This is a genomic window from Candidatus Centipeda massiliensis (assembly GCF_900290285.1).
GTDB lineage: Bacteria > Bacillota > Negativicutes > Selenomonadales > Selenomonadaceae > Centipeda > Centipeda massiliensis.
Map to the genome: position 1 here is coordinate 1,025,449 of NZ_LT985754.1, position 57,671 is coordinate 1,083,119.

At 55.7% G+C, this 57,671-nt stretch carries 40 protein-coding genes, 1 pseudogene and 1 riboswitch (1 of these 42 running past the window's edge); of the genes and pseudogenes, 29 read left to right on the forward strand and 12 right to left on the reverse strand.

The features are described from left to right. From C8273_RS05050 to C8273_RS05115, 13 genes are all read left to right on the forward strand, one after another. A protein-coding gene (locus tag C8273_RS05050) for an aspartate-semialdehyde dehydrogenase (RefSeq protein WP_106626668.1) crosses the window boundary here: on the forward strand, window positions 1-184 show its final stretch. It extends 848 nt beyond the left edge of the window; only the last 184 of its 1,032 coding nucleotides appear in the window; the start codon falls outside the window, past its left edge; the stop codon is at window positions 182-184. 420 nt (window positions 185-604) lie between these two features. Beyond that, the gene (gene mraZ / locus C8273_RS05060) at window positions 605-1,048 is read left to right on the forward strand and encodes a division/cell wall cluster transcriptional repressor MraZ (protein ID WP_106626670.1); all 444 of its coding nucleotides are present in this window, start codon (window positions 605-607) and stop codon (window positions 1,046-1,048) included. After that, window positions 1,045-1,980, forward strand: a complete 936-nt coding sequence (rsmH, locus tag C8273_RS05065; protein ID WP_106626671.1) for a 16S rRNA (cytosine(1402)-N(4))-methyltransferase RsmH — start codon at window positions 1,045-1,047, stop codon at window positions 1,978-1,980. Before mraZ ends, rsmH begins: the two co-directional genes overlap by 4 nt. 33 nt (window positions 1,981-2,013) lie before the next feature. Beyond that, entirely contained in the window at window positions 2,014-2,382 is a 369-nt protein-coding gene (locus C8273_RS05070) for a cell division protein FtsL (protein WP_106626672.1), read from the forward strand. Window positions 2,383-2,387: 5 nt separating this feature from the next. After that, window positions 2,388-3,872: a UDP-N-acetylmuramoyl-L-alanyl-D-glutamate--2,6-diaminopimelate ligase gene (locus C8273_RS05075; protein ID WP_106626673.1), complete on the forward strand. Its 1,485-nt coding sequence runs from the start codon at window positions 2,388-2,390 to the stop codon at window positions 3,870-3,872. A gap of 1 nt (window position 3,873) precedes the next feature. Further along, a complete protein-coding gene (locus C8273_RS05080) occupies window positions 3,874-5,280 on the forward strand; it encodes a UDP-N-acetylmuramoyl-tripeptide--D-alanyl-D-alanine ligase (RefSeq protein ID WP_106626674.1) in 1,407 nt (468 codons plus the stop codon). Continuing rightward, a complete protein-coding gene (mraY, locus tag C8273_RS05085) occupies window positions 5,280-6,266 on the forward strand; it encodes a phospho-N-acetylmuramoyl-pentapeptide-transferase (RefSeq protein WP_106626675.1) in 987 nt (328 codons plus the stop codon). Before C8273_RS05080 ends, mraY begins: the two co-directional genes overlap by 1 nt. Window positions 6,267-6,297: 31 nt before the next feature. Then, a complete protein-coding gene (gene murD / locus C8273_RS05090) occupies window positions 6,298-7,680 on the forward strand; it encodes a UDP-N-acetylmuramoyl-L-alanine--D-glutamate ligase (RefSeq protein ID WP_106626676.1) in 1,383 nt (460 codons plus the stop codon). Next, window positions 7,677-8,789, forward strand: a complete 1,113-nt coding sequence (gene murG, locus C8273_RS05095) for an undecaprenyldiphospho-muramoylpentapeptide beta-N-acetylglucosaminyltransferase (protein WP_106626677.1) — start codon at window positions 7,677-7,679, stop codon at window positions 8,787-8,789. Before murD ends, murG begins: the two co-directional genes overlap by 4 nt. 51 nt (window positions 8,790-8,840) lie before the next feature. Next, window positions 8,841-11,171 carry a UDP-N-acetylmuramate--L-alanine ligase gene (gene murC, locus C8273_RS05100; RefSeq protein ID WP_106626678.1) on the forward strand — a complete coding sequence of 777 codons (2,331 nt, stop codon included), beginning with the start codon at window positions 8,841-8,843 and terminating at the stop codon, window positions 11,169-11,171. Continuing rightward, window positions 11,168-11,896: a cell division protein FtsQ/DivIB gene (locus C8273_RS05105; RefSeq protein ID WP_106626679.1), complete on the forward strand. Its 729-nt coding sequence runs from the start codon at window positions 11,168-11,170 to the stop codon at window positions 11,894-11,896. Before murC ends, C8273_RS05105 begins: the two co-directional genes overlap by 4 nt. Then, a complete protein-coding gene (locus C8273_RS05110; RefSeq protein ID WP_106626680.1) occupies window positions 11,897-12,598 on the forward strand; it encodes a DUF881 domain-containing protein in 702 nt (233 codons plus the stop codon). It abuts the gene before it with no gap. Next, window positions 12,595-12,945 carry a small basic family protein gene (locus C8273_RS05115; RefSeq protein ID WP_106626681.1) on the forward strand — a complete coding sequence of 117 codons (351 nt, stop codon included), beginning with the start codon at window positions 12,595-12,597 and terminating at the stop codon, window positions 12,943-12,945. Before C8273_RS05110 ends, C8273_RS05115 begins: the two co-directional genes overlap by 4 nt. Before the next feature lie 122 nt (window positions 12,946-13,067). Then, window positions 13,068-13,240: riboswitch (cobalamin riboswitch) on the forward strand. A gap of 30 nt (window positions 13,241-13,270) precedes the next feature. Here the strand turns inward: C8273_RS05115 and C8273_RS13080 are convergent. Next, window positions 13,271-13,392 (reverse strand): annotated as a pseudogene (locus C8273_RS13080) (secretion protein HlyD); the annotation flags it as partial. A 196-nt stretch (window positions 13,393-13,588) separates the two neighbouring features. Here C8273_RS13080 and C8273_RS05130 point away from each other — a divergent pair. From C8273_RS05130 to ftsZ, 3 genes are all read left to right on the forward strand, one after another. Beyond that, a complete protein-coding gene (locus C8273_RS05130; RefSeq protein ID WP_106626682.1) occupies window positions 13,589-15,835 on the forward strand; it encodes a TonB-dependent receptor in 2,247 nt (748 codons plus the stop codon). A gap of 151 nt (window positions 15,836-15,986) precedes the next feature. Further along, the gene (locus tag C8273_RS05135; RefSeq protein ID WP_106626683.1) at window positions 15,987-17,294 is read left to right on the forward strand and encodes a PepSY-associated TM helix domain-containing protein; all 1,308 of its coding nucleotides are present in this window, start codon (window positions 15,987-15,989) and stop codon (window positions 17,292-17,294) included. Between the two features lie 105 nt (window positions 17,295-17,399). Next, a complete protein-coding gene (gene ftsZ, locus C8273_RS05140; protein ID WP_199821002.1) occupies window positions 17,400-18,644 on the forward strand; it encodes a cell division protein FtsZ in 1,245 nt (414 codons plus the stop codon). 47 nt (window positions 18,645-18,691) lie between these two features. Here the strand turns inward: ftsZ and aroH are convergent, their stop codons facing one another. The 6 genes from aroH to C8273_RS05170 form a co-directional block, all read right to left on the reverse strand. Beyond that, entirely contained in the window at window positions 18,692-19,051 is a 360-nt protein-coding gene (gene aroH, locus C8273_RS05145; RefSeq protein ID WP_106626685.1) for a chorismate mutase, read from the reverse strand. A gap of 3 nt (window positions 19,052-19,054) precedes the next feature. After that, the gene (locus C8273_RS05150) at window positions 19,055-20,656 is read right to left on the reverse strand and encodes an ABC1 kinase family protein (RefSeq protein WP_106626686.1); all 1,602 of its coding nucleotides are present in this window, start codon (window positions 20,654-20,656) and stop codon (window positions 19,055-19,057) included. A 54-nt stretch (window positions 20,657-20,710) separates the two neighbouring features. Beyond that, window positions 20,711-22,336, reverse strand: coding sequence for an ABC-F family ATP-binding cassette domain-containing protein (locus C8273_RS05155; RefSeq protein ID WP_106626687.1), 1,626 nt, complete (start codon window positions 22,334-22,336; stop codon window positions 20,711-20,713). A 17-nt stretch (window positions 22,337-22,353) separates the two neighbouring features. Beyond that, window positions 22,354-23,130 (reverse strand): glucosaminidase domain-containing protein, encoded by a 777-nt coding sequence (locus C8273_RS05160; RefSeq protein ID WP_106626688.1) that lies wholly within the window; start codon window positions 23,128-23,130, stop codon window positions 22,354-22,356. 23 nt (window positions 23,131-23,153) lie between these two features. Next, on the reverse strand, window positions 23,154-24,413 hold the full coding sequence (locus C8273_RS05165; RefSeq protein ID WP_106626689.1) for a nitrate reductase: 1,260 nt from the start codon (window positions 24,411-24,413) through the stop codon (window positions 23,154-23,156). Between the two features lie 178 nt (window positions 24,414-24,591). After that, a complete protein-coding gene (locus tag C8273_RS05170; RefSeq protein ID WP_106626690.1) occupies window positions 24,592-25,971 on the reverse strand; it encodes an amino acid permease in 1,380 nt (459 codons plus the stop codon). Window positions 25,972-26,438: 467 nt separating this feature from the next. On the opposite strand from C8273_RS05170, the gene ald reads away from it, so the two are divergent. From ald to C8273_RS05200, 6 genes are all read left to right on the forward strand, one after another. After that, window positions 26,439-27,560: an alanine dehydrogenase gene (ald, locus tag C8273_RS05175; protein WP_106626691.1), complete on the forward strand. Its 1,122-nt coding sequence runs from the start codon at window positions 26,439-26,441 to the stop codon at window positions 27,558-27,560. A 216-nt stretch (window positions 27,561-27,776) separates the two neighbouring features. Continuing rightward, window positions 27,777-28,811: a YkvI family membrane protein gene (locus C8273_RS05180; RefSeq protein ID WP_234343842.1), complete on the forward strand. Its 1,035-nt coding sequence runs from the start codon at window positions 27,777-27,779 to the stop codon at window positions 28,809-28,811. Next, window positions 28,811-29,917 carry an alanine racemase gene (gene alr / locus C8273_RS05185; protein WP_106626693.1) on the forward strand — a complete coding sequence of 369 codons (1,107 nt, stop codon included), beginning with the start codon at window positions 28,811-28,813 and terminating at the stop codon, window positions 29,915-29,917. The genes C8273_RS05180 and alr overlap by 1 nt, the downstream gene beginning before the upstream one ends. 99 nt (window positions 29,918-30,016) lie before the next feature. Beyond that, window positions 30,017-31,231: a DUF819 family protein gene (locus C8273_RS05190; protein WP_106626694.1), complete on the forward strand. Its 1,215-nt coding sequence runs from the start codon at window positions 30,017-30,019 to the stop codon at window positions 31,229-31,231. A 20-nt stretch (window positions 31,232-31,251) separates the two neighbouring features. After that, entirely contained in the window at window positions 31,252-32,235 is a 984-nt protein-coding gene (locus C8273_RS05195; RefSeq protein ID WP_106626695.1) for a dipeptidase, read from the forward strand. 198 nt (window positions 32,236-32,433) lie between these two features. After that, entirely contained in the window at window positions 32,434-33,711 is a 1,278-nt protein-coding gene (locus tag C8273_RS05200) for a sensor domain-containing diguanylate cyclase (protein ID WP_106626696.1), read from the forward strand. Between the two features lie 63 nt (window positions 33,712-33,774). Here the strand turns inward: C8273_RS05200 and C8273_RS05205 are convergent, their stop codons facing one another. The 3 genes from C8273_RS05205 to C8273_RS05215 form a co-directional block, all read right to left on the reverse strand. Next, the gene (locus C8273_RS05205; protein ID WP_106626845.1) at window positions 33,775-35,103 is read right to left on the reverse strand and encodes a threonine/serine exporter family protein; all 1,329 of its coding nucleotides are present in this window, start codon (window positions 35,101-35,103) and stop codon (window positions 33,775-33,777) included. Window positions 35,104-35,219: 116 nt separating this feature from the next. Next, on the reverse strand, window positions 35,220-36,545 hold the full coding sequence (locus C8273_RS05210) for a threonine/serine exporter family protein (RefSeq protein WP_106626697.1): 1,326 nt from the start codon (window positions 36,543-36,545) through the stop codon (window positions 35,220-35,222). A 143-nt stretch (window positions 36,546-36,688) separates the two neighbouring features. Next, complete coding sequence (locus C8273_RS05215; protein WP_106626698.1) at window positions 36,689-38,038, reverse strand: MFS transporter; 1,350 nt, start codon at window positions 38,036-38,038, stop codon at window positions 36,689-36,691. 138 nt (window positions 38,039-38,176) lie between these two features. On the opposite strand from C8273_RS05215, the gene C8273_RS05220 reads away from it, so the two are divergent. After that, entirely contained in the window at window positions 38,177-38,857 is a 681-nt protein-coding gene (locus C8273_RS05220; protein ID WP_106626699.1) for a Crp/Fnr family transcriptional regulator, read from the forward strand. A gap of 26 nt (window positions 38,858-38,883) precedes the next feature. On the opposite strand, the gene C8273_RS05225 is transcribed toward C8273_RS05220, so the two are convergent. Both C8273_RS05225 and C8273_RS05230 read right to left on the reverse strand, forming a co-directional pair. Further along, window positions 38,884-39,540: an IMPACT family protein gene (locus C8273_RS05225; protein WP_106626700.1), complete on the reverse strand. Its 657-nt coding sequence runs from the start codon at window positions 39,538-39,540 to the stop codon at window positions 38,884-38,886. Beyond that, window positions 39,537-40,163, reverse strand: coding sequence for a hypothetical protein (locus C8273_RS05230; protein ID WP_106626701.1), 627 nt, complete (start codon window positions 40,161-40,163; stop codon window positions 39,537-39,539). Before C8273_RS05230 ends, C8273_RS05225 begins: the two co-directional genes overlap by 4 nt. Window positions 40,164-40,306: 143 nt before the next feature. On the opposite strand from C8273_RS05230, the gene C8273_RS05235 reads away from it, so the two are divergent. The 6 genes from C8273_RS05235 (at window position 40,307) to C8273_RS05260 (ending at window position 49,255) form a co-directional block, all read left to right on the forward strand. Then, on the forward strand, window positions 40,307-41,656 hold the full coding sequence (locus C8273_RS05235; RefSeq protein WP_106626702.1) for an amino acid permease: 1,350 nt from the start codon (window positions 40,307-40,309) through the stop codon (window positions 41,654-41,656). Between the two features lie 50 nt (window positions 41,657-41,706). After that, entirely contained in the window at window positions 41,707-43,809 is a 2,103-nt protein-coding gene (locus C8273_RS05240) for a methyl-accepting chemotaxis protein (RefSeq protein WP_106626703.1), read from the forward strand. Window positions 43,810-43,990: 181 nt separating this feature from the next. Next, window positions 43,991-46,465, forward strand: coding sequence for a leucine--tRNA ligase (gene leuS / locus C8273_RS05245; RefSeq protein WP_106626704.1), 2,475 nt, complete (start codon window positions 43,991-43,993; stop codon window positions 46,463-46,465). A 42-nt stretch (window positions 46,466-46,507) separates the two neighbouring features. Next, window positions 46,508-47,662 carry an HD-GYP domain-containing protein gene (locus C8273_RS05250; protein ID WP_106626705.1) on the forward strand — a complete coding sequence of 385 codons (1,155 nt, stop codon included), beginning with the start codon at window positions 46,508-46,510 and terminating at the stop codon, window positions 47,660-47,662. Window positions 47,663-47,903: 241 nt separating this feature from the next. Continuing rightward, window positions 47,904-48,881, forward strand: a complete 978-nt coding sequence (locus tag C8273_RS05255; RefSeq protein ID WP_106626846.1) for an Rpn family recombination-promoting nuclease/putative transposase — start codon at window positions 47,904-47,906, stop codon at window positions 48,879-48,881. A gap of 23 nt (window positions 48,882-48,904) precedes the next feature. Continuing rightward, window positions 48,905-49,255: a FliH/SctL family protein gene (locus C8273_RS05260; protein ID WP_234343845.1), complete on the forward strand. Its 351-nt coding sequence runs from the start codon at window positions 48,905-48,907 to the stop codon at window positions 49,253-49,255. Window positions 49,256-57,671 lie beyond the last annotated feature (8,416 nt).

A 57,671-nucleotide genomic window follows, 5' to 3' on the forward strand; every position in this document is an offset into this window, starting at 1 on the left:
GCAGGAATACCCGATGCCGCTTTTCACCTCGGGCAAGACCGATGTCGAGATCGGCCGCCTGCGCCGCGATGAGTCGACGGAGAACGCGCTGAATTTCTGGATCTGCGGCGATCAGATCCGCAAGGGTGCGGCGCTCAACGCGCTCCAGATTGCGGAGTACATGATCGCACACGAACTCATCTGAACAGCACAGATTAGGGAAGCACTGATAAATTCAGCACCATCATCTTGACGCATCTTTTTTGCCCGCACTTCGGCGGAAAATCCTCCACAGAGCACCACTCTGCGTCCGGTTTTCCGCCTTGTTCGGACGAAAAAATCTACGCCAATCTGACAGACTTCATTTTATCAACGATTCCTTAGGGACTTACTTCCACATAGGAGGTAAGTCCTTTTTTTGTGCATTCATGGACGTGCAGCATCCTCTTCCTGCCCTTTCGTTTCGCGGAGTGAAGGGCTTTTTTAGTCTGTTATGAGAGGAAATGGGAATGCTTGTTTTCTTGATAAAAAAGGGTATTTTTGCTATAACTGTTAAAGAAAGTGGCGGATTGTGGTGGGTTGTGCCACATAATGGAGGATCGGTTCTGAAGGGTGGTGCGGCGAGATGTTCATGGGGGAATACACCCACAGCATTGATGCCAAAGGCCGCGTCATTCTGCCTGCCGACTTCCGACAAGAACTCGGCGTTTCCTTTATCATCACGAAGGGACTCGACGGCAGTCTCTTTCTCTTCCCGCAGGCAGCGTGGGATGAGTTCGCCGCAAAGCTGCGGACTCTCTCGATTGCCGATCCAAATGCACGCGCCTTTGCCCGCTTCTTCATCGCGGGGGCAAGGACGCTCGAATGCGACAAGCAGGGGCGCTTTCTCGTGCCGGCAAATCTGCGCACCTACGCGAATATCGGCCTCAAGCAGGATGTTATCCTCACGGGTGCAGATACGCGCATTGAGGTGTGGGACAAGGAGAAGTGGCTGCGCTATGCGGGTGAGGTTGACCCGAATATCACGGAGATCTCAACGCAGCTTGCGGGCTATGGGATTACGATATGAGCGACTTTCATCACATCAGCGTTCTGCCAGATGAGACACTGGAAGCACTGTGCATTCAGCCGAACGGGATCTATGTGGACTGCACGCTCGGCGGTGCGGGACATGCGGGGCGCATCGCGGCTATGCTGTCTCCTGCGGGGCGCCTGATCGGCATTGATCAGGACGAGACTGCGATTGCAGCAGCGTCCGAGCGGCTCACGGATGTCTCGTGTAAGGTCACGCTCGTGCGAGACAACTTTCGCCATCTGCGGGATATTCTCGCGCACGAGGGGCTTTCGGCGGTAGACGGTATTCTCTTCGATCTCGGCATCTCGTCGCCCCAGATCGATACGGCGGAGCGGGGGTTCTCCTATATGCAGGACGCGCCGCTCGATATGCGCATGGACAGACGCCGTGCGCGGAGTGCCTATACCGTTGTCAACGCGTACACGGCGGCGCAGCTTGCAGGGATTTTCTACACTTATGGTGAGGAACGCTGGGCAAAGCGGATTGCCGCATTCATCGAAGCGGCACGAAAGTCTCGCCCCATTGAGACAACGGGGCAGCTCGTTGCCGTCATTGATCGTGCTGTGCCCAAGGCGGTGCGCGCAAAGGGTGGACACCCCGCAAAGCGCGTCTTTCAGGCAATCCGTATTGAGGTCAACGAGGAGCTGACTATTCTTGCCGATGCAGTCAAGGATGCCGTGCATGCGCTTCGTGTGGGCGGACGGCTTGCCGTGATCACATTTCACTCGCTGGAAGACCGCATTGTCAAGCAGACGCTGCGGGATCTTGCACGCGACTGTATCTGTCCGCCGCAGACGCCGGTCTGCATCTGCGGACACGCGCCCGAAGTGCGGCTCATTGGCAAGGCACGCGCGGCAAGCAGTACCGAATGTGCCGCGAATCCGCGTGCAAAGAGCGCGAAGCTGCGCGTAGCAGAGAAATTATAGGAGATCATTCATCAACGAAGGAGGTGAGGGCGTATGCCGGCACGGAAACTGTATACTTACGAATACGAGGCAGAGACACTGCCCTCACAGCCGCTGGAACCGCCAAAGGAGCCGCTGATTCGGCGAGAGATCAATACGAATCTGCGCAACTGTCTGCGCGCCATCTTTTTCCTCATCGCATGCGGCGCCATGGTCGTGACGCTGCTCGGCGGCATCGGCGCGAGGAACGGCTATATTCTGCTCGAAACGCAGCAGGATGCCGAGCAGCTTGAGCAGGAGAACGAACGCCTCAAGATTGAGATTGCACAGCTGAAATCGCCCGCACGCATCGAGGCAATCGCGGTCGATGAGCTTGGAATGCGGGTGCCGCAGAATATGTATTTTTCGCATGAAGGGGAATGAGGGGCATGACGAAGCGATTGAAGGAACTCGCTGATCTTCTGCCGGGTGCGCGCCTTGAGGGCAGTGACGCCGTGATTACGAGCGTTGAGCGGGACTCGCGGCGGGTGCAGGAGGGAGCACTCTTTGCCTGTATCACGGGTGCTCATGTGGATGCGCACAGCTTTATACCGGATGTGGCGCGGGCTGGTGCCCGCGCTATTTTGACGGAGCGGGAGAGGGTGGAGGTGCCTGCAGGCATCTCCGTTCTTCATGTATCCAATCTCCAAGAGGCGTTGGATGTGATCGTGCCGTATTTCTATGACTACCCCGCACGCAGCATGCGTGTCATCGGCATTACGGGGACAAACGGCAAGACGACAACGAGCTATCTCACGCGTGCAATTCTGCGCCATGCAGGAAAACGTGTCGGGCTGATTGGAACGATCCAGGTCATGATGGAGGATGAGGTCTTTCCTACATCGAATACGACCCCTGATGTCATTGTGATGCAGCAGCTGCTTGCGGAGATGCGCACACGAGGGATGGACACCGTCATCATGGAGGTCTCCTCGCATGCGCTCGATCAGGGACGTGTCGCGGGCATCGAGTTCGATACGGCAGTCTTTACGAATCTGACGCAGGATCACCTCGACTACCATAAGACCATGGAGAACTACGCACGGGCAAAGGCACGCCTCTTCGACCTCGTGTCGGCTGAGGGGACGAAGGCGGGCAAGACGGCTGTTCTCAATGCGGATGATGCGGCAAGTGAGATCATGCGCGCGCATACACACTGTCCCATCATTGCATACGGTGTGGAAAACAGTGCGGCATTGATGGCGCAGGATGTGCATCTCGCACAGGATGGCATGGAGCTGACACTCGTTCATGACGGCGCGGTATTTTCTCGTCTGCACATTGGCATCACGGGGCTGTTCAACGTCTATAATGTGCTTGCGGCGACTGGTGCTGCACTTGCGGAGGGGCTGCCCGCTTCCGATATTGTGGCGGCGCTCAGTGCGTTCACGGGCGTTCCGGGACGATTTGAACTCGTGCGCGCGGGACAGAAATTCTCCGTCATCGTGGACTATGCCCATACACCGGACGGTATGGAAAATGTGCTGCGCACGGCACGTGCTGTGACGCGCGGACGCATCATCGCCGTCTTTGGCTGCGGCGGTGATCGTGACCGGACGAAGCGTCCGATCATGGGGCGGATTGGGGCGGAGCTTTCGGACATTGTTGTTCTCACCTCCGACAATCCGCGTACGGAGGATCCGGCAGCGATTGTGGACGAGGTCGAGGTTGGCGTTCTGCCTGTGATTGGCGATAAGCCGTATGAGAAAATTGTGGATCGCCGCACGGCGATCTTCCATGCGGTAGGGACGGCACGCGCAGGCGATACGGTCGTCATTCTCGGCAAGGGACATGAAACGTATCAGATCCTAAAGGATGGGACGATTCATTTCGATGATCGTGAGACGGCGCGTGAAGCGATTAGGGGGCTGTAGTATGGCGATGACATGGACTGAGGTGCTTGCGGCGACGGGTGCCGCTCTGCACAGCGGAAAGCTGCGTGAAAATGATACGATCCCCCACATTACGACAGATACGCGGCGGATCGCGACGGGGGATCTGTTCGTCGCTCTGCGCGGGGAGCATTTCGACGGTGCGGACTTCGCCGCGGATGCCCTCCGCAAGGGCGCGGCAGCTGTTCTGGTCAGCACGCCGATCTCCAAGTCGGTGGAGCAGGCGCTGAAAAAGGAACAGGGGGCTGTTCTCGTGACCGAGGACACGCTCAAGGCATATCAGGACATCGCGCATGCTTGGCGCATGAAATTCCCGATTCCCGTTGTTGCGATCACCGGCTCGAATGGCAAGACGACGACAAAGGATCTGACGGCCGCCGTCCTTTCGGGGCGCGGTGCGGTCTGCCGGACGGCGGCGAACTACAACAACGAAGTCGGGCTGCCGCTGACACTGCTCGGCATAACGGAGGAAGATACCGCCGCCGTCGTCGAGATCGGCATGCGCGGGCTGGGGCAGATCGCAGAACTTGCACCCGTTGCTGCGCCCAACATTGGCATCGTGACGAATGTCTGCGAGGTGCATATCGAACTCCTCGGCTCCATCGAGAATATTGCAGCGGCAAAGGCGGAGCTTGTGCAGGCAATCCCTGCCGGCGGGACAGTCATCCTCAACAGCGATGATGAGCGCGTTTCTGCCATGCGTGCATACGCAGGAGACGGTGTGCGCGTTATGACTTATGGGATCGGCGCAGGTGCAGATGTGCGTGCCGAGGCACTGCGCTGCGGTGTGGACGGCTCTCAGTTCATGGTAACGTGGGGCAATGAGCGGCATGACTACAGCATACCTCTTGCGGGGCGGCACAATGTCAGCAATGCGCTTGCGGCACTTGCGGCCGGCTTTGTTCTTGGACTCACGCCGCAGGAGATGCAGGCGGGGCTGTGCCGGCTTACCCCGGCAAAGATGCGCTACGAGGTACATGAGGTCGGCGCATGGCGTTTCATCAATGATGCCTACAATGCGAGTCCCGCTTCTATGCGCGTGTCGATTGAGACAACGGCTTCGCTCTATCCGGAGCGCAAGATTGCTGTACTCGGCGATATGCTGGAACTCGGAACCGTTGCCGAGGAGGCACACAGGGAGATCGGCCGCCGCGTGGCGGAGCTTGGGTTTGCGGCACTTGTGACCTACGGTTCGCAGACGCAGTGGATGCACGAGGCGGCCGAGGCGGCTGGCTGTCCCATCTGTCGTCATGCGGAGACACACGAGGCGGCTGCGGCGCTGCTGCGCGGACTTCTCGCGGACGGTGACACCGTTCTCTTCAAGGGATCGCGCGGCATGCGCATGGAGGCGATTATCACGCTTCTGACGGGCAAGGAAGCGGGGCACTGATGGAACCTATCCTGGATCTGCTTGCACCGCAGCTGCGCGTACTTCTGACGCTCCTGACGGCACTTGCCATTGTTCTGTTCAGCGGCGTTTACTTCCTTCCGTTTCTGCACCGTCTGAAATACGGGCAGAGCATCCGTGAGGAGGGACCTGCGAGCCATCAGAAAAAGAGTGGAACACCAACGATGGGCGGCGTGATGATTGTGCTCGCCGTGACGGCGGCGACACTCCTCTTTGCACCGTTTACGGTGACGACACTGCTCGTACTCTTCATCTTTCTTGGGCACTTTCTGCTCGGCTTTGCGGACGACTACATCAAGGTCGTCAAAAAGCGCAATCTCGGACTGCGCGCCTATCAGAAGCTGCTCGGTCAGATCTTTATTGCCCTTGTTACCATCCTGATTGGGCGTTCTCTCTTGGGACATGATACGAGCGTATGGGTGCCGATCTGGGGGGAGATGCTCGATATTGGCGCGCTGTACTATGTGCTCGTCGTCTTTGTTCTTGTCGGCACATCGAATGCGGTCAATCTGACGGACGGACTCGACGGGCTTGCCTCGGGGACGGTCGCCGTGGCAGCACTTTTCTACGCCCTGATTATGTACGGCACGGACAGCAGCCTGATGGTTTTCTCTACGGCAATCATGGGTGCATGTGTGGGGTTTTTGTGGTATAATCATTATCCGGCGCGTATCTTCATGGGAGATACAGGATCGCTCGCGCTTGGCGGGGGACTCGCGGCGGTGGCGATCCTCTCACACACAGAGGCGCTGCTGCCGATTGTGGGCTTTGTTTTCGTCTGTGAGGCACTGTCCGTGATTCTGCAGGTCATCTCGTTTCAGACGTGCGGCAAGCGCATCTTTCGCATGAGTCCGATCCATCATCATTTTGAACTTGGCGGATGGAGCGAGACGCGCGTGGTTTATACGTTCTGGGCGGCCGGCGCAGTGGGGGCGCTTCTCGCTGGATTTGTCGTACTTATGTCATAAATACTTTTACCAATAAGGGGGACACAGGGAATTGTCCTATCACAATCAGTCTGCGCTCGTCATCGGGGCGGGCATCAGCGGGTTTGCAGCGGCGAAGTATCTCGCTGCGGCGGGCGCACGCGTGACGCTTTCGGATGCAAAGGACGAGGCGGACGCAGAAAAGGATCCGCTGACACAGCAACATATTGAAGATCTACGGACGCAGGGAATCTCCTGCGTCTTTGGCGCACAAAGGGAAGAACTGCTGGAGGGGACAGATCTCATTGTTCTCTCGCCCGCCGTACCTGAGCGTATTCCGCTTGTGCAGGCGGCGCGTGCGCATGGGATCCGCGTGACCACGGAGGTGGAGCTGGCGGGGGAGATCGCGCGTGCACCCATCTATGCCATCACAGGAACGAACGGCAAGACGACGACGACAACGCTGCTCGGCGAGCTTTTGCGCGCGCATTTTCCTGCGGTCGGCGTTGGCGGCAACATCGGTGTGCCACTCATCGACGTGGCAGAGGCGACCCCTGCGGACGGTGCGATTGCAGCGGAGATCTCCAGCTACCAGATGGAGGCAACCGCACATTTTCATGCAGCCATTGTTGCGGAGCTGAACGTGACCCCCGACCACATCGTCCGTCATGGATCGATGGAGGTCTATCAGGCGATGAAGGAGAAGCTCTTTGCCGCGCAGACGGCAGAGGACTTCCTCGTGCTGAACTACGATGATCCGCATACGCGCGGCATGGCTGACCGTGCGAAGGGGCGCGTCTGTTTCTTTGGCCGCCGCGAGGAACTCGCCGAGGGGGCGACTGTGCGCGCAGACGGCATGATTGTCATTCGTTGGAATGAGGAGGAGCATGTCCTCATTCCGGTCGATGAGCTGGGCATTCCGGGCGGGCACAACATCGAGAATGCGCTTGCGGCATCGGCAATGGCGTTCTTTGCCGGCGTGACTTCTGCGGAGATGCGTCCCGTCCTGCGTGCGTTCAAGGGCGTGGAGCACCGCATTGAATTCGTGCGAATATTGAACGGTGTGAGCTACTACAACGACTCGAAGGCGACGAATACGGATTCGGCGATCAAGGCACTTGAGGCGTTCGACGGACATATCATCCTCATTGCGGGGGGCGATGACAAGCTGACCGATCTCACGGAGTTTATGACGCTCGTATGCGCACGTGTGGACGAGCTGATCCTTGTCGGTGATGCAGCAGAGCGGTTCGGTGCGGCGGCACTCGATGCGGGGATTGCGGCGGAGCATATCCATCGTGCAGGCTATCACATGGAAATGGCGGTGCACATGGCACACGATCTCGCAGCAGCAGGTCAGACGGTTCTCCTTTCGCCCGCGTGCGCCAGCTTTGACATGTATGGCGGCTATGAGGAGCGCGGGCGTGACTTCAAGAGGATCGTGAACGAGTTATGAACATCATCGTATCCGGCGGCGGCACCGGCGGGCATATCTATCCGGCGCTCACGATCATCCGCGCGATCCAGCGGCGCGAGCCGTCCGCGCGAATTCTCTATGTCGGCGGGCGCAGGGGGCTTGAGGCGGACATCGTGCCGCGCGAGGGGATCGACTTTGTCGCGATGGATCTCGCAGGATTTCAGCGGAAGCTGTCGCTCGAAAACATCGGACGCGCGTGGCGTGCGCTGCGCGCCGTGGCGCGTGCACGCGGCATCGTGCATGGCTTTCAGCCCGACGTGGCGATTGGGACGGGCGGCTATGTCGCAGGTCCCATCCTCCTCGCGGCGAGCATGGCAGGTGTACCGACACTTGTGCAGGAACAGAACGTCTTTGCGGGGGTAACCAACCGCATTCTCGCAAAATTTGCGACGGCAATCGCCGTGGGCATGGAGGATGCACGGAATGTCTTCCCGAAAGAAAAAACGTATGTGACGGGCAATCCGATCCGCCCGGAGGTGCTGACCGCAACGCGTGAGGAGGGGGCTCGGAGCTTTGGCTTTGATCCGGCGCAAAAGACCGTGCTCGTCTCGGGCGGCAGCCGTGGCGCACGCTCCATCAACCGCGCCATGGTCGAGGTCATTGCGCGGGCAGCGGAGCAGACGGCGGTGCAGTACCTCTGGGTGACGGGGGCGGACGAATACGCGGATACGCTTGCACGCATACACCGTGCGGGGGTACATCTGGAGGAGCATCCGCACCTGCGCGTCCTGCCGTATCTCTACAATATGCCCGAGGCGATGGCGATGGCGGATGTCGCCGTCTTTCGCGCGGGCGCGACGGGGCTGGCGGAACTTGCGGCACGGGGGGTGCCCGCGATTCTCATCCCGTACCCGTATGCGGCGGAGAACCATCAGGAGAAAAATGCGCGTGCGGTAGAGGCTGCGGGAGCGGCAGAGGTGATCCTCAACAGCGACCTCAGCGGCGCAGTACTTGAGCGTTCTCTGCGCGGACTGCTCGCGGACGACACGCGGCGGACGGCAATGGCGGCGGCGATGAAGCGGCTTGGAAAGCCGGAGGCGGCAGAGGAAATTGCAGCACTTGCGCTGCGGATCGTAAGGAAGCGCTGATATGAAATCGGTCCGATCAGTGCTCCGTTGAACATAGAAGGGGTAAGAGCGATGCTCAAGGATTTGAAGGGGATTCACAACATTCATTTTGTCGGTATCGGCGGGGCGGGCATGAGTCCTCTTGCAAAGATTCTTCTCCTGCTGGGATACAAGGTGTCCGGCTCCGATCAGGGCTCATCGTCCATCATCGAGGAACTCGTGCGCCTCGGTGCGCGTGTATGGACAGATGGGCAGCGCGCAGAGAACGTGCGCGGTGCGGATGCCATTGTCGTCTCTACGGCAATCCCATACGACAATCCGGAGGTGATTGCCGCGTGGGATCTGCGCATCCCAAAGCTGCACCGTTCGGATATCAACGCCGCACTTGTCAACGAATACGACGGCATTGCCGTCGCGGGATCGCACGGCAAGACAACGACCACGTCCATGATCGGTGTCACGCTTGACCGCGTGGGGATCTCCCCAACCATCATCGTCGGCGGAGAGGTGCCCGACCTCGGTACGAATGCGAAGCTTGGCAGCAGCCGATATCTCGTCTCCGAGGCCGATGAGAGCGACGGCTCCTTTCTCAAGCTGCATCCCCATGTCGCCGTCGTGACGAACGTCGAGGACGATCACATGGATCACTACGGCACGATGGAAAAGATCATCGCGGCGTTCCGTCAGTTCGTCGATCAAGTGGACGAGGATGGCACAGCCATTCTTTGCTTCGAAAATGAGATTCTGCGCCAGATTGCAGCCGAGACACCGCGCAGGGTCATTTCATACGCCATTGATGCAGATGCGGACTACCGTGGGGCGGACATCGAGACGCATGGCTCCATCATCTCCTTTACCGTCTTTGAGCGCGGTACGGAGCTGGGGCGCATCTCTCTCAACATCCCCGGCCGGCACAATGTCCTCAATGCCCTTGCCTGCATTGCGGTTGCACGCCTTGCGGGGGTGGAGTTCACCCAGATTCAGGACGCACTCGCAGGCTTCCACGGAGCGAAGCGTCGCTTCCAGACGAAGGGGAAAGAGCGCGGCGTGTGGGTGGTGGACGACTACGCCCATCACCCGACCGAGATTGCCGTGACGCTCGCGGCGGCACGACAGACGACCCCCGGTCGTCTCATCTGCGTCTTTCAGCCGCATCGCTATTCGCGCACGCAGCTTTTGCGTGAGGAGTTCGGATCGTGCTTCAAAAATGCCGATCTGCTTCTCCTGACCGATGTCTATGCGGCAGGAGAGGCACCGATCCCAGGCATCAGTGGGGAGACACTGATGGAGGAGGTCGCAAAACAGACGGGGCAGGATGCTGTCTATCTGCCGGAACGAGCCGACCTCGAACGCTATCTTGCGCAGCACGTACGAGCGGGGGATCTCGTCATCACGATGGGCGCGGGCAACATTCTAGAGGTCGGTGAGGCACTGGTCGCACAGTTGAAGGCGGGAACCGCCGGCGCGGGGGAGCAGCCCGTCGTCGTCGTCATGGGCGGACCTTCCACGGAGGCTGAAGTATCGCGTAACTCGGGGGCGGCGATTCTTGAGGCTCTGCGCACGAAAAACTATCCTGCCGTCGGCATGGAACTGGAGCCAAAAACCTTTGCCGAGGAGATTCAAAAGCTCCGCCCCGCCATTGTATTTAATGCACTGCACGGGAAGTACGGTGAGGACGGCGTTCTGCAAGGGCTGTTGGATATGCTTGGTATTCCCTACACCGGATCGGGCGTGCGCGCCGCCGCGCTCACGATGGACAAGACGATGACGAAGCGCATTTTTTGCGCAGAGGGGATTCCAACGCCGTGTTTTCTTTCCATTCGTGCAGGGGAGAGAGATGCGCATACGGCACAGCGCATTCGCACGGCGTTCGATCTGCCGCTTGTGGTCAAGGCGCCCGAGCAGGGATCGAGCATTGGCGTATACATCGTGACGAAGGACGAGGAGCTGCTGTCTGCGATGGATGCGGCGTTCTCCTATGGGGACGAGATCCTTGTGGAAGACTTCATCGACGGGCGGGAACTGACCGTCGTGGTGTGGGGAACGCCGGCGGCGGCAGAGCCGTTCCCGATCATTGAGATTACAACCACATCGGGACGCTATGACTATGAGAGCAAATATACCCCAGGTGCCTCGCAGCACATTGTACCCGCAGACCTCTCCGCAGAGTGCACGGCGATGGTGCAGGACATTGCCGTCCGTGCATACAGGGCGTGCAGCTGTGCAGGGCTGGCACGCGTCGATATCGTGCTCAGCAAGACGGGTGAGGCGTATGCGATTGAGATCAACTCCGTGCCTGGTATGACGAAGGTTTCCCTCGTCCCGGATGCCGGACGTGCCATGGGCATTGAATTCCCCGAACTCTGCGCCCGAATCCTCGCGATGGCAGGATACCGCCGATGAGTTCTCGTCGTGTGCTAAAGGGGGCGTTCTACCTCCTTTGTACCAGTGCTGTGATCGCCGCCCTCATCTATTCGCCGCTCTTCACCTTTCAGCAGCTTGTCGTGCGCGGCAACGTCCATCTGGATACGGATGAACTCTGCGAAATCGCACGGATTCAATACGGTCAGCGGCTCTTTGAACTCAAGACGGATACCATGACGGCGAATCTGCTGCACGATCTGCGCATCGAGTCCGCCGTCGTCCGGCGTCAGCTGCCGAACAAGATTGAGATGGACATTGTCGAGCGCATTCCTGTTGCTACCGTCGCGTGTGACTACGGTTATCTGGATTTTGACCGGCAGGGGAAGGTCATCGCCAGCTACCGTTCGCTCAAGGGGGCAGACATCCCCATCATCACGGGGGTGAAGCTGCGTGATCTTTACATCGGTGATGACAATGACAACGCCCAGGTTGCGAAGGTGATTACCTTCCTCGGCAAGATTGACCCTGCGGACATCGGGCAGATCTCAGAGGTCAATATCACCGTGCCCTCTGCCGTTGTCGCCTATACAAAGACTGCCTTGCCGATCCGTCTGGGACAGCTGGATGGGATACCGGATAAGGCAGGCCTCACACAGGATTTTTTGCAGGATCAAAAGACCACGCGTCATACCGTGGAGTTTGTCGATTTCAGCTATGACGCGCCATTCATCAAACTCGCGGATAAAGTGACAGAGGGGAAATAAATGAAACAATTTCGGCAGGGCGGGTGGCTTATTGCACTCGTCTGCGTATTGATTGGATTTATGGTTGCCGTGCAGTTCCGCACGGCACAGGATGGGAAGGGGAGCCTTTCTCAGCAGCGCATTGAGGAGATCTCTGATCGACTGCTTCAGACCGAGCACGAGCGAGACGAACTCGGTGAGGAGCTGCGCAAGATGCAGGCTGCCGCCATTGAGGTGGGCAATCGGGAGGATCAGGACATGCTGCGCTATCGTGCCGCCCTTGTCCCGCTTGAGGGAGAGGGCGTCATTGTGCGCATGGACGACAGCACGAAGCCCGTGAAGGCGGGCGAGAATCCAAACCTCTACGTCATTCACGATGACGATCTCCTGCGTGTTATCAATGAACTGCGTGCAGCGGGCGCGGAGGCGATCTCTGTCAACGGGCAGCGTCTCACAGGCATCTCCGAGATTCGCTGCGCGGGACCAACGCTCTCCGTGAACAATGTCCGCTCGTCCGCGCCCTTTGAGATTCGCGCCATCGGCGACAAGAAGTCGCTTGAGAACTCTCTGCGCATGCGCGGTGGTGTCGTGGAGACACTGAGCGTCTGGGGCATCCAGCTCGATATCAAAGTGAGCGATGATGTCTACATCCCCCCCTATCGCGGGAGCATTCGCCAGAGTTATGCACGTGAGACCGCAGAGCGTGAGGAGGGAAGCAAATGATCTACATCGTCATCATCAGCCTTGCGATTGGACTCCTCATCGGCTATAACAGTCCGATTGTGATTCCCCTTGCGTACTCGAAACTTTTTTCCGTCGCACTCGTCGCGGCACTCGATGCGGCGTTCGGCGGGCTGCGCGCAGCGGTCGCGGAGCGCTTTGACAAGCACGTCTTTGTCACGGGCTTCTTTTCCAATACACTGCTCGCAGCGGCACTTGTCTTTATCGGCGACCGCCTCGGCATCGATCTTTATTACGTGGCACTGCTCGCATTCGGATTCCGCATCTTCAAAAACCTTGCCATCCTGCGCCGCTATCTGCTCAAGGACTATCGGGACGGTGTGGAGTAGATTAGACAATAAATTCTGTCTTCTCTCTACCACTATCTCGTTCTGAAAGTTTCCGATAATATAATTGACAAGAATATCACAGAGTGATATTCTTCTTTGAAAGAGATCATTTCATTTTAAAACAGCATAATGTTCGGTCAGGTGTCGCAAGACTTAATAGGGAAGTCGGTTAAAGCCGACGCGGTCCCGCCACTGTAACAGCGAGTTCCTCTGCAATATGCCACTGGGAAAACTGGGAAGGTGCAGAGAAACGATGAACTGGAGCCAGGAGAACTGCCTGATTTAGAATCACCGATTGACCTACGAGTGATGGGGAGGGGATTATAGGGAGCACTGATAAATTCAGCCCGCCATCTTGACGTATCTTTTTTGCCCGCACTGTGTCGACAAATCCTCCACATAGCCCTTGCTATGCGTCCGGTTTGTCTTCTTGTTCGGACAAAAAATCTACGCAAATCTGACAGACTTTATTTTATCAGCGATTCCTATACACATCGAATTTTGTGGTGTGTATGTTTGTATTGTGCTTTTGTCATGATGCAGTGAAATATTCAGCCCTGTTTCTCGTTTGGATGAAACGGGGCTGTTTCTATGTCATGAACTCTGTCGTATTTTTAGGAGGAGAAAGGAAGTCTCTCACGAAATGAATCCATGGAAAAAGAAATGTCTCACACTTGCGGCTCTCTGTGCGCTGACAGGAAGCAATACCTCACTTGCGGGGGCAGCCGCAAGCAATTCCGTTGACGAACTGACACCGTCTGACAAGGTGGAAAACAGAACGGACACCACTCTCAGCGCATTGCCGAACAATCATGAGCTTGGAGAGACAATTGTGACAGCGACGCGTCTCACAGAGCCTCTCATGAAAGTTCCCGCCAACGTTACTGTAATTACCTCAAGAGAGCTTGAAAAACGGCATGTGTTCAGTCTGCGTGAGGCGCTGTCAAGGGAAGCGGGGATCTATGTCTCGCCGACGGCTGATGTCAAGGATGGTGTCATGCTGCGTGGTTTTTCAGGTGCAGATATTCTCGTCATGTATAACGGACAGATGCTCAATACTGCCTTTGACGGCGGCGTGAACTGGGACTCCATTCCGTTGGCTAATATTGACCGCATTGAGATTGTGCGTGGTGCTGCGTCCTCTCTCTACGGCGGTCACGCCGTCGCGGGGGTTATCAATATCATCTCGAAGAAGGCGCAAGCCCCCGGCGATGGTGAACAGCAACAGATTCACGGTCAGGTCGATCTGCTGCGCGGCAGCAACAATACGTGGCAGCGCGGGCTTCAGGTTACGGGCGGTGATAAAAACATTTCTTTCCGTGTTGGCTATGAAAAGCGTACTTCGGACGGATGGGTCGGACATGCTGTCACTGCGGAAGAGTGGTATGATACAGGCTATACGCCCGATGCAACAGTCTCGTTTAAGAAACTGTCCTCCGGCGACTATATTGTGGGAAGCCGCGGTGCAAAGAAGAAGGAAAGCGAGAATACCTATGTCGATCTGAACTATGCGTTCGACAAGAACCGCTCACTCGGCTATTCATATTTGCACGCTTCCTATGAATATTCCTATCATGATCCCATCACCTATTTCCGTGATTCTGCCGGTAAGCCCACTTTTTCGGGCATCGTGCTTCTACCAAACGGAAATTATATCAGTGGCACGCCTGATGACTTCCTCGGTTATCTCGGCAGGAGAGAGCAGGATATTCACAAGCTGCGCTATGAGGATACGAAGAACGATTTCAAGGCGGGGATTGGCTACAGTAACGCATGGAAGGATGGGTATTCCAGCGCTGATAGACCAACAAGTATTGATTGGACGGGAGCCGGAGACCGTGCAGAGTACCCGACAAAGAACTATAATGCAGATCTGCAAAAGAAGTGGATGGTCGGGAACAATACCGTGCTTGCCGGATTTTCGTGGATGAAGGATAAGATGCGCTATCGCAGATACGATCTCCTGCACTGGAAGGATTGGAGTTCAGTCTATGCAGCACCGTATCAGCAAAGTGGCGGCTCCGTGATGTCCACCGCACTCTTTGTGCAGGATGAACTGGCACTTGACGCACGTTGGAAACTACAGCTCGGAATGCGCTATGACCGCTTTGACAAAAAGGACGGCTACTCCTATATCAATTCCGTACGCAAGGACTACGAAGATACATCGTTCCATGCGTGGAGTCCGAAGCTGGCAGTTAGTTACGAGCCGCAGAAAGATACCATGCTCTATGTGAGCTATGGGAAGTCCTTTAATCCACCATCGATTTATCGGCTGTATCGTCGTGCGGGGGACAGTGCGCGCTCCATCCAGGCAAATCCGAATTTGACCCCGGAAATCTCCCGCACATTTGAGCTTGGAATAAAGCAGAAGATCAATAAGGACACCTCCTATGGACTCACGCTCTTCCGTGTGGATACTGCGGATAAAATTGCGATTGCGACGAGGGATCGCGTGCGCGCATACTATAATATAAATGAATCAATGATCAAGGGGGCGGAATTTGAGCTGAAGCACCGTTTCCATCGCGACTGGCGGACGTACTTCAACTGTACCTTTGAGTCCGGCGAGGATACGTATGGCGGAACGACTGAGCGTGACTGGTACCTGCCGAAGTATATGATGCGATTCGGCATTGAGTACAACCGTGATCGTTTTAATGGCACTCTGGACGCACAGTACATTGCTGCACGACAGCAGGTGGATGCGGTTACGGGGGAATATGGATCGGAGGACAGCTTCTTTGTGACCAACCTGTATCTCAATTACAAAATAAACGAGAATGTTAAACTGCAGTTCGGCATAGAGAATCTCCTCAACCGCAAATACTATGCGGGTGAAGCGGCGAACGAGAGAACCTATACCTTCGGTACGACCTGCTCATTCTAAAAAAACACGTTTGTTCTGAAGGGATTGCTGTACAAAGAAATTTTTGTCTTCGTACAGCAGTCCCTTCATTTGTTGTTTACAACCCGTAAGAATGCTTCGATATGAATATTGCAGCAATTTCACAAGTGTCTCTATTGCAAAGGATCATCTCATGAAAATACTCTACCGTCTTCACCGCTGGATCAGCGCAATCTGCGGTGCCTTCTTTCTGCTGCTCTGCCTAACGGGGTTGCCGTTGATCTTCAGTGGGGATGTCTATCGTTGGAATGAGATCGATGAGCGGCCGAATTTCGGTGAACTCTCCTATCAGGAACTATGGAGCGGGATGGCGGCAGGTCTTACACAATTTGCGGCGGAGATGCCGGGGTGCCGAGTGGATGCGATTGCAGCCTACGCCGAGCGCGGCGTGCTTTTATACAGCCTTATATGGCAGGGCGACCATGGCAACATGCGCAGAGCTCGTCTCGCCTATGCCCCAGAAAGCGGTGAGATCGTACCGTGGCGCAGCTCGTATGTCAAATCTCCGATGCTTGCCGAATTTATGGGGACAATGCACGATCTGCATCTGAGAATGTCGATGGGCTACGTCGGGCTGATTGTTCTCACGGTTATGTGTATTCTCTCCCTCCTTTCCATTGTGGGTGGTATTCTGCTCTATCCGTCTTTTATGCGGCGGCATCTCTTCGGTGGGACGCGCGGTGGAACATCTGCGGGGAATTTCTTCGACTGGCACAATTTTCTCGGCATGATCACTGCGGTATGGGCGGTGCTCATGACCCTCAGTGGCATAGCGATTGCCGTCTATATCATCGGATATGGCAGCTATCGGGCAGATGTGGAGGCGGCACTCCCTCTGGACATCAGGAACGAGGAGCCCGTCGGATATGAGGAGATGATCGTCTACGCCCAGACGCATTTTCAGAATCAGGATCTCCTTTATCTTGCAGCGGCTGACGAGGACGCTCTAGCCGTTATGACGCTGACAGATGAGACGCGCCCCTCGATGTCTCGCGGGCAGGAGGTGTACCTTATCCGTACGGAGGAGGGGCTGACGCATATTACACAGCCCCTCCCGGGGTGGATTCGGCTGTGTGACGCACTGCGCCCGTTCCACACGCGGAACCATGAGACTATGCCACTCAAAATTCTCTGGGCAGTACTCGACCTCCTGACCGTCATTGTCATTGTGAGCGGTTTCGCTGGGTGGGGGCAGCGCAGCCGGCGCAAAAAGGAAATCCCACCTGTCCTCTTAACCGAAACGTGCTCCGCTGTAGACGTATGGATGTTGCCCGCCGTCTTTGCCCTGCTTTCCCTCATTGGAATGGGGGCGCCGCTTTCACACAGCACTGTGGGAAATGCAGTAGGAACAGCGGCATGGGCGGGCGTCTTGCTGCTCACTATTTATTTGTGGCGGAGAGGGCGGCGGTACAGGAAACGGAATAAATCTGGCAATTCCTAAAGGAGTGTAAAAATTTTTCTTGCTATGGAAATATAGATAATTTCATGGTAGAATATGCGAGGACAATTATAATTTATTGATAGAAGAACATGATACAGACAAAATATGGAGGCTGAAGCTGTGTTCGAAATGGATGATAACTTTGAAGAACTCGCAAAGATCATCGTTGTCGGTGTAGGCGGCGGCGGCGGTAATGCAGTCAACAATATGATCGACTCCGGCTTACAGGGCGTCGAATTTGTTGCAATCAATACAGACGCACAGGCACTCTTGCAGGCGAAGGCAGCGCTGCGCATTCAGATTGGTGGGAAGAGCACGCGCGGACTCGGTGCGGGGGCACGTCCGGAGATTGGTGAGAAGGCAGCGATGGAGAGCCGCGATCAGATTGTCGAGGCACTGCGCGGCGCGGATATGGTCTTTATTACCGCCGGTATGGGCGGCGGCACTGGTACGGGTGCAGCGCCTGTTGTGGCGGAGTGTGCACGTGAACTCGGGGCACTGACGGTTGCGGTTGTGACGCGTCCCTTTTCCTACGAGGGAATGAAGCGCGCACGCAATGCGGATTTGGGCATCACGAATCTGCAGCAGCACGTCGATACGATTATCACGATCCCGAATGACCGCCTCATGAAGATCATCGACAAGAGCACCCCTGTTACCGAGGCGTTCAGCAAGGTCGATAACGTCCTCTGGCAGGGCGTTAAGGGCATCACCGATCTCATCACGAATCAGGGCGTTGTCAACCTCGACTTTGCGGATGTACAGACCACAATGGCGAACGGTGGAGCCGCGATCATGGGCATCGGAGAGGCGCGTGGCGAGGGTGCCTCTGTTGCAGCGGCAAAGGCTGCAATCGAGTCACCGCTGCTTGAGACCAGCATCGAGGGTGCAACCTCCGTTATTATGAACTTCACGGGCTCCAGAAGCCTCAGCATGTTTGAGGTCAACGAGGCGTCCGAGTGGCTGAACAGCGTCATTATGAATGCGTCGAATGGGCGGCAGGCAAATATTATATGGGGCATCGGCGTGGACGAGAACCTTGAGGACAGTGTGCGCGTCACCGTTGTCGCGACCGGATTTGGTCATACGGACAGCGACACAGCCGCCGAGGAGGATACTGCTGTAGGACTCACGGCAGATTGGATCTCCATGCCGGGCATGGGGAGCAGCAGCATATCTGCACCAAAGGATCCCGTACAGCCCGCGCAGCCGCAGGCACGTCCCGCAGCGGCAATCGTTCCGCCGAACATAAATACGGGCAGTGCAGTGAATAACCGCCGCATGAATGTCGTCGAACCGAACACTGGAGCGGGGGTCATCGACATTCCCGAGTGGATGCGTAAGCGCTGAGAAAAAAGTACAAAAAAGCACCGCATGAGCGGTGCTTTTTTGTGCGTTCAGCCCTCAAGGTCGGGGCGGAGTTTTGCTGCTGCGCGCAGATAGACATGATGAATGTCTGTTTGTGCGGCATCTGTATTGACAAGCAGAAGAACGCGGATACAGCGGGGGAGACTGTCCTCTATAGCGCATTGACGTGCATCAAAGAGCGGCACGAGATCAAAGCCCGCAATGCGTCGTACACCCGCCGTCGGAAATGCCGCTGTCAGATCCTCGGTCACGCTGAAAATCGCTGCGCCGATGTCCTCGGACGTAATGCCATTCGTGCGCAGCAGCTCCGTGACAAGCTCTTGCGCAGCCTGCCAGATTTCTTCTTTGTCGTTGCGCCCGACCGTAATGGCACCGCGAATACCGCGCATAAGCTACACCCCCTTATGAATGTTCCAGATCAGCCGAATACTCAGGATGAATGCAATGAGGTAACCGAGGATGCCGAGGACGGGGATGCCGCCGAGCTGCGGCTTCATATCCGTCGTACAGATCGTGCTGGATGCGATGAGGAGTGCGGCGCACAAAAGGGCAATGATGAGCTTGTTGATCATCTTGTCGAAGCGCTGCACGGGTTCCTCTGAGCCGGTCAGGTCAATGTTGAGCTTTGCCTGACCGCTCATTGTCATCTTGAGAAGATCGGCAAGCTGCTCGGGGATCTGCACGGACTTGCGCAGGAGCATAATCCCCTCCTGCCGTGCCTTTGAGAGTCCCTCGCGCCATGTCATGCCATGCACAAGCCCCAAGGAGAGGCTGCGTGCAAAGATCTCAAGAAAGCTGACATCGGGGGCACAGCGGCGCATGACAATCTCCACGGTCATGACGCCGCGCGCGAACATGGCAAGCCCGCTCGGGCAGCCGATGTGGTGCATACGCAGAATGCTGAGGATCTGATTCGTCAGCACGCCCATGTGCACGTCGCTGAAATCAAGCGAGCCATATTGCTCCATGAGGACATCGATGTCCTGATAGAGCTGGGCGTGATTGATGCGTCCGCGCACAATGCCGAGCGCGAGAACCGCTGCCTTCATCTCGAAGGTATCGTGTGTCGCAAGCGCAAGGATCGCGCGCCGCAGTGCCATGCGGTCACGGTTGCTGAGACGCCCCATCATGCCGAGATCGAGCCATACAATCGTGCCGCCTCGAATACGGATGTTGCCGGGGTGTGGGTCGCCGTGAAAGAATCCGTCCTCGATGATCTGCTTCGCGTAGTTCTCTCCGAGCCGTCGCCCGATCTGCGTGACATTGACACCGGCTGCATGCAGGGCGTCGGTCTGATCGAGTGAGATGCCGTCGATGTACTCCATGACGAGGATATACTGCGTGGAGAGGTCGCGTAGGACGTGCGGACAGGAGATGAACGGGTTGTCGCGGTTGAGATGGGTAAATTCCTCGATATGTCCCGCCTCAATGAGGAAGTCCATCTCCTGCTTTGCAATGTTCCACATCTCATCCATGAGCGCTCGGAAGTCCACCACATTGCTATCACTCCGGTTGACGAGGCGAATGATGGTGGCGGCACGCTTCATGAGCGTGAGATCCATGCGCATGACCTCGTGGATGCCGGGGCGCTGCACCTTGATGACCACTTCCTCGCCGGAGGTGAGGGTCGCGCGGTGTGCCTGTGCTATGCTCGCAGAGCCGAGCGGCGTGCTGTCGATCATGCGGAATACCTTGTTCCACTCGCGGTTGTATTCCTGCTCCACAATGGAGAGAATCACGGGGAAGGGGAGGGGGCGCGCTCCGGTTTGCAGCTTCATCAGCTCATCGCAGTACTCCGTCGGAAGGAAGTCGGGGCGCATGCTCATGATCTGCCCAAATTTGACGAAGGTCGGACCAAGATCCTCAAAGATGGCGCGCAGCTTCGTCGGCGTCAGCCCGTGCACAATGTCGTGGCGGCGCAGGACGGCAACCATCTCACGCAGACGCAGGGCGGCGTTCCTGCTCTCCGTGCCATGCAAGAGTGTGCCAAGCATGATCTCACCTCCCGTAAGTGTCGTGAAGCACTCGGATTCCCCGTTTTTGAAAAATTACTCTGCCGCCCTGTACTTCTCCGCAAGCTGCTGCTTCACGGTCTCGTTGCTTAGGAAGTCGTCGTAGGTCGAGATGCGATCCACAACGCCGACGGGCGTAATCTCAATGATGCGGTTTGCAACGGTCTGTGTAAACTCGTGGTCACGCGAGGCAAACAGAATCGTCCCGCCAAATGACATGAGTCCGTTGTTGAGTGCTGTGATCGACTCAAGGTCGAGATGGTCGGTTGGCTCGTCAAAGAGGAGCACGTTTGCACCGGAGAGCATCATGCGCGAGAGCATACAGCGCACGCGCTCACCGCCCGAGAGAACCTCTGCGCGCTTTTGACTCTCCTCACCCGAGAAGAGCATGCGCCCGAGGAAGCCGCGTACAAAGGTCTCGTCTGGATCCTTTGAGTACTGGCGCAGCCAGTCGACAAGGTTCAGCTTTACCCCATCGAAATAGGCAGTGTTGTCGGAGGGGAGGTAGGTCTGCGTCGTCGTGACCCCCCACTTGAACGTGCCCGCATCCGCCTCCTCCTCGCCCATGAGGATCTTGAACAGCATCGTCTTCGCCGCGCCGTTTGGCCCCACGAAAGCGACCTTGTCACCCTTCTTGAGGGTGAAGCTGACATTCTTGAAGAGCTGACGGCCATCGGCCTCCTTGGACAGTCCTTCGACGGTCAGCAGCTGATCGCCCGCCTCGCGGTCGGGGGTAAAGGCAATGTAAGGATAGCGGCGCGTGGATGGCTTGATATCATCGAGTGTGATGCGGTCGAGCAGTTTCTTGCGCGAAGTCGCCTGGCGCGACTTTGACGCATTTGCCGAGAACCGCTGAATGAACGTTTGGAGCTCCTTGATCTTTTCTTCTTTCTTCTTGTTTGCGTCCTTTGCCATTTGCAGAGCGAGCTGGCTGGACTGATACCAGAAGTCATAATTGCCCGCGAACAGTGAAATCTTGCCGAAGTCCACATCGCAGATGTAGGTACAGACCTGATTGAGGAAGTGACGATCATGCGACACAACAATGACCGTGTTCGGGAAGTCCGCAAGGAAGTTCTCGAGCCAGTTGATCGAGGTCACATCGAGGTGGTTTGTCGGCTCGTCGAGAAGCAGGATATCGGGCGAGCCGAAGAGTGCCTGTGCGAGCAGGACGCGCACCTTTTCCGCAGGGGAAAGCTCGTTCATCTTGAGGCCGTGCTTCGCGTCGGGCACACCAAGACCATTGAGCAGCTGTGCCGCCTCCGTCTCTGCGTTCCAGCCGTCGAGTTCGGCAAACTCCGCTTCGAGTTCCGAGGCGCGCATGCCATCCTCGTCGGAGAAATCGGGCTTTTCGTAGAGAGCGTCCTTCTCGTCCATAATCTCCACGAGGCGCGGATGCCCCATGATGACCGTGCGCAGCACTTCGATTTCGTCGTAGGCATAGTGATCCTGCTTCAGAACGGCAAGGCGCTCGCCCGGTGTAATGTCCACAATGCCGCCCGTCGGTTCGATCTCGCCCGCGAGCAGCTTGAGAAAGGTGGACTTTCCTGCGCCATTTGCACCGATGATGCCGTAGCAGTTGCCGGGGGTGAATTTCAGGTTCACGTCCTTATAGAGGACGCGCTTGCCGAATTGCAGACTCAGATTGTTGACGGTGATCATCTTTCCGTTCTCCTTTTCTACTCGTGCAGAATTGCGCGGAACATCGACAAAATGCTCTGTCCGTACGAGTCACCGGGAACCGCCCAACGACCATTGAGATCCTGCCAGTTTCCAAGTGTATTCGTACCGTAGACGTTGCGTACCAGACTGTATCTGGGATCGACCACCGGTTCTACGGGCTCGCGCGTCGATGCGTATGCAAGCAGATGCTGAATATGTGCGCGTACGCCGATTTGTGAGGTGGCAAAGTAGGCTCCCTTGACTGTTGTGCTCGTCGTACCGAGTCCGCAGTAGTTGTTCTGATCGGGGGTCACTGTACCGCCGTAACGGAAGAAGCCCGTTTCCTTGAGCGCCTGCGCAAAGGCGACATCGGGGCGGATGCCCTCCCGTGCGCCCTCCTCGTAGTAGTAGGCGACCAGTTCGCGCGGCGTAACCGAGATTTCGGGATATGGATTCACGCTGAGGAGGTAGTTTACACACTGCTCCTGACTTGCGAGCGGCGTGCCGATGATGGCGGTGTCGTACTCTGAGAGCGTCTGCGGGACGCTGAAGAGCGGCTGTGGTTTTGGAGCTTCCGCCGCTACCGCATTTGCCTCCGCTGCTTCCTTGATGAGTGCGTCGGTGCGCATGCGGAAATCCTCTTTTTTCTCGGGCTGCACCGTGCGTTCCGTACGCACTTTCGTCGCTGCATTCGGATTGTGTGCACGACGTGCCTCGCCCGAGGCTGCGGTCAGAATAAAAAGTCCTGTGACAGCTGCGGCAAGAGAGCCGCGCAGAAAAATATCCTTTCGCAAGAAATGAACCTCCTAATCTATAGCTATATCCATTTGAGCAGAAAAAACAGAGAAAGAAGCGTGGTCAGCCCCCATGTGGCAGGTGCAATACGCTCCCGACGAGCCGCCGTGAGGAGCGTCCACACGAGGAGGGCGAGCGTCAGTCCAGTTTGTATGTCGTGTGCGGCAAGCAGAAAAACAGAAAGCACCGCAGCCTCCCGCAGCCCCGTGTCCGCACGGTGCCGCAGCATCGATAAGGCGCGCGACACGAGCAGCAGACCGAGGACGGCAAGCGCAATGGCGGGCACGGCGGGGGAGTCCGCCATTGCCGATAGAAGCGGCGCACAAGGCAGAAGCAGCAGGAGGAGCAACGCGAAAAGTGCCGCCGCCTGCGGGATCCCCGCAATGCGCCGCTCCTTCTCAGCCTCCGGCAGAACGGCGGAAATTGGTGAAATCGTCAGCGGAAATGCGCCGATGAAAGCCGCCCCGGCGTCCGTCGCCAAGAGTCGTGTGAGTCCCCGTCGTTTCTCTGTCGCACGTATCCGCACCGCGAGAACTGTCGCACTCTCTACCGTGAGGGCGCAGAGCAGTGTCAGCCCTAGCGATACCGCTGCGGGCACTTCGGTCTGCGGCAGCGTTGCAGCACAGACCAGCGTCCCGATGTCCGGCTGAAAAAATGGAGCGGCGGGAATCTCCCAGAACCCCTCTGCCCATGTAAGTATTCCGACCATCCCCATGCCAAGCGGCAGTGCTGTACGTGCATTTCGCATACAGAGAAGAAGGACGAGGAGAATGCCCATGAGTGTGAAGTAGGTGAGGGGATCGCCGAGCGTACCGCCCATCGTCAGTGCCCACGGAGACGGCAGGAGAATACGCGCATAGAGTGCCGCCGTCATCAGCATATTGAGTCCGAGACCGAAGCTTAGACCCGTGCGAATGATCGGAGGCAGCGCGTGTGTCAGTGCAGCCGCATACCTTGTACGCAGGAGCATCGCTCCCACGCAGGACGTAAGCGCCGTGATGCCGAGTACACCCTGCCACGAAACACCGTGTGCGATGATCTCCTCGTAGACAAGCCATGCCGTAATGGCGGGCGAGGGAAGCGCGATGAGCGTTCGCCCACCGTACGAAACGGCAAGCGTCCCAATGATCGTCGCAGCAACACCGACTGTGTATGCCGCCATAAACGGCATTCCCGCCCGCGCGAGCAACGAGGTCGTCAGGACGAGCGTGAATACTGCGACGGAAATAAGTACGAACGCCGTGCCAAGAGCCGTGAGCAGCACCTTCTCTTTGCTGTGCATTGATTCCTCCCGCAGCACCCCAAAACATTTTTATTCTATCACAAAGGAATGGATTTCTCAAATAAAAAGAGGGAATCACAAGGGGCTGCTACACGAAGCTAAAAAACTTCGTGCAGCAGCCCCTGTTGTGTTAGGGAAGCGCTGCAAGATCCTTGACAGATCTGTGTGCAGCCGCAAGTTATCTGCGTTCCCAGCAGCGATGCGATGGCGCATAGCTGTTGTAGAAGAAATAACCGAGAATCATGAGCACAATGAACGTGATGTTCGTTATGAGCGAGAGTGCCCAAATGAGGTAGATGCAGACGATCATACCGATTGGAGCAAGTACGTAGAGCATCGGAAAGGTGAATGTGCGCGGCAGTTCAGGCGAGTTGCGGCGCAGAGCAATCAGACCGACGAAGACAATGAAGAATGCCGCGAGAACACCGGTATTCGCGAGCTCAACGATGTAGAGCATCGGGACGCAGCCGGCAATGAAGGCAATGAGTATGGAGCCGACGAGCGTGATGAAGTACGGCGTACCGTATTTCGGGTGAATATTCGCCATTGCCTTCGGCAGGAAGCCGTCACGCGACATCGCGAAGAAGACGCGTGCCTGACCAAAAATGTAGACGATGAGGGTCGTGATCATACCGAAGAGAATGCCGACCGTTACGAGGTTTGCAAGCCCCGTGTAGCCGATGAGGCGGAGGCAGTAGGCAACCGGATCGGCGCGGTCAAGATCCGTATAGTTGACCGTACCCGTGAGGACAAATGCCACGACGGAGTAAATACAGAGACAGACAAAGACCGAGGCGATGATGCCGATGGGGAGACTCTTCTCCGGTGTCTTGCACTCCTCCGCGGAGGTCGCAACCGTATCAAAGCCCATGAAGGAGAAGAACACCACCGCTGCGCCCGTCATGATGCCGGCAGCGCCGAAGGGCAGGAACGGCTCCATGTTCTTCGTCAGATCCATGTGCGGGGAGGTGACGACGACGAATGCGACGATCGCGCACAGCGTGAGCGAGATGAGAATTGTATTGAGGCGCGAACTCTCCTTCGTACCGTGCGCGAGGATGAAACCAATCACGAGGGTAATGACGACGGCGGGCAGGTTGATGATACCACCTTCTGGCGCCGTCGTGAGGAGCGCCTTTGGAATCTCCATCCCGAGGGACGCCATCATTCCTGAGAAGTAGGCGGAGAAACCGACGGCAACCGCACTCGCGGTGACGATGTATCCGATGATCAGAGACCAGCCGCAGAGGAACGCCATGCCCTCGCCGAGGGAGGCGAAGGTGTACGCATAGGCACTGCCCGCCGCCGGAATGAGCGAGGCAAGCTCAGCGTAGGCAAGCCCTACGAGCATACAGAGGAGACCTGCGGCGACAAAGGATAGTACAATACCGGGCCCCGCGTAGCGGGCAGCACCGATACCGGTCAGGACGAACACGCCCGAGCCGATAATGCCGCCGATGCCAAGAAAGGTGAGGTCGAGTGTGCTCAGCGTGCGTTTCATTCCGCTGTTTTCCCGCTGCGCACTGAAGTCCTCCAGGGTCTTCTTCTTGAAAAACATACAAAAACCTCCAAGTGTCAAAAATAAGGGGATAACACTCCTTTTGATATATGACCCATGCCTGTGAGGACAAAACACCTCCTTTTTGACGGAAATCTGCTGTCATATTTTCCATACAGATGCGCCAAAGAAAACTATAACAGCATTAAGTAAACCTATACAAGATAAATTCTGTTATTGATTTTAATACAATTCGGATAATTTTGTCAAGCATGTTATAAAAATTGTTTGTATTTTCAATACATAGATGGCATCATGATGTTTCTTACAATAATAAAATGCGTAAATAAACGTCTTTCTTCGTGAACTTGATAAATGAAACATGAAAAACGTGAAAAAAATATATTTTTTACTTGACAAAAGTGTCTGAATTATACTAAAATCCCAAATAGGGTATACCTTTAGAAAAACCCCTAGCCGTTTCAAACCTTCTGTATTTTTATCTATCTGTAGTAGGAGGAAAAAACATGATTGTTGGCGTTTCGAAGGAAATCAAGAACAATGAATTCCGCGTCGGTATGACCCCTGCTGGCGTCGAGGCGATGTGCCGTGCCGGTCACACGGTGCTCATCGAGAAGGATGCCGGCGTTGGCAGCGGCTTCACGGATGCCGATTATCAGGCAGTTGGCGCTGAGATTCTCTCCGACAAGAAGGCGCTGTTTGATCGTTCGGAAATGATTGTCAAGGTAAAAGAGCCGCTTGCAGAAGAGTATGATCTCTTCCATGAGGGGCAGATCCTCTTTACCTATCTTCACCTTGCAGCCGAGCCGGAACTGACCGAGGCACTCCTGAAGAAGAAGGTTGTCGGCATTGCTTATGAGACTGTTATCGCAAAGGGCGGACGTGGGCTCCCGCTGCTTGCTCCAATGAGCGAGATCGCAGGTCGTATGTCCGTTCAGATCGGTGCACAGTTCCTTGAGAGTCAGTATGGCGGCAGCGGCGTCCTGCTCGGCGGTATTGCAGGCGTTGCGGCAGGTCAGGTCGTCATCATCGGCGGCGGCAACGTCGGCACGAATGCGGCGAAGATTGCTGTCGGCCTCGGCGCACGCGTCACAATTATCGATCTCTCGATCGAGCGCCTGCGCTACCTCGATGAGATTTTCGGCGGTCGCGTCGTCACCGAGTACTCTTCGAGCTACAACATCGCAAAGTGGGTTAAGGAGGCAGACCTCCTCATCGGCTCGGTTCTCGTTCCGGGTGGTCGTACGCCGACCCTCGTCACCGAGGATATGATCAAGACGATGAAGAAGGGCTCCGTCGTTGTTGACGTTGCAATCGACCAGGGCGGCTCCATCCAGACCTGCGACCACTGCACGACGCACAAGGATCCGACGTTTGTGAAGCACGGCGTCGTCCACTACTCCGTTGCAAACATTCCGGGTGCCGTTTCCCGTACGTCCACGCTCGGTATCACGAACGCAACCATTGAGTATGCGCTCGCGCTTGCGAATAAGGGCTACAAGGCTGCCCTTCGCGATGTGCCTGGCTTCAAGTATGGTCTTAACACCATTGATGGACACCTCACGAACGAGCCCGTTTCCAAGGCACTGAACATTCCGTTCAAGCCCATTGACGACTTCCTCGCGTAAATCTCTTCTCTGATTGCTGAGGGCTGTTTCACTCCCATATGCTTCCATATGTGTCGTGAAACAGCCCTTCTCTTCATTGAGACTGAAAAGAAAGCATTTTGAGGAATCACTGAATTTATCAGTGCTTCCTTGAAGCTGCGCTTCACATGGAAAGGATTGGTTCTCTTGACTTCATGGAAACGCGTATGTATCCTGGCAGGATCCTATCTGGGGTTCATGATTGGGACAGGCGTTGCAACGGGACAGGAAATTCTTCAGTACTATACAGCAAACGGATGGATGATCTTTGGTACGGCGGTTGTCATTGCGATCATCTTCATCGTTGCAAACTACGGCTTTGCTCTCGCAGGACGTGATCACAATGCGACCTCCGGGCAGCAGGCGTTCATCTTCTACAATGGTACATTCCTTGGCAAGGCTTTTGACTGGTTTACGGTCTTTTTCTGTTATCTGTCATACTGCGTCATGGTTGCTGGCGGTGCCGCTACCCTGCAGCAGCAATACGGATTGCCCGTCTATGTCGGAGCTGCGATCGTTGCCGTTCTCGCGGGTGGATCCGTTGCACTTGGTCTCGGCAAGCTCGTCGATATCATCGGACGCATCACACCGGCGCTGCTCTTTGCGATTGTCGGCATGGTCTTTGTCCACCTCGTTCAGCATTTTGACACGCTTGCTGCAAATGCGGATCTCATCACCTCCGGCCAGCTTGAGATGACGCGCGTCGGCAGCAACTGGTTCATGTCCGGTATGTCGAACGGCGGCTACAGTATCCTGATGCTTGCAAACTTCAGCGCTGTGCTCGGTGCACGTGAGGACTTCAAGACGCTCTTCCGTGCGAACGTGCTCTCTACGGTTCTGCTTGTTGTTCTGAATACGATCATCGGTCTCTCGATCATGACCCGTATCATGGATCTCTATCAGGTTCAGATCCCGAACCTCGTCATCGTGGCGAGCCTCTCACCGGGACTCACAACGATCTTTGGTGTGCTGATCTTCGTCGCGGTTTACACGACGGCATGCCCGCTCCTCTGGACGGCTGTTGCACGTACGGGTGATGAGGGATCGGCAAAGTATAAGATGTGGGCGCTCGGACTCGCGGCGATCGGTTTCTTCTTCGGCATGTTTGTGCCGTATCACATGATGCTCAACTATGTGTACGGTCTGAACGGCTACATCGGCTTCATCGTCATGGCGCTCATGTCGATCAAGCTGATCCGCATGAAGTTCTTCTCGAAGGGAAGTGAGTCCTGATGCCGAGTCGTGCAGCATGGGCGGAGATCAACATGGGGGCGATTGCCCACAACTACCGTGAGATCCGCTCACGTATCGCAAAGGGCGCAAAGCTCTGCGCCGTGGTCAAGGCGGATGCCTATGGGCATGGAGCGGCTGCCGTTGCACGTGTAGCACTCGATGAGGGCGCGGACTATTTGGCGGTCGCGACGCTCTCCGAGGCACTCGAACTGCGTGCGGCAGGATTTACAACACCGCTGCTCATCCTCGGACTCGTCGAGCCGGAGAGTGCGCGTGAGGTCGTCGACAGCGATATCACGCAGACGGTCTGCCGCATGGATCTCGTGGAGGCGCTCTCGAAGGAGGCTGTGCGTCAGGCAAAGACGGTCAAGGTTCACCTGACGATCGAGACGGGCATGGGGCGTATCGGCGTCCACCCGAAGGATGCGGCGGAAACGGCAAAGAAGATTGCCGCACTCCCCAATGTGGAGCTTGAGGGCGTGTTCTCGCACTTTGCCCTTGCGGATATCCCGGACAAGACCTTTACGAGGAATCAGGTAAAGCTGTTCCAAGAGGCTTGTGATGCCATCGAGGCGGCAGGGATCAAGATCCCCATCAAGCATATTGCAGAATCTGCTGCGATTCTTGAGATCCCGGACGTGCACTTCGACATGGTGCGTGCGGGCATCATCCAGTACGGTCTCTGGCCGTCGGATGAGGTCACGCGTCCGATTGACCTGCGTCAGTGCATGAAGTTCTGTGCGCGCATTGTCTATGTCAAGACCATACAGCCGGGTGAATCCGTTGGCTATGGACGGAAATTTATTGCAGAGCGCGAGACGCGTATCGCGACACTGCCCGTCGGCTATGCGGATGGCTACATTCGTGCCTATGCAGGCGGAACGGTCGAGGTCTGCGGCAAGCGTGCTCCCATTGCAGGGCGTGTCTGCATGGATCAGTTCATGATCGATATTACGGATATTCCCGAGGCACAGATGGGCGATGTCTGTACCCTGTTCGGCTCAGAGACCCTTCCGACCGATGAGGTCGCCGGCTGGGCGAATACGATCAACTATGAGGTCGTCTGTCTTGTCTCGAAACGTGTACCGCGTGTCTACATCAAGTAGTGTGGACGCGGATCTGTGACGTTATCCCACGTGCGGGGCTGCTGCGGATGTATGTGTGTCTGCAGCAGCTCCGTTTTTATAAAAACGAAAGGAGTCTGTATGAATACCTTGGTCAGCCCAGAAAATACATGGGTACTCATGACCGTGATGCTGCTCGCGGTCGCGATATCCGTCTATCTGGAGCAAAAATACGCGTGGGCATCCCGCATCTCAGGTGCGGTCATTGCCCTCATTATTGCACTGGTTCTTGTCAATACGAATATTATTCCGCCCCATGCGGAGCTGTACGATGATATAGTGTGGGGATACGTTGTTCCCATCGCTATCCCGCTGCTGCTTCTGCAGACGAATATCCTGAAGATCTGGCGGGAGACGGGGCGTCTGCTCGTGATCTTTTTGATCGGTGCGGCGGGGACGATTGCGGGGGCCATTCTCGGCTGCGTTCTCCTCGGCTCTGCGATTGACGGCCTGCCGAAGGTTGCGGCGATGATGACCGGCTCCTACATCGGCGGCGGTGTCAACTTTACGGCGCTTGCCGATGCGTTTAAGATCAGTGGGACGCTTGTTTCCTCGACGATTGTGGCGGATAACCTCAACATGGCGATCTACTTCCTGATCCTCCTCGGCATTGCGGGCAATTCGTTCTTCCGCAGTATGTATACACATCCGCTGATTGACGATGTGGAGAGGAATGGGGCATCTGATGAGGGGAAGACCCTTGCGGCGACCTATTGGGGGCGCAAGGATATCTCTCTCAAGGATATTGCAATGTGCGTGACCTATGCGGTCGTTGTGGTAACCGTATCAAAATTTATCGGTGCGACACTTGGCGCCTTGATTTCGGCGGACGCGAATTGGTTCACAAAGATGTGCAATACCTTCCTCGGTAGCCAGTATGTCTGGATCACGCTGATCTCGATGATCTTTGCTACATTTTTTGAGAAGCAGGCGAGTTCGATGAACGGTGCGCAGGAGATCGGCACCTTCTTTATCTATATGTTCTTCTTTGTCATCGGTGTTCCCGCATCCATCATGGAGATCGTGATGAATGCGCCGCTGCTCTTTGTCTTCTGCCTTATCATGGTTGTTGTGAATATGCTCTTCTGCTTGATTGGCGGAAAGCTTCTCAAATTTGATCTGGAGGACATCATCATTGCCTCCAATGCAAACATCGGCGGTCCGACGACGGCGGCGGGCATGGCGATCTCGCAGGGGTGGAACAAACTCGTGGGTCCGGCGATGCTGGTCGGTACGCTCGGCTATGTCATTGGAACGTATCTCGGCATTATTGTCGGCAGTATCTTGGGTGCATAGAGATCGAAGAGGTTTGTTCAATGAATCAAAGGATAGGTGTCTTTGATGGGCACTCGGATCTGTTTACCAATGTGACGCTGCGTCGACTGAATGGTGAGACGGATGTCATTCGCCGTCATCACCGTGCGCAGCTGCAAGCAGGACAGGTCGGCGCGATGACTTGCTGCGTATGGATCGATCCACCGTTTACGGACATACCGACAAAGCGGATGGTAGAGATTCTGAGTTCCGCCTGTGCAGAGCTGAGAGAGGCTGCGGATGTTGCGGAGGTGGCGTACCGTGCTGCCGATATCGAGCGCATCTGCGCAGAGGGAAAGCTGGCCATTCTGCTTGGGATGGAAGGGCTGAGCGGGCTCTGCGGGCAGGTTGACTTTCTGGATGTTCTCTATGCGTGGGGCGTGCGCCATGCCATGCTGACGTGGAACGAGGTCAATGAATTCGCCAATGGTGCATGCAGTCCGCACGAGAACGAGGGGCTGACCCCACTTGGCATACGAGCCGTGCAGCGCATGGAGGAGCTGGGCATGATTGTGGATGTCTCCCACGCGAATGAACAGACGTTTTGGGATATCTGCACGCATACCAAGAAGCCGTTCATCGCCTCGCACTCCAATGCATACACATTATGTGCGCATGCGCGCAATCTAAAGGACGATCAAATCGTGGCACTTGCGGAGCGCGGCGGTGTCATCGGTATGAATGCGTGGCCGGAGTTTATTGCGACCGACGCACCGAGCGCGGAGCGTCTCGCGGATCACGTAGACCACATCGCAAATCTGGTCGGCGTGGATCATATTGCGTGCGGGTTTGACTTCTGTGATTATCTGCCAAGCGATACGCTCGCCTCGTTCACGCATACGGATGTGATCTGTGAGGGGCTGACAAGTGCGGCGGATGTGCCGCATTTCTTTGCTGTTTTGAAGGGGCGCGGCTACAGCGCAGATGATATGGAAAAAATCTCGCATGGGAATATGATGCGCATTGTTTCAGAAGTCGTGGGTTAAGGAAGCACTGATAGATTCAGCACAGCGATTTTGTGCAGCTGAATTTATCAGTGCTTCTTTTTATGGATATGGAAATGAGGTTCGCGGTGACTTATCTTTACAACAAGCGAAAATGTGTTGCATACCGGTAAAAAAATTCTGGATCCCTTCCATTTTACTTACAAATATCCTATTATATAGGCTGAAGGAGGGATCTGCTTGTATAGCGTTCAGCTAAAGATTGCATTCATAGGTATTGCCGAGGATATGGTTGATCTCTGGAAAGAGATCGCCCCCAAAGAGCATTTCAGTCATAGCTTTTACACGATTGCCAAGGAAGAAGATATACCACGGGAACTTGCTGATGAGGAGCAGTTACTCATTCTCATGGATCAGGCAAGTTTCCTGTCGCCAAGCAGGGTTCGTGAGCGAATGCCGGCGCATGACAGCCAGCTGATCCTGTGTGCGCACGATCCGGATCAGCTGGCTCGTGCAGACTATGATGCAGTCGATGACATCTGGCTGAATGATAGTCCTGCGTTGGCGCATTTTCACTTCGCCAATGCGCTCGCGCGTATCGCTGAGCGCAAGCGCGCATGGCTGCAGGAAACATGGCTGCAGGCAACGATCAATACCCTTCCTGATCTGATTTGGTTCAAGGATATGAAGGGAATACATCTTGATGTCAATGATGCGTTTTGTACGGCGGTCGCGAAGGAAAAGGAAGACGTAAGAGGACGAGATCATTACTATATCTGGAATATCCCGAAGGAAGTCTACGAAGCGAGCGACTATGTCTGCGTTGAAACGGAAGCCGATGTCATAGCCGCCCGTAAAACCCTTCTGCTTGATGAGGAGGTCATGAAGGCGGACGGCAGTCTGAGCAAGCTCAAGACCTACAAAACCCCGATTTTCGATGGAGATACGATCATCGGCACGGTCGGCATTGCCCGTGATGTGACGAAGGAATACGAATATCAGCAGAATATCATTCACATGGCGCTGCACGACCAGCTCACAGGTCTTGCAAACCGCCGTCAGTTGGATGAATTCTTGTCCAATCTGGATACAAAAGAAATGATTGTGGCTTGCCTCGACTTGGATCACTTCAAATCGGTGAACGACACATACGGTCATTTGGCGGGTGATGAGGCGCTTGTACGAACCTCCGATTTGATCAAAAAACATTTCCCCGATACGCTGAATGTCCGGATCGGCGGCGATGAATTTCTCGTCATATTCACAGATGGCGTGATCGGGGAGGATATCCCGGGACGCATGCAGGCGTTCATCGATGATTTCTTTGAAGCGTTCAAAGTGGATAAACGCTTCGGTGTTTTGTCGGTCAGCGCAGGGATTGCCGAGGGGAAAATCGGTCATGGGTCATTTGACCTGCTGTTGCAGAAAGCGGACGAAGCGCTGTATGAGGCGAAAGAGTCCGGACGAGGTCGCTATGTCATCAGTCACCGCGATGAGCATGAGGTGATCCGTTCATAACTTATAAAAAGCAAGTGGGGCTGTGATGCGAAGTTATTTCGCTGCGTATCGCAGCCCTACGGTTCATTTTTCTGCGCTGCGGCGGGCAATGATGGCATTTATTTCACGCTGCTGCTGCGCCTCGATACGGCTTTGGATGAAGATGTTCGGGATGGAGACACCGATGACGATGGCGAGGATGATGGTCATGCCGTCAACGCCGAAGCGCAGCGCCTGCAGCAGTTCCTCCGCAGAGATGGTCTGAATGTGGAGGATGGCGAAGAGAAGGCGATAGAGCAGGACTCCGGGCACGAGTGGAATGATGGGCGGAATGATGAGTAATGTGTTCGGTGTATGGACGATGTGAATGACCTTGAGTGCGGAAATGCCGACAACGGCGGCAGCAGCAAAGGAGCCAATCGCCTGTGATAACCCAAATTCATTCATGAGGACGTTGCGCATGAGCATCGTGAGTGTTCCCTCAAGAGCGACAAGGGCGAGCAGCTTTCTCGGCGTGTTGAAGATGATGGAAAAACCACCTGCGGCAAGCGCTGCAGCAAGAGCCTGACTGAGGTAGGCATCGGTCGGACGAATATGGACATCGGAGATGTTTGCGATGCCTGTGGAGAGAATGGCAAAGGCAATGCCGAAGGTCATACCGCCAATAATGAGGATGGTATCGATGGCGCGTGTCATACCGGAGGAGATAAAGCGATTGATGACATCGCTGGTGGAGTTGACAATCGGGAACCCGGGGATGAGGAAGATGGTGCAGGAAACAAGCGCATACCACATGGTCGAAAGGCCGAGCATGAGCGGGATGAACCACGCGAAGATGGTGGAGACAAAAGCTGCGATCATGGAACAGGCGTATGGGTTGAATTCGTTGCTGATGCTGAGGCGATGGGCGATGAATCCGGCGAGTGCCGCAATGGTCGCAATGAGTGCTTCTGACAGACTTCCTCCAAAAAGGGAGCACGACGCGCCTGAAGCAATCGCGGCACCAAGTGCTGCAGCCCATGTCGGATAGCTGCGCGGACGATTCCAAATCTGGGTGATAGCGTTTTCGATGGCGTTTATCGGCGTATTGCCGCGCAGGATACGCCATGTTAGTTTGCTGATGGCCTCAATCACGGCGAGATTCACACCGTGCTTCATGCACTTGCGGAACTGTGTGAGGGAGCGTTCTCCATCTGTGATATTCAGCATGAGCGTCGTATAGGTAACGTGGGATTGGAGCTGCTCGAAAGGAATCCGCAGATGTACCGCAGCACGCCGCATATCCCGTATGATGCGTGTGCAGTCTGCACCGCTTTCCATGAGTGCCTGTCCGATATCGAGCAGGATCTTCATTTTGTGGTTGAGTGTCCGGTTGTCATCTGCTGAGGCATTCTTGATTTGTGCAGTATTCATTGTCATGCAGGCCACCTTTCTATAGGTTTATTTCGTTTATTATACCATAAATAAAATATATGTAAAAGAAAGGAGGTGCCAATAAAAAACCGCCATGCGGCGGTTGTAGAAGATACTTATGCGTCGGTTCGTGCTGCAATGATGGCATCGATCTCGCGCTGCTGCTGTGCCTCGATGCGCTTCTGAATGAAGATGTTCGGAATGGAGACGCCGACGACGACAGCGAGGATGATGGTAACGCCGTTGACCCCAAAGCGAAGTGCCTCCAACAGTTCCTCCACGGAGATGGTCTGGATGTTCAGGACGGCGAAGAGGAGGCGATAGAGGAGGACGCATGGGATGAGGGGAATAACGGGCGGGATGATGAGCAACGTGTTCGGCGTATGGACGATGTGGGTGACCTTGAGTGCGGCAATGCCGACGACGGCGGCTGCGGCAAACGAGCCGATGGACTGCGGCAGTCCGAATTCAAGCATGAGGACGTTGCGGATCAGCATGGTGATGATGCCCTCGACGGCGACGATGGCAAGCAGCTTCTTCGGCGTGTTGAACATGACCGAAAACCCGCCTGCCGCAAGTGCCGCCGCAACTGCCTGATTGAGGTAGGTGTCGGTCGGCTGGATGTGGACATCGGAGATGTTGTGTACGCCCGTGACGAGAATGGCGAAGGCAATGCCGAAGGTCAAGCCGCCGATGATGAGCATGGTGTCCATTCCGCGCGTCGTACCCGATGTGGTAAACCGGTTGAGCATATCACTCGCGGCGTTGATGGACGGGAAGCCCGGCATGAGGAAGATGGTGCAGGCGACGAGCGCATACCACATCGTTCCGAGTCCAAACGCCATCGGAATCGCCCATGCGCAGATGGTGGCAACAAAGCCTGTAATCATAGCGCAGGCGTATGGATTGAACGCATAGCGCGTGCTTGTGCGATGGGCAATGAAGCCTGCGAGCGCAGCAATGGTGGCGATGAACGCCTCGAACCAGCTCCCGCCGAAGAGTTTGCATGAGCCACCTGAGCCGACGGCAGCACCGAGCGCGATCACCCAGCTCGGATAGCAGAGTGGACGCTGGCGGATGCGTGCAATGGCGCTCTCAATGGCCTGTATGGGGGTATTGCCGCGCAGGACGCGCCATGTAAGCTTGCTGACGGCGGCGATGACAGCGAGATTGACGCCGTGCTTTACGCATTTGCGGAACTGGGTAAAGGAACGTTCGCCGTCGCTGACGCAGAGCATGAGTGTCGTATAGGTGACGTGGGACTGGATCTGTTCAATGGGGATGCGCAGATGTACGGCGGTACGTGTCATGTCGCGTACGATGCGTGCGCAGTCTGCACCGTTTTCCATCAGAGTCTGTCCGATGTCGAGCAATATTTTCATCTTGCGGTTCAGCATTTTGTTGCTGTCCTTTGCCGCGCTTTGTATGCGTTCGTTTTCCATAGGAAATCACGATCTTCCTTTCTTCGTAAGATTTTCCCATTATAGCACAGCATAGGGAGCTGGGGGAAATGCAGGCAGGCTGTTATCCATAGTTTTTTTCAATGAAAAAGACCGCCTTGCGGCGGTCTTGCGGGAAGAACGTCTCAGCACTTAATGCCGGAGCCCTTGCGTGCATAGAAGAACCACGTGATGAGGATGGTCAGCACGGTGAAGCCAATGAGGAAATAGAATGCGGGGATGACGCTGCCCTGCGTCGCGTATGAGAGCCCGAAGAGTTTCGGGATGAAGAACGCGCCGTATGCCGCAATCGCCGCCGTAAAACCTGTGACGAGCGAAGCGTGAACAGGATTGTCAAAGACAAACGGGATCATGCGGAAGGACGCGGCGTTGATGAAGCCGGTCGAGAAGAAGAGCACGAGGAATGCGCCGAAGAAGAGCGCAAAGTTGTGCGCCTGAATGCCCATGACGGTGACGATGCACGCGACGAGCATAAGAAGCAGCGAGTAGAACGTGACCTTTGAGCCGCTGTTGACCTTGTCTGAGACCCAACCGCCGATGGGGCGCACACCTGCGCCGATGAATGGACCGAGGAATGCCGCATAGGCGAAGGAGACCTCGGGGAACTCACGGTTGGCGAGGAGTGCCAGTGCGGCAGAGTAGCCGATGAACGAGCCGAATCCACAGGTGTAGATGACGGTAATGAGCCATGTGTGCTTGTTGCCGAAGATGGACATCATGCTGCGCGGACTCTGCTTCGGGATGGGCAGGTTGTCCATGAACATCCAGACGAGGACGAGGGTCAGCGCAGTCGGAATCGCCCAGAAGTAGCAGACGTTCTGGATGTAGATCTCCTTGCCTGCCGCGTTGATGAGCGGAGCGCCGAAGAGTCCGCCGAAGCTCGCGCCGAGGAGCATAGGCGCGGTCAGGTAGATGAGCGAAACGCCGAGATTGCCGATGCCGGCGTTGATGCCGAGCGCGAGCCCCTTCTGCGACTTCGGAAAAAAGAAGCCGATGTTTGCCATCGAGGATGAGAAGTTTGCGCCTGCGATGCCGATGCCTGCGACGAGCACAACGAAGGTATCGTATGTGGTCGAGGTGTCAGTGAGGGCGTTCCCGAGACCGATCAGCGGGATGAGCAGCAGGGCGGTCGAGATGAATGTCCAGTTGCGTCCGCCGACGATTGCGGGGAGGTAGGTGTAGACGAGACGACCCGTTGCACCGACGAGTCCCGGCAGTGCTGCGAGCGTGAAGATCTCGTTGTCCGAGAAGTGGAATCCAATCTGGTTGAGCTGGGCGGCGATCGTCGCCCACATCGTCCACGCCACGAATGCGAGGGTCAGCGCCCACGTCGAGGTGTAGAGGTTCTGCTTGGCGATACGTTCTCCCCAGCGTTTCCAGAAAATTTCATTCTCCGGATCCCAATGCGTGAGGATGTCGCGCCGTGACGGGTTCTCGCCAAGTGCAGCGAGAGTATCCTTGCTTTCCATGTGCATCTCTCCTATACTGATTATAGTTTTTTTATATGTGTGCATTATAGTGAAAAATTTTTGCTTTGGCTGTGACCGATGTCACATAATTTTTTTGGAGTTTTCGTTAGGATTAAAAATAATGAGAAACGGGGGTGAAATGCAGTGGATCAGGAGGAGCTTATTGCAGAGATGGTATCGATTCCAGGCAAGATCATCTCACTGCATGACGGTGCGTATCTTTTTCGTGAGGGAACGCCGGCGCGCTATTTTTACATCGTGCGCTCGGGGCATATCTTTATTGTGAAGTACGGAGCGTCGGGGCGTGTGCTCTCCCTGCGCCTTGCAACGCGGGACAGTCTGATCGGTGAACTGCCGCTCTACGAGGAGGTGCCGACGTACATTTTCAGTGCCGTTGCGCGCAGTGCGTCGGAGGTTTATGCAATCGAGTTTCCCGTTCTGCAGGCATATCTGGAGAAGCATCCACATCTGTCGATCGCGCTCCTAAAGCTGCTCGGACAGCACATGCGCAAGCAGCATCTGAAGTTCCGCGATCTCGTGTTGTACGGCAAGAAGGGGGCGCTCTACTCGACGCTCATCCGCCTCTCGAACAGCTACGGCATGGAGACGGAGGAGGGAATTCTCATCTCTGTGCCGCTGACAAATCAAGAACTTGCGAACTACTCTGCGTCGGCGCGTGAAAGTCTCAACCGTATGCTTGCCGACCTCAAAAAGCGTGGGGTGATCGATATGCGTGGACATCTCATCCTCATCAAGGATATTGATTTCCTCAAGGCGGAGATCCACTGCGAGAATTGCGGCAGGGAGATCTGCAATATCGAATAGAAAAAGCGCCCATGCGGGCGCTTTTTCTATGCAAGGGGGACGGCAACGTATCGCTGCTCGCCGAGCCGATACCGTGCGCGTCCCGCCGTGAGGTCGGTCAGTGCGCGCTGGTGCAGTTCGATGTCACCCGTCGGGATGAGCAGTGTGAGCGTCACAGCATCCGCATAACTTGTCTCCTCCGTCTGCACGCTTGCCTCACGGATATAGCGCTCAGCGGCGGCGAGAAGATCATAGTCAATCTGCACGTACAATGGATGCAGCGGCGTCATGCGTATCTTTGCCGCTGCGTCCAGCCCAAGACCTGCTGCATGGGCGTATGCACGGATGAGTCCGCCTGCACCGAGTTTGATGCCGCCGAAGTAACGCACGACGGCAACCGCTGTGTTCGTCATGTTGCGCGCCTTGATCGCTTCGAGGATAGGGCTGCCCGCCGTGCCGCCCGGCTCACCGTCATCGCTCGAACGCTGGCGGTCGGAACGCGCCCCGAGCACCATCGCGTATGGGACGTGACGCGCCTCATAGTGTTCCTTTTTCACGCCCTGCAGCCATGTGCGCACCGCTTCCTCATCCTCCGCGTGGACTGCATAGGCGAGGAAGCGTGAGCGCTGAATCTCGTATAAAACAGGGGAGACACCGCCCTCCGGTATCTCCCCTGTGATGGTCGTATAGGTTTCTATCGTCATTTGTTCTTGCGGTTGAAGTAGTCGACGACACTTGCGTCGAGCAGAATGTAGGTCGGCCCCATGCTCGCCGTCAGCTCGCCCGCCTGAAAGATGGGGCACACATAGCCGCGTCCGCCGAGGAAGTAGTCTGTCGGTACTTCGCGTACGGACTTCTCCGGCTGGATTGGCGTGTTGCGTCCCTGCTCGTTGTAGAGATGACCACTGACCGCCTCACCGTCGAGATCGGATGGCGTGAGGTGGACGAAGAACGCGAGCGGCAGACGCTGTCCCGTCTTCTTGTAGTAGACATAGCCGTAGTCATGACGTGTCGGCTGATTTGCACGCAGCTCGTAGCGCAGATCTGTGAACGTCACGGAGAGAAAATTGTCGTCATCCAGATGCACGCGGTAGCCGAACTCACCGCGGTAGAATGCGCCGCTTTCATACTGCGTACGCACGCTCGCAGCAAGCGCGGCAATATCGGCATTGATGGGATCTGCCACAACACCGTCCTCCGCACTGAGGATCGGATAGGCAATGGAGAGATTCGTCGTCGACTCCCGATGCTCAGTGACAGCTGCACCCGCCGTACCAGAAACGGTTAGGACGAGTGTAAGGGCGAGCAGCAAGGCTCTAAATTTCATATTGTAGTTCCTCCTTTATACACTTGGTACGATGATAATAAAATTTTGCATCTTTGTCAAATAAATCGTAGTAATCTCTGCGCTCTTGTAGTATGATGAAAACGCATTGTTATATTTGGTAGAAAGGTCGTGTTAAGAAGCCCATGGGCGAATCGACGATGAAACGAAAGCTGAAGCACCGACACCTTCAGTTCATCTCTCTTGGTGGTGTCATAGGGAGTGGATACTTCCTTGGGACGGGCTATGTGCTTGAGCAGGCGGGGCCCGCCGCGATGATTTCCTATCTTTTTGGCGGCGTGATCGTGCTTGCGGTCATGCTCTGCCTCGCCGAGCTTGCGGTGGAAAAACCGCTCTCGGGTTCGTTTGTCGTCTACGCGCGCGAGAATATCTCTGCGACGTGGGCATGTGGGGTCGGCTGGTCATATTGGGTGACGTGGGTCTCCTACGTACCCTCGGAGATGATTGCCGCCGGCATCATCATGAACGGTTTTTTCCCAGAGATTGGGACGATCTGGTGGGCGGTGTTCTTTGGCCTCATCGTTACCATCCTCAATCTGTTTCGTGTCGATAAATTTGGCGAGAGTGAGTTCTGGCTCTCTCTCGTCAAGGTCACGGCACTCGTGGCCTTCAGTGTGGTTGCACTTCTGATCTGCCTTGGTCTCATCGGTGGGGACGGCTACATCGGGACGCGCATCCTGCTTGGCAGCGGGGGCTTTGCACCAAATGGGTACAGTGCCATAGCACTCACGATGGTCATTATCCTCGTCAACTTCCAGGGGACGGAGATCATCGGACTCGCGGCGGGGGAGACGGCCGATCCAGCGCGCAGCATCCCAACGGCTGTGCGTAATGTGACATGGCGCATCATCGCGCTCTACATCGTGCCCATCACCCTGCTGATCTCGATTCTTCCGTGGGATCACGCCTCGCTTGAGGAGAGTGTTTTCGCGGCGGCACTTGCCGAGCACGGATTTACCGAGCTTGCTGCACTCTTCTCTCTCGTTGTACTGACAGCGGCGATCTCCTGCTCGAACTCCGGACTCTACGGCGCGGCGCGCACCGTGCACGCGCTTGCAACGATGGGCATGGCACCGCGTATGCTTGAGGGGCTCAGTAAACAGGGCGTTCCATCGCGTGCAATCTATGCGTCGATTATCTTCTGTTGGGGGGTCATCGGCATCTATGCGATGAATCCGGACGGGGCACTCTATACCTATCTGCTCGCACTCTCGGGCTTTTCGGGTGCAATGGCGTGGATCTCGATCTGCTGGAGTCAGTATCGGCGGCGGCGCAAACTGGAGGCGGAGGACGCCGTTTCGCTCCTGCGCTACCGTATGCCGCTGTTCCCCTATGTGACCCTCTTTGGAATCTGGGCACAGGTCTTCTGCCTCATCTTCATGATTTTCGTGCCGGAACTGCGCATTGCACTCTATTTTGGTGTTCCCGTGCTTGTCGTTCCCATGATTCTCTATCGTTTCTTGCGGCACAGATAAATGCGTGTTATAATTTCATTAAGAACCTTTACAGATGGGGAGGAAAATATATGTTCGGACTGTTTGGGAATAAGGAAAAGAAAGAGGTCTCGCTTGCAGATCGGATCAGTGCGAAACCCCTTGCGGCGGAGATACCTATGCGTGAGGAGCCGGCGAAAGTACGCGCACCGTTTGCAAACCTCGGCACCGTAGGGGGCGGGGATATGAAGTCGGCCTATCTTTCGCGCAGCGAACTGACGGCGGAGCGGCTGCGCGAACTTTACGATGTACCGGGCGGCCCCGCTATTGTGCTCGGCTTTATCTCGGCGGATCTCGCGATGGACGATGTCGCGCGTGCGGTGCAGTCCGCCTCTCCGCCGGATATGAAGCTCCTGCTCATGACGACCTGCGGCGAGCTGACGCATACACCGGGGACGCGTTCCTATTATATGGAGGCGGGAGATGGACGTGCAAAGGTGCTCCTGCAGGTATTCAGCAAGCGCATGATCGCCGAGACATATATGATGACGCTGCCCCTGCACAACGAGGATATGCGGCGCGGTGAGGCGACGCTCACGCCGGCACAGCGTGTGGAAAAGATCGCTGCCGATGTGCGGGCCGAGCGCATCCCGTTTCCTGTGCGCTTTGACGATACCTTTGCCTTTGTCTACGTGGACGGCGTGAGCGCGTGCGAGTCCTTTGTCCTGCGCGCCCTTTACGAGGCAGAGAGTCTGCCCTGCCCCTACATCGGTGGCTCTGCAGGCGGCACGCTTGACTTCTCCCACACCTACATCTACAACGGCAAGCAGGTGCTTGAGAATCACGCTGTCGTTCTCGTTGTAAAACTCGCTGCTGACTATCGTTACTCCGTGTTCAAGACACAGGCGGCTGAGGAGACGGGAAAGCGTTGGACCGTCATCGGATCGGATGCGACGTTCCGTACGGTGGATACCGTCGCCGATGCCGCAGGTCGTCCGGTCGCACTTGCAGATGCACTGATGGCAGAGCTGCACGTATCAGATGTCGCGGCACTCACGGATGCGCTCGCGGACTATACCTTTGCGACACACATCGGCAATCAGTTCTATATCCGCTCGCTGCAGCGCATTGATACCGATACGAAACGCATGCACTTCTTCTGTGATATCACGGCGGGCGAGGAACTGCATCTCATGCGCCGTGCGCGCTTCATCGAGACGCTGAAGGCGGACTACACGGGCTTCTCGAAGGGAAAGCCCACGCCCATCGGCGTGGTGATGAACGACTGCATTCTGCGCCGCCTCACCTTCGCGGGGGAACTTGCGGGTGCCGATCTCTTTGATGGCATACCGGTCGCCGGGTACTCGGCACTTGGTGAGATTGCGGGCATGCACATCAACGAGACGCTGACGGCAATCTTCTTCTATCAGATCTCCGGCGGATCGTTCTACGATGGCTATATGGATCGCTTCCCCTCCGTCTACGCACTCTGTCAGAAATCCTTTCTGGAACACGATATTGCGCGTCTGCAGATCATCGACAAACTCAAGGATGGCATCATGGGTGAGTTCAATGCCTACCGCAGTGAGATGTCCGGGATGGCGGGAGCAATGGCGCGCATCGGCGAGAGTGCCGAGAGTGTTTCGGGGCTGATCGACAAACTGAGCGGCGGTCTTGGCGGACAAGGCGATATGACCAAGGAACTGCTGGGGCGCAATGCAGAGATCACGCCGATGCTCGAACGCCTCACGGCGAGCACAAAGAAGATCGAGCAGGTCATGAACATGATCACGGAGATCTCGGCACAGATCAACCTTCTCGCACTGAATGCCGCGATCGAGGCGGCGCGTGCGGGGGAGATGGGGCGTGGGTTCGCCGTCGTCGCGGGCGAGGTACGCAAGCTCTCCGAGAACACGCGCGAGCGTCTGGAGGCATCCGATGAGGCCATCAGTGAGCTTCTGCGTGACGTGCAGGAGATCGACAAGATGCTTGCGACGAATCAGGCATTTGAGGATCAGATAGAGAACTACGAGCATGGCTTTGACAATCGGATCGAGGAGCTGAAGAAAAGTTTGGACGACGGACTCCGTGCGATTCGTCGTTCCACTGCATCCATCGACAATGTCGCGGAACTGAGTGCACGTCTCAGCCATCGCTTCGACGAACTTGACGAAGTGCTCAAGTCGATTCGATGATAGAACCAACACGCAAAAAGCGCGGCAGAACGCCGCGCTTTTTGCGTATCAAAATCGTATCCACTAGGAAATAAGATAGTAGTAATTCGCAGGAAATATGAATAGTGATTGACGCATTCATCACGTTTCATGTATAATGTTTTAGAGTTTAATTTAGGTGACCGGGAGGAGCACGAGTATAGTGGAGAGATATTGCCCGCAGGAGATCGAAGCAAAATGGCAGAAGATCTGGGAGACGGATCACAGCTGTCATACGGAAATGAACGATACAAAGCCGAAATATTACGTGCTTGAGATGTTTCCATATCCGTCTGGAAAACTCCACATGGGTCATGTCCGCAACTACTCGATTGGTGACGTGGTCGCGCGCTTTCGGACGATGGAGGGCTACAATGTCCTGCACCCGATGGGCTTTGATTCCTTCGGCATGCCCGCAGAGAACGCAGCGATCAAGAACAAAGTGCATCCTGCAAAGTGGACATATTCGAACATTGAGAATATGGAGCGTCAGCAGCGCGCACTCGGACTGGCATACGACTGGGAGCGGGAGGTCATCACCTGCCGCGAGGACTACTATCGTTGGACACAGTGGCTGTTTGAACTCTTTTACAAAAAGGGTCTGGCATACAAGAAGGCGGCATCTGTCAACTGGTGCGACACCTGCGGTACAGTACTTGCAAACGAGCAGGTCGAGGACGGCAAATGCTGGCGCTGCAAGTCTGAGGTGCATAAGAAAAACCTTGCACAGTGGTTCTTCAAGATCACGGACTACGCCGACGAACTTCTTGCCGATCTGGGTCAGCTTCCCGGCTGGCCCGAGCGCGTCAAGACCATGCAGGAGAACTGGATCGGGCGAAGCGAGGGACTTGAGTTCCGCCTGCCTGCACCTGCGCTTGAGACGGAGATCCCCGTCTACACGACGCGTCCCGACACCGTCTTTGGCATGACCTTTGTCGCGCTCGCACCCGAGCATCCGCTTGTTGAAAAGATCTGCGCAGTCAGCGATAAGGCGGACGAGATCCGCGCATTCTGCGCGCGCGTGAAGAAGCAGTCCGATATTGAGCGCGCTTCGAGTGAGTCGGAGAAGGAGGGCATCTTCACAGGACTCTGCTGCACAAACCCGTTCAACGGAGAGCAGATCGAGATCTGGATCACGAACTATGTCCTCTTCGAGTACGGCACAGGTGCAGTCATGGCGGTGCCGTCCGAGGATCAGCGCGACTGGCTGTTCGCAACGAAATACGGCATCCGCAAGATCCTCACGATTCGCCCGCCCGAGGGCGAGCTGCATCTGGAGGATATGACGGCAGCCTACGTCGAGAAGGAAGGCTTCCTCATTAACTCAGGCAAGTTCACAGGGCTGGAGATGCACGCCGCAATGCGTGCGATCATGGACGAGGCGGAGGCGCAGGGCTTTGGCAAGCGCCGCGTCAACTACCGTCTGCGCGACTGGCTCATCTCGCGTCAGCGCTATTGGGGTGCGCCTATTCCCATCATCAACTGTGAGAAATGCGGCGAGGTGCTTGTACCGGAGGAAGACCTTCCCGTACGTCTGCCCGAGGATGTGTCCTTCGAGCAGGGAGCTGTGTCGCCGCTGTCGAGCAGCGAACACTTCCTGCACTGCACCTGTCCGAAGTGCGGCGGTGCGGCGGTGCGCGAGACAGATACGATGGACACCTTTATCTGCTCCTCGTGGTATTACTATCGCTACGCCGATCCGAAGAATACAGAGCGCCCGTTTGATCGAGATAAAGTAAACTACTGGGCTCCCGTCGATCAGTACATCGGCGGAATCGAGCACGCGATCCTGCACCTCCTCTATGCACGCTTTTTTACAAAAGTGCTGCGCGACGCGGGGATGCTGGACTTCGACGAGCCGTTCACGAACCTCCTCACACAGGGCATGGTCATCAAGGACGGCGCGAAGATGTCAAAGTCGCTCGGCAACGTCGTCTCGCCCGAGGAGATCATAGAGAAGTACGGCGCAGATACGGCGCGCCTCTTTATCCTCTTCGCCGCGCCCGTGGAGCGTGATCTGGATTGGAGCGATCAGGGCGTCGAGGGGGCGTTCCGCTTCCTGAACCGCGTCTGGCGGATTCTCCTTTCGTTTGAGACGGTGATCAAGAGTGCCCCCGAGCAGTATGATCCCGCGACACTCACGCCGGAGGAGAGCGAGCTGCGCCGCATCCTGCACGTCACAACGAAAAAGGTCACGGAGGATGTGCGTGACCGCTTCATGTTCAATACGGCAATCTCCTCCATCATGGAGCTGGTCAATGCGTTTTACGCATTTCAAGAGAAAGAACTCAGCGCTGCGTTGGCGCGTGAAACGGCGAGCGCCCTGCTGCGCATGCTTGCGCCGTTTGCGCCGCACATCACGGAGGAACTCTGGGCGCGCCTCTTTACGGGGAGCGTGCACGCACAGAAGTGGCCGGCATACGATGCCGCCGCCCTTGTGCAGGATGAGATCGAAGTGGTTTTGCAGATCAACGGGAAGGTGCGCGACCGCGTGAAGATCGCCGCTGATCTGGACAGGGAGGCGATGGAGCGGCTCGTGACCGAACTGCCGCGCGCAAAGGAACTCACGGAGGGGAAAACAATCGTGAAGGTCGTATGCGTTCCCGGCAAGCTCGTCAATATTGTAGTTAAAGGATAACAAGAGTACTCTATTCAAGGAAGAAAAGGGAGAGAAACAATCATGTTAAAAGCGTTTGCTGTCCGCAGCCTACTGCCGGAAATGCTCATCGGCCGTACGGTTTACGACGGAGATACCGAAGTCGTTCTCGTAGAGGGCGGCACTGTTTTGGATCGGGCAACGATCAAAATCCTCAAAGAAAAGGGGATTGCGTCTGTCTACGTCGATGAGGACAGTATTCTTGCTGCTGTAGAGAAGGAAAAGGCGTCGAAAGAGGGTGCGCCAAAGGCAGCCGCCTTTAAGGGAACCGTGGCGCCCGAGCGGGATGTAAAGCTCGATGAAAAATACGAAGAGGACTACCGCTACGTCTACGGCGAGATGGAGAAACTCTTTCAGGAGGCGGCAGTCACCGGCAAACTCAACATGGATATCCTGCAGCCCGTCATGGCGAGTGGTCGTCTGCGCGACCTCTACAGGGAGGGGGCAACGGCAGTCTCCATGATCTACACGATGAATCAAGAGGGCGACTACAACCTCCATCACTGCGTTCACCTCGCGATTCTCGGCGGACTCATGGCAAAGTGGATGGGACTCACGGGCATCGACCGCCAGAACCTCGTGCTCGCGGGACTCTTCCTCGACATCGGCAAGCAGTTCATCGACAAGGAGCTGCTTGAGAAGAAGGGACGCCTTACGGAGGAAGAGTTCGACATCCTCAAGAACCACGTCGTCGACAGCTTCAAGCTGCTTGAGAGCAGCGAACTCTCGGGGCGTGCCGATCTCATGAACGGCGTCATTCAGCACCACGAACGCAACGACGGCTCGGGCTACCCGTCCGGACTTGAGGCGGATCGGATCAGCACGTTCGGCAAGGTGCTCGCTGTGCTGGACAGCTATGACGCTATGGCATCCAGCCGTACTTATGCAGAGAAGCGTTCCCCGTTTGAAGTGTTCAAAATCCTCTACGCCGACGTACTGGATGGCAAACTGGACTCGGAATACGCCGTACTCTTTATGCGTAAGCTCAATGCCGCACTCAACGGCTGCTGGCTGCGCCTCTCAGACGGCACGGCGGGACGCATCGTCTACATCGACGAGTCGCGCGTCACGGCAATGCCCGTCGTGCAGCTCGTGGACGGCGGCTTTATCGACCTCAATACCGTGAAGGACATCACCGTCGTCGAGATCATGACGGCGGCAGATGTCAGCAAACTCTAAACGAATCATCATTGCGCATCACTGATAAGGAAGCCGTTCGATATGGACGGCTTCTTTCATTTGACGTCACAGCCTGAAAACTTTATAATTAAGGGAGCAATGATAAAATCGACACAGGCATCATAACACATCTTCTTATCCGTACTTCGGCGGAACAATCTACGCCAATCTGGCAGCCTTTATTTTATCAGTATTTCCCAAAGAGAAAAATTGAAACAGAAAGGAAATAGAGGTGATCGCAATGAATGACGCGGAAAGATTCAATCCAATGAACGATGTGGCGTTTAAGTTTATATTCGGTAAGGAAGAACGCAAACAGATTACCATCGATTTCCTCAACACTGTCCTGCACAAATCCCTCGCGCATGAAATTAGGGACATCACATTTCGTCAGACAGAGATGATACCAGACGGAGACGAGGGAAAGATGTCGCGTCTGGATATCGCCTGTGAACTGGATACGGGAGAACTCGTAGACGTAGAGGTGCAGGTCATCAACTTCAACAATATGCAGCGGCGCACACTTTTTTACTGGGCGCGGCTGTATCTGCTTTCGCTGACGCGCGGCGAGGGGTATAATCTTTTGCGACCTGCAATCACGATCAACCTCCTCGCATTTGAGCTGCTGCCACAGCCGGAACCCGTCGCGATGTATAGTGTCTACAACATCGCGACCGGGGATCGGCTGAACAGCGATATGGAACTTCATTTTATTGAAATCCCAAAGTACATCAAAGCCCCGCATAAGACGATACGCGAATCATCGAAGATGGAACGGTGGCTCGCGTACTTTGCCAACAGACTGACCAAAGAGGAAAAGGAGGAATTGGCGATGAGCGAACCTGCGATCCGAGAAGCGATACAAGCAGAGAGGATCTTTATGAGCAACCCGGACGATTACCTCCGCTACGTCAACCGGCAGATCGCGCTGATGGACTATCGTTCTGGGATGCAGGGAGCTGTAGAAGAAGGGATAAGGCGAGGGATAGCGCAAGGACGTCGTGAGGGACGCGCTGAGGGACGCGCTGAGGGACGAGCCGAGGGACGCGCTGAGGGACGCGCCGAGGGATGCGCTGAGGGACGTCATCTAGGCATCACGCATATAGCGATGAATATGCTGCGTGCCGGAACACCGCTTGCGACAGTGTCGCAGATGGCGGAACTTCCAGAGGCGGTTGTCCGAAAAATGGCGGAGGAGCATGGAATTCAGGTTACATAGTGGAGGAAAAGGAGGAATTGGCGATGAGCGAACCTGCGATCCGAGAAGCGATGCAAGCAGAGAGGATCTTTATGAGCAACCCGGACGATTACCTCCGCTACGTCAACCGACAGATCGCGCTGATGGACTACCGCTCCGGGATGCAGGGAGCTGTAGAAGAAGGGATAAGGCGAGGGATAGCGCAAGGACGCCGTGAGGGACGAGCCGAGGGACGCGCTGAGGGATGCGCTGAGGGGCGTCATTTAGGCATCACACATATAGCGATGAATATGCTGCGTGCCGGAACACCGCTTGCGACAGTGTCGCAGATGGCGGAACTTCCTGAGGCGGTTATCCGAAAAATGGCGGAGGAGCATGGACTTCAAGTTTCCTAATTGGGAGGGGCGCCATGAGCGATCTGACCCGATAGGAAGACGGAGGGGCTGCTGTACGAAGTTTTTTAGCTTCGAGCAACAGCCCTTTTTATTATAGGGAAGAAACATACAACATTGCGTTCATATAAGAACACAGCAAATAAAATGATACAGTTCATAAGATCATATTGACATGAGATGAGAGGGATAGTATAGTTGGGATTATAGCACTATAGGATAGCTATAGTTGGAACGGAATGACATGGAGGGGATCATCATGTTAAAGGAATGGAAAAACAAACGACAGCTGTCACTTCTCGTTGCGTTCGCTCTGTCCGCGGGGGGGGGGCAGTTGTTTTTTAATCATGCACATGCAGCTGATGTGACGGGTGGGGATGTGACGATTGATTCATCTACCACAACGATGCCTCCACTGTTGGCGGGCGGCGCAATTACCAATGCAAGTGATAGTGGAAATGTTTCTGGGAATAAGTTTACTGTTGATGGCACCCAAATAGTTCAAGGGAACTATGGGTTTTCTTTATATGGTGGTTATACGGCTGGAGCCGGCAATGCGACAGCGAATACGATAACGTTCAAGAACAGTGCGAACGCCTACGGCAACTATGTTGGAGGCTGGCATGGCAGTACCGGATACGGCGGATACAGCACAGGAGGAGATGCAACGGATAACACGGTAGTCTTAGGGGGGGTGACGAATACCAATAGTGCATATATGACTTTCTATGGTGGGGGCAGCGGCATTGCTTCTGCAGAAGTACGCAGAGGCAATACGCTACGTGTGACATCGCTGAACAACCGAATTAATGGATTTTATAATTTTGAGAAGCTTCAATTTGATATTGATACGAGTATGCCGCCTTTCTCCTATATGTTGGCTTCCAACTGGGGGAGTAATCATGCGTTTGATTGGAGCAATATTACTGTTAATAAAATGGGGGATTGGGTACAGGCAAATTCTGTTCCAAACGCCGGACCAGATAGTTCGAAGAGTCTGACCCTATATACGGGAGCCGCACTGAGCTTCACAGGAACTCCGCAGCACTATACCAATGATTCTGGTTTTGAGTACGGAGTGCAGACCAACAGCGCAGGAACAGTAGTTTCGCTATATGTGAATCAGTATACACTGGCAGATGTTCATCGTACAACGCCAGGAAGCGGAGCGCTTTATGCGGGAACATCAACCGTGGGAAATGAAGTAACGAAAAATACTCTGACAATTTCCTCTGATTGGCATGGAACGCCATTTGCTGGGTATAATCAGTCGGCAACAGGAGATGCAACTTATAATAATCTTGTTCTCAAATCCGGTGCTGAGTTTCACGGCTACACTGGCTGGGGAACATTTACTCCGTCCTGGACTGCATCCGGATATGCAAAAAATGGAAATGCGACTCATAACACCGTTACATTAAGTGGGGTAAACACTTATTGGACAACTGTTTATGTGGGTTATAGCGATCTTCCAGGTGCAGATGTTACGACGGGAAACGTGATACGTGTTACAACAAGCGGTAACTACGTTCGTGGTGCTTATAACTTCAAAATAATGGAGTTTAAACTTGATTCCAACATTACAAATGGAAGTACACTGTTTTCTACAAGTGGTATTCATGCAGAACCATTTGCATGGAGCGATATCAAGGTCGCAGGGTTATCGGACTGGGCAGCATCTTTGCCGGCTTCTGTTAATGCTCCGACATTGACTCTTTATTCGGGAGCAGGGCTAAAAATTAAGGATTATGCGCCAACAGTCCTCCGGAATGTTGGCGACTTTGAATTTGGAAAAGGCGCAAATGCTACGATTTCGGGAACTCCCGGTATATATGATGCGAGTACGATCACACTATCCGGCAACCGTTTCCAGAATGCCACGAACACCCCGACAACGTGGGCAGCGGATGTGCATGCCGGTATCTCGACCTACGGCAATACAACGAATCACAATATACTCGACGTCAACATGGGGTTGACCAATGTACGTGCAGGTTATACAAAGGCACTCAATGGAGGTTCAGAGAGTAATACACTGAACCTTCTCTCCGGTGGCTCGGTGACGAACGGCTATGCGGGCTACACGGAGGGCGTGCATCTCCTTGTCAATCCCGAGGATGAGGAGCATCCGGAACTGGTCGACACCACCAAAAACGCCGACGCGAAGAACAACACGGTCAACATTCAGGGCGGTACGCTGAATGCGGGCGGCAAGCTCTACGGTGGGTTCATTGCGACGAATGCGTCACTCACGCCGCCGGACAACGTTTCGGCGGGCAATGCCTCGGACAACACGATCAACATCGAAAGTGGAACATTTGGCGGCAGTACCGAGATCTACGGCGGCTATACGAACGGCTCGGGCAAGGCAACGGGGAACACGGTCAACCTCGGCAAGAGTGACGGTACGTTAACGTCGACCACTTTGCAGAATGTCTTTATCTACGGCGGTGCGGCAAGCGGTACGACAAATGATGTTTTCAGCGATAATCTCCTCAATGTCAATGCAAAGGGGTTCACTGCGCGCGGTGTGCAGAATTTTGGCAAGGTCAAGTTTAATCTTGGCGGTATGGGGACGATCGCTCGAACGGATACCCTACTTACGATTGGTGGTGGTGGAACGACGGGAATTGACTGGGCGGGCGTTGAAGTCGTGCCCGGCAGCCATACTTTTACACCGAGCACCTACGAAACGCACCTCTTCACGGCGATGCACAACAGTGCGGGCATCAACTTCATGAAGGGATCGACTGACACCTACCTGCCCATTGGCGCAAAGGAGAAGATTGTCAACGATCTCGAATATGTGATGGACTTGGACAGCACTGGAAAGAATGTCAATGTGGACGGCTATCAGTTCCGCAATCACACGGCGACGTACAACGAAACACCTTCCCACATAGAAGCGTGGTCGGGACGTACGGCAAGCGGACAGGCGGTTATGGACAACAAGCTCACTGTCTCGGGCGGCACGCTCACGACAGCAGCATACGGCGGACTGGTCGAAAACAAGAAGCACAACCCGGACGGCACGTTCCAGACCACAGCGGGCAAAGCGGAACGTAACGCGCTTGAAATCTCAAACGGCAATATTGTCAATGCCTACGGCGTCAAAGTAAATGCTGCGGGCGGCAGTGCAGACGAAAACCGTGTCAAGCTCACGGGCGGCAATATCAGCGGCTCTGCTTATGGTGCGAATCTTTCGGATGCGACAAGCACGGGCACAGGAGCAAAGAACAAAGCCGAAATGACCGGCGGCGCCCTCACCGGCTCTCTTTATGGTGCGCATACAGCGGGCAGCGGCACGCTCTCAGCGAGCGAAGTCGAAGTCTCGGGCGGCACCATTGGTGGCTCCGTGTACGGCAGTGAAGTTGCGACGGGTGCGGGGGATGCGACCGGGAGCAAAATCACCATATCGGGCGGCACTGTTACGGGCGATGTCTACGGCGGCAAAACCGCAGGAACAGGCGCAGCGACAGGACACACACTGAACCTCTACGGCGGCAGTGTTGGCGGCAGCGTTTTCGGCGGACACACCGCGTCTGGCGCAACCACGGGCAACACCGTAAATCTTGGCAATGGCACAACGAACGCCGTCACCACCGTTACGGGCACCATCTCCGGCGGCAACGGGGCGGCAGATACAGATAACGTCCTGAACGTCAACACAAATGCACAGGCGGGCAACATCTCCAATTTCAGCATGGTAAAGTTCAACTTCAACAGCACCTTCAATCAGGCGAATCCAATGCTGAACCTCGTCGGCGGCAGTGCGACCAATCTCGACTGGAACAAATTCAAGCATACGGGGAACGCTCCGAGCGGGACATCCATCCTGATGCAGAACCTCAATAACATCATCGTCGCGGGCTACACCGGCGCGAAGGAAATCTCCTCCACGGGCACGCACGAAGTCACCGTGGACACTGACACCAACACAGCGACGGCAAAGCAGATCCTCTTCGGCGGCTACCAGTTCAAGGACGCCGATGTAACGCCGACCACAGGGAGCCTCACGGCAGACATCTGGGCAGGACGCTCCGTCCTTGGCAACACGACGAAGAAGAACACCCTCACCGTAAGCGGCACGAACCATCGTGATGCGTACGGCGGCTGGACGGGAGGGACAAGAACCTCAGCCACTGCGAAATTCGACAGTACAGAAAACACCGTCAACCTGAGGGGCGGCAACGTACGCACAATCTACGGCGGCTTCACTGCCGTGCAGAGCGGCAACGCCACAGACAACAAAGTGAATATCTCGGGTGGTGAAGTCGGCAATACGGGACACTATGGCGCAGGCTATGGCAACGTCTACGGCGGCTATCTTTCCCATGCCGCGGCACAAGGAAATGCCACGGGCAATATCGTCACCGTCACGGGCGGCACAATGGCGAACATCTACGGCGGCTGGACGGCGGGCACGGGCGTGACCACGGGCAACACCGTCAATCTTGGCGACGGGGAGCACAGCCTTGCTGCAGGGACAACGATCAATGGCACCATCTACGGCGGCAACAAGGCGGATGACGCAGACAACACGCTGAACGTTAACACCAATGCCACGGCGGGGAACATCGGGAACTTCCAGAACCTGAAGTTCACGTTGAAGGACAGCACCCTGAATCCCGCAAACTCCGTCCTGCGCCTGACAACAGGAGCAACGAACAATCTCGACTGGACGAAGCTCGAAGTTGACGCAACAGGTCTTACCGTTACACCAAAGAGCTACGAAGCGTACCACGTCAACCTCATGGACAATGCAAATGGTGTCAGCTTCATGAAGGGCGCGACGAACACGTATGCCTCCTCGGGTGCACAAAAGAGAACCAACGGAGATCTTGAGTACATCGTCGACACGGACAACCATACGGCGAATGCGGCGCAGTACGTGTATTTTGAAGCACTCCAATTCCAGAACAAGCAGAACGCCGCGTTTGCTGCGGCGGACGGCACGAAGAATGAAGCGTGGGGTGGACGCACAAAGGTCGGCAACGAGGTAAAGAACAACACGCTAACCGTTACGGGCGGCACGCTCACACAGGCGGCATACGGCGGACTTGCAGAGAACTTTACGCGTGACTCTGCAGGGAACCTCAATCCTGCGGGCAACGCTACAGAGAACAAGCTCGTCCTGAACGCGGGTGCAAATACGCTGAACGCCTACGGTGCGCAGGTGCGTACAAAGGGCGGCAGTGCTGCGGAGAACACGGTACTGCTCTCAGGCGGCACAGTAACTGGCAGCCTCTACGGCGGTGCACTTACGGCGGCAGGTGCAGAGGGCAGCGCGACAAAGAACAAGATTGAACTCGAAAGCGGTTCTGTCACGGGCAGCGTATATGGCGGAGCACTTACCGATGCAGGAGCAACGGGCAGTGCCACGGCAAACGAAATCATCGTCAAGGGCGGAACCGTCACGGGTGATGTCTACGGTGGCTTTACGAACGGCTCCGGTGCAACGACGGACAACACTGTCAATCTTGGCGACGGGGAGCACACCCTTGCCGCAGGGACAACGATCAATGGCACCATCTACGGCGGCAACAAGGCGGATGTTACGGGCAACACGCTGAACGTCAACACCAATGCCACGGCGGGGAACATTGGGAACTTCCAGAACCTGAAGTTCACGTTGAAGGACAGCACCCTGAATCCCGCACACTCCGTCCTGCGCCTGACAACAGGAGCAACGAACAATCTCGACTGGACGAAGCTCGAAGTTGACGCAACAGGTCTTACCGTTACACCAAAGAGCTACGAAGCGTACCGCGTCAACCTTATGGAGAACACAAACGGTGTCAGCTTTACGAAGGGCGCGACGAACACGTATGCCTCCTCCGGTGCAAAACAACAAACGCATGGCGATCTCGAATACGTCACTGACACAGACAACCATACGGCGAATGCGGCGCAGTACGTGTATTTTGAAGCACTCCAATTCCAGAACAAGCAGAACGCGGAGTTTGCTGCGGCGGACGGCACGAAGAATGAAGCGTGGGGTGGACGCACAAAGGTCGGCAACGAGGTAAAGAACAACACGCTAACCGTTACGGGCGGCACGCTCACACAGGCGGCATACGGCGGACTTGCAGAGAACTTTACGCGCGACTCTGCAGGGAACCTCAATCCTGCGGGCAACGCTACAGAGAACAAGCTCATCCTGAATGCGGGTGCAAATACACTGAACGCATACGGTGCGCAGGTGCGTACAAAGGGCGGCAGTGCTGCGGAGAACACGGCACTGCTCTCAGACGGCACAGTAACTGGCAGCCTCTACGGCGGTGCACTTACGGCGGTAGGTGCAGGGGGCAGCGCGACAAAGAACAAGATTGAACTCGAAAGCGGCTCTGTCACGGGCAGCGTCTACGGCGGAGCACTTACCGATGCAGGAGCAACGGGCAGTGCCACGGCAAACGAAATCACCGTCAAGGGCGGAACCGTCACGGGTGATGTCTACGGTGGCTTTACGAACGGCTCCGGTGCAACGACGGACAACACTGTCAATCTTGGCGACGGGGAGCACACCCTTGCCGCAGGGACAACGATCAATGGCACCATCTACGGCGGCAACAAGGCGGATGTTACGGGCAACACGCTGAACGTCAACACCAATGCCACGGCGGGGAACATTGGGAACTTCCAGAACCTGAAGTTCACGTTGAAGGACAGCACCCTGAATCCCGCACACTCCGTCCTGCGCCTGACAACAGGAGCAACGAACAATCTCGACTGGACGAAGCTCGAAGTTGACGCAACAGGTCTTACCGTTACACCAAAGAGCTACGAAGCGTACCACGTCAACCTCATGGACAATGCAAATGGTGTCAGCTTCATGAAGGGCGCGACGAACACGTATGCCTCCTCGGGTGCACAAAAGAGAACCAACGGAGATCTTGAGTACATCGTCGACACGGACAACCATACGGCGAATGCGGCGCAGTACGTGTATTTTGAAGCACTCCAATTCCAGAACAAGCAGAACGCCGCGTTTGCTGCGGCGGACGGCACGAAGAATGAAGCGTGGGGTGGACGCACAAAGGTCGGCAACGAGGTAAAGAACAACACGCTAACCGTTACGGGCGGCACGCTCACACAGGCGGCATACGGCGGACTTGCAGAGAACTTTACGCGCGACTCTGCAGGGAACCTCAATCCTGCGGGCAACGCCACAGAGAACAAGCTCATCCTGAATGCGGGTGCAAATACACTGAACGCATACGGTGCGCAGGTGCGTACAAAGGGCGGCAGTGCTGCGGAGAACACGGCACTGCTCTCAGACGGCACAGTAACTGGCAGCCTCTACGGCGGTGCACTTACGGCGGTAGGTGCAGGGGGCAGCGCGACAAAGAACAAGATTGAACTCGAAAGCGGCTCTGTCACGGGCAGCGTCTACGGCGGAGCACTTACCGATGCAGGAGCAACGGGCAGTGCCACGGCAAACGAAATCACCGTCAAGGGCGGAACCGTCACGGGTGATGTCTACGGTGGCTTTACGAACGGCTCAGGCAATACCACGGGCAACACCGTAAACCTCGGTGACGGCGATCATAGCCTTTCCACGGGCACAAACATTGCAGGCACCATCTACGGCGGCAACAAGGCGGATGTTACGGGCAACACGCTGAACGTCAACACCAATGCCGCGGCGGGGAACATCCAGAACTTTGGGAAACTGCAGTTCAACCTCAACAGCAATGCACTCACACAGAGTACGCCCATGCTTCGGCTCAGTGCAAGCGGTGGAACGAACAACCTCGACTGGAGCACACTGAATGTCAACGCCGAGAAATTCAACGCCCCGATCAAGACCTATGAGGCGTACAACCTCGTTCTCATGGAGAATACAAACGGCATCAGCTTCCAGCAGGGGGCGACGAACACCTATACGGTGGGCGGCGGTGTCAAGAGTACGACGAGCGGGGACTTTGAGTTCACCATCGACACGGCAAACAGCAGCGTGTCCTCAACACAGGTCACAGCGGCGGGCTACAAGTTCAAAAATCACGATGCGTCGTACAACGAAGTCACACCGCACGCAGAAGCATGGGCAGGGCGCACGAACATCGGCAATACGGTGAAAGATAACACGCTCACCGTCACAGGCGGCAACATCACGACGGCGGCATACGGCGGACTCGTCATCAACAACAAGCCGAGTGTTACCACGGGTGACGCCGAAAATAACAAGATCGTTGTTAACGGTACGGCAAACGTGGCAGACGCCTACGGTGCGCAGGTACGTACAAAGTCCGGCAATGCGACGGAGAATAGTGCTGAGATCACAGGCGGCGCAGTTACGAATGTCTACGGTGCCTCCCTTGCGGCTGCAAACGCCACAGGCACGGCAGATAAGAGCAAGGTCAACATCTCCGGCAATGCCACCATCACGGGCGATGTCTACGGCGGACATATTGCAGAG

Excerpts from the sequence above, each read along its gene's own strand:
- C8273_RS05170 (WP_106626690.1), bottom strand. The coding sequence starts at position 25,971 with ATGTTTTTCAAGAAGAAGACCCTGGAGGACTTCAGTGCGCAGCGGGAA.
- C8273_RS05080 (WP_106626674.1), top strand. The coding sequence starts at position 3,874 with ATGGCGATGACATGGACTGAGGTGCTTGCGGCGACGGGTGCCGCTCTG.
- C8273_RS05155 (WP_106626687.1), bottom strand. The coding sequence starts at position 22,336 with ATGATCACCGTCAACAATCTGAGTCTGCAATTCGGCAAGCGCGTCCTC.
- C8273_RS05115 (WP_106626681.1), top strand. The coding sequence starts at position 12,595 with ATGATCTACATCGTCATCATCAGCCTTGCGATTGGACTCCTCATCGGC.
- C8273_RS05230 (WP_106626701.1), bottom strand. The coding sequence starts at position 40,163 with ATGAAATTTAGAGCCTTGCTGCTCGCCCTTACACTCGTCCTAACCGTT.
- ald (WP_106626691.1), top strand. The coding sequence starts at position 26,439 with ATGATTGTTGGCGTTTCGAAGGAAATCAAGAACAATGAATTCCGCGTC.
- C8273_RS05205 (WP_106626845.1), bottom strand. The coding sequence starts at position 35,103 with ATGAATACTGCACAAATCAAGAATGCCTCAGCAGATGACAACCGGACA.
- C8273_RS05235 (WP_106626702.1), top strand. The coding sequence starts at position 40,307 with ATGGGCGAATCGACGATGAAACGAAAGCTGAAGCACCGACACCTTCAG.
- C8273_RS05150 (WP_106626686.1), bottom strand. The coding sequence starts at position 20,656 with ATGCTTGGCACACTCTTGCATGGCACGGAGAGCAGGAACGCCGCCCTG.
- alr (WP_106626693.1), top strand. The coding sequence starts at position 28,811 with ATGCCGAGTCGTGCAGCATGGGCGGAGATCAACATGGGGGCGATTGCC.
- C8273_RS05215 (WP_106626698.1), bottom strand. The coding sequence starts at position 38,038 with ATGCACATGGAAAGCAAGGATACTCTCGCTGCACTTGGCGAGAACCCG.
- rsmH (WP_106626671.1), top strand. The coding sequence starts at position 1,045 with ATGAGCGACTTTCATCACATCAGCGTTCTGCCAGATGAGACACTGGAA.
- mraY (WP_106626675.1), top strand. The coding sequence starts at position 5,280 with ATGGAACCTATCCTGGATCTGCTTGCACCGCAGCTGCGCGTACTTCTG.
- C8273_RS05250 (WP_106626705.1), top strand. The coding sequence starts at position 46,508 with ATGTTAAAAGCGTTTGCTGTCCGCAGCCTACTGCCGGAAATGCTCATC.
- C8273_RS05255 (WP_106626846.1), top strand. The coding sequence starts at position 47,904 with ATGAATGACGCGGAAAGATTCAATCCAATGAACGATGTGGCGTTTAAG.
- murC (WP_106626678.1), top strand. The coding sequence starts at position 8,841 with ATGCTCAAGGATTTGAAGGGGATTCACAACATTCATTTTGTCGGTATC.
- C8273_RS05070 (WP_106626672.1), top strand. The coding sequence starts at position 2,014 with ATGCCGGCACGGAAACTGTATACTTACGAATACGAGGCAGAGACACTG.
- C8273_RS05105 (WP_106626679.1), top strand. The coding sequence starts at position 11,168 with ATGAGTTCTCGTCGTGTGCTAAAGGGGGCGTTCTACCTCCTTTGTACC.
- C8273_RS05110 (WP_106626680.1), top strand. The coding sequence starts at position 11,897 with ATGAAACAATTTCGGCAGGGCGGGTGGCTTATTGCACTCGTCTGCGTA.
- ftsZ (WP_199821002.1), top strand. The coding sequence starts at position 17,400 with ATGGAGGCTGAAGCTGTGTTCGAAATGGATGATAACTTTGAAGAACTC.
- C8273_RS05210 (WP_106626697.1), bottom strand. The coding sequence starts at position 36,545 with ATGGAAAACGAACGCATACAAAGCGCGGCAAAGGACAGCAACAAAATG.
- aroH (WP_106626685.1), bottom strand. The coding sequence starts at position 19,051 with ATGCGCGGTATTCGCGGTGCCATTACGGTCGGGCGCAACGACAAAGAA.
- C8273_RS05240 (WP_106626703.1), top strand. The coding sequence starts at position 41,707 with ATGTTCGGACTGTTTGGGAATAAGGAAAAGAAAGAGGTCTCGCTTGCA.
- C8273_RS05195 (WP_106626695.1), top strand. The coding sequence starts at position 31,252 with ATGAATCAAAGGATAGGTGTCTTTGATGGGCACTCGGATCTGTTTACC.
- C8273_RS05165 (WP_106626689.1), bottom strand. The coding sequence starts at position 24,413 with ATGCACAGCAAAGAGAAGGTGCTGCTCACGGCTCTTGGCACGGCGTTC.
- C8273_RS05075 (WP_106626673.1), top strand. The coding sequence starts at position 2,388 with ATGACGAAGCGATTGAAGGAACTCGCTGATCTTCTGCCGGGTGCGCGC.
- C8273_RS05130 (WP_106626682.1), top strand. The coding sequence starts at position 13,589 with ATGAATCCATGGAAAAAGAAATGTCTCACACTTGCGGCTCTCTGTGCG.
- murG (WP_106626677.1), top strand. The coding sequence starts at position 7,677 with ATGAACATCATCGTATCCGGCGGCGGCACCGGCGGGCATATCTATCCG.
- C8273_RS05135 (WP_106626683.1), top strand. The coding sequence starts at position 15,987 with ATGAAAATACTCTACCGTCTTCACCGCTGGATCAGCGCAATCTGCGGT.
- C8273_RS05225 (WP_106626700.1), bottom strand. The coding sequence starts at position 39,540 with ATGACGATAGAAACCTATACGACCATCACAGGGGAGATACCGGAGGGC.
- C8273_RS05180 (WP_234343842.1), top strand. The coding sequence starts at position 27,777 with ATGATTGGGACAGGCGTTGCAACGGGACAGGAAATTCTTCAGTACTAT.
- C8273_RS05190 (WP_106626694.1), top strand. The coding sequence starts at position 30,017 with ATGAATACCTTGGTCAGCCCAGAAAATACATGGGTACTCATGACCGTG.
- C8273_RS05260 (WP_234343845.1), top strand. The coding sequence starts at position 48,905 with ATGAGCGAACCTGCGATCCGAGAAGCGATGCAAGCAGAGAGGATCTTT.
- mraZ (WP_106626670.1), top strand. The coding sequence starts at position 605 with ATGTTCATGGGGGAATACACCCACAGCATTGATGCCAAAGGCCGCGTC.